We start from the raw sequence: 55084 nt of genomic DNA, 5'->3' as shown, positions 1-55084 counted from the left end.
CCGGCTGCTCGGCGATGACGGCGCCGGTCTCGGCGATGCGGTGGAACAGGTCGGTGTGCTCCGGCGGGTAGATCACGTCGATTCCGCCTGCGACGACCGCCAGCGTCCCGCTCTCCAGCGCACCCTCATGGGCGGACCCGTCGATACCGCGGGCGAGACCGGAGGCGACCGCGTAGCCGCCCAGGCCGATCTCGCGCGCCAGGACCTGGGCCAGTTTGCGGCCGTTCATCGAGGCGTTGCGGGCGCCGACGATCGCCACCGCGCGCGCGGCCAGCAGGTGGGCATGGCCGATCAGGGAGAAGGCGCCGGGGGCGTCCTCGACCGCCGCCAGGGCGGGGGGATAGGCCGGGTCGCCGTAGACCACCAGGGCCGCGCCGACACGGGCTGTGTCCTCCAGCTCGCGCTCGGCCGCGGCGACGGAGGGCACCCGCAGCGGGTGGCGACGGCCGCCGCGCCGTGCCAGTTCGGGCAGGGCGGCAATCGCCTTCTCCGCACTGCCGAACCGCTCGAGCAACTGGCGGAAGGTGATCGGGCCGACATTCTCGGTGCGGATCAGGCGCAGCCGGGCGATCCGCTCCCGGTCGGCGAGGCGGGCGGGTGCGGTGTCGCGTGCGGTGGCGGAGGACATCGGCCGGCTCCCTGGCGATAAAGGTCGCCGAGGCTATGGGAGGGCCGGGGGCCGTTTCGCTGTCGATGCTAAATCGAAACGAGCGACGGCAGACGAAACCGCTTTCGCGGTTTCACTTCTTGCGGAAGCTGATCTTGCTCTCTTCGCCCTTCAGCAGGCGGCGGATGTTCTGGTAGTGGCGCAGCCAGATGATCACGGCGATCGCGCCCCCGGCCTGGGCGATCTGCGGGCCTTCCAGGTGCCAGGCGAGGAACGGTGCGACCGCCATCGCCACCAGGGCGGCGACCGAGGAGTAGCGGAACACGAAGGCGATAGCGAGCCACAGGCCGCAGACCACCACGCCGACATTCGGCACCAGCGCCAGCCAGACGCCGATGGCGGTGGCCACGCCCTTGCCGCCTTTGAACTTAAGCCAGACCGGGAAGCAGTGCCCGAGCACGACGCCGACCGCCGCCAGCACGGCCATGTCCGTTCCGAACTGCCAGCCGACGGCGACGGCCACGATCCCCTTGCCGCCGTCCAGCAGCAGGGTCGCGGCGGCCAGACCCTTGCGGCCGGTGCGCAGCACGTTGGTGGCGCCGATGTTGCGCGAGCCGATGGCCCGGATGTCCCCCAGCCCGGCGAACCGGGTGAGCAACAGCCCGAACGGGATGGATCCCACCAGGTAGGCGAGCAGGAAGCCGGCATAGAACGGCCACGTGTATTCGAACGGTCCCAGCGGATCAGGCATCGACGAAAGCCCTGCGTCGTATCGGAGGTGGTGTCTCGGTCTCTACATCATAAACGGTCGTGCCGCGATAGACCGTGCGCCAGACACGGCCCTCGATGGGCCGGCCGTCGAACGGCGTGTTGCGCGATTTCGAGGCGAAACGCTCCGGCTCAACCTTGCCGGCCCGGTTCAGATCGAAGATCACCAGATCGGCGTCGCCGCCGACCGCCAGCGTGCCGTAGGGCAGGCCGAGGATGCGCGCCGGCGCCACCGTGAGCCGGTGCAGCAGGTCGAGCAGGCTCATCGCCTCGGTATGGACCAGTTCCAGGCTGATCGCCAGCAGCGTCTCCAGCCCGACGCCGCCCGGCTGAGCCTGGGCGAAGGGCACGCGCTTGCTGTCCTGGTCGTGCGGGGCATGGTCGCTGGCGATGGCGTCGATCGTGCCGTCGGCCACCCCGGCGACCACGGCCAGCCGGTCCTGCTCGCTGCGCAGCGGCGGGGAGAGCCGGGCGAAGGTGCGGTAGTCGACCACCGCGCCCTCGTTCAGCGCGAAATAGGGCGGGGCGGTGTCGCAGGTCACCGGCAGGCCGCGCTTCTTCGCCTGACGGATCGCGTCGATGGCGGCCCCGGTGGACAGATGGGCGGCGTGGTAGCTGCCGCCGGTGAGTTCAACCAGCCGCAGGTCGCGCTCCACCATCATCACCTCGGCCACCGCCGGGATGCCGGCCAGGCCCAGGCGGGTCGCGGTCTCGCCCTCGTTGGCCGAGCCCTCGCGGGCCAGGGCCGGATCCTCGGGATGCTGGACGATGGTGCGCTTGAAGATGCTGGCGTAGGACAGCGCCCTGCGCATGACCAGCGCGTCGGCGATGGCGTGCTCGCCGTCGGTGAAGGCGACGGCCCCGCTGTCGGCCAGCATGCCGAACTCGGTCATCTCCTGGCCGCGCAGCCCCTTGGTGGCGGCGGCATAGGGATGGACGTTGGCGAGCCCGACCTCCAGCGCCCGGCGCTCGACGAACTCCAGCAGCGACACGTCGTCGATGATCGGGTTGGTGTTCGGCAGGGTGGCGAAGGTGGTGACGCCGCCGGCGACCGCCGCCTTCTGGGCCGAGGCGAGGGTTTCCATATGCTCGTCGCCCGGCTCGCGGACCTGGACGCGCATGTCGACCAGGCCCGGCGCCAGGCAGCGGCCGGCGCAGTCGACCACCTCCACGTCTTCCTGGATGGCGTCGACGAAGACCTGCGGGCCGACCTCGACGATCTTGCCGTCGCGGGTCAGCAGCGCGCCTTTGGCGTCGAGACCGCTGGCCGGATCCAGCAGGCGGGCGTTCTTGTAGAGGGTCGGCCTCATTGGTTCTTCGCCCAGGGTTCGGTCTGGTTGCTGACGAGGATGTCGAGGATCGCCATGCGCACGGCGACGCCCATCTCCACCTGCTCGCGGATCAGCGAGCGGTCGATGTCGTCGGCCACGAGGCTGTCGATCTCCACCCCACGGTTCATCGGCCCCGGATGCATGATCAGCGCGTCCGGCTTGGCGGCCTGGAGCTTGTCCACGTCGAGGCCGAAATAGCGGAAATACTCGCGCACCGACGGCACGAAGGAGCCGCGCATCCGCTCGGTCTGCAGCCGCAGCATCATGACGATGTCGCAGCCGGCGATGCCGCGCTCCATGTCGTGGTGGATCTCCACGCCCATGCGTTCGATGCCGCTGGGCAGCAGGGTTGGCGGGGCGACGAGCCGCACCCGGGCGCCCATGATCGACAGCAGGTGGATGTTGGAGCGCGCCACCCGGCTGTGGGCGACGTCGCCGCAGATCGCAACTTCCAGCCCTTCCAGGTGCCCCTTGCGCCGGCGGATGGTCAGCGCGTCGAGGAGGGCCTGGGTCGGGTGCTCGTGGCTGCCGTCGCCGGCATTGATCACCGAGCAGTTCACCTTCTCCGCCAGCAGGTGCACCGCGCCGGATTCCGAATGGCGGACCACCAGGGCGTCGGGGTGCATGGCGTTCAGGGTCATGGCCGTGTCGATCAGGCTCTCGCCCTTCTTGATCGACGAGGTGCTGACGGACATGTTGATCACGTCGCCGCCGAGTCGCTTGCCGGCCAGCTCGAAGCTCGTGCGGGTTCGGGTGGAGTTCTCGAAGAACAGGTTGATCACCGTGCGACCGCGCAGGCTGGACGCTTTCTTGTCCAGCTGGCGGTTCTGGGCGACGAAGCGCTCCGACCGGTCGAGCAGAAGATCGATATCCGGTCGGGTCAGCCCCTCGATGCCGAGCAGGTGACGGTGGGGGTACGCGCGGCCGTCATCATCGGATGCCGGCGTGGCGAGCTGGGAAAGGGCGTCGGTCATTAAAGGGGCTGTATATGCCTCGTTGGCCGCGCGGGCAACCGCGCCCGAGAGAAACCGGCGGCGACTGTCAGATCACCTTTGCCTCCCGCAGCTTGGCGACCGCCTCGGCGTCGAGTCCGAGCTCGCCGGTCAGCACCTCGTCGGTGTGCTGGCCGAGAATCGGGGGCGGACGGCGATAGGTGGCGGGGGTTTCCGACAGCTTCAGCGGATAGGCGACGGCCGGCACGCCCTCCGGGTTGAGGGCGTGGCCGGGGATGGAAGTCGCCATGCCGCGGGCCTGGACCTGCGGGTCGGCGAAGACCCGGTCGATGGTGTTCACCGGGCCGCAGGGCACCTTGACCGCCTCCAGGTCCGAAACCCACGCGTCGGTGGTGCGGGTGGCGACGATCTCGCCCATCACCTGGCGTAGCGCGTCGATATTGGCGAGGCGCGCGCTGTTGTCGACGAAGCGCGGGTCCTCGGCCAGCTCCGGTCGGCCGGCGACCTGCAGGAAGGCATGGAACTGGCGATCGGCGCCGCATCCGACGATGACGAAGCCGTCGGCGCTGGCGAACACCTCGTAGGGCGCGACGTTCGGATGGGCGTTGCCGAGTCGTCCCGGCACCACGCCGCCGACCAGATAGTTCATCGCCTGGTTCATAAGCCAGGCGACCTGGGTGTCGAGCAAAGCTGCGTCGATCTGCTGGCCCCGGCCGGTCGCATCCCGGTGGCGCAGCGCGGCCAGGATGGCGCTGGTGGTATACATGCCGGTCATCATGTCGGCGATGGCGACGCCCACCTTGGTCGGCTGGCCGCTCGGGTCCCCGGTGACGCTCATGATGCCGCCCATGGCCTGGGCCAGCAGGTCGTAGCCCGGGCGCGGCGCATAGGGACCGGTCTGTCCGAAGCCGGTGACGCTGGCGTAGATCAGGCGGGGAAAGCGCTCCCGGATCTGGTCGTAGGCGAGGCCGTGGCGGGCGAGGTCGCCGACCTTGTAGTTCTCCACGAAGACGTCGGCGTTCTCCAGGAGCTTGAACAGGATCTCGCGGCCTTCGGGCTGGGTGAAATCCAGGGTGATCGAGCGCTTGTTCCGGTTGGTGCCGAGATAGTAGGCGCTCTCGGTGGTGTCATTGCCGTCGCTGTCCTTCAGGAAGGGCGGACCCCAGCGCCGGATGTCGTCACCGGTGCCGGGCCGCTCGATCTTGATCACATCGGCGCCGAGATCGCCCAGGGTCTGGGTCGCGATCGGGGCTGCCAGCACGCGCGAGGCATCGACGATGCGGATGCCGTCGAGGGCCATGGGGGTGGCGGGCGGCGCCATTGCGGGAGCGGGAGCGGTCATGGTCGGCCTCGGCGGTCAGCGGAGAGCATTGGTTAGATCAGCCTTGCTTGCAGAGCAATGTCGGCTCATTTCATAAAATGAATCGGTCCACCTCGGTTCGGTGTGGGGACCGGGGTGTCGGGGCCGCTCGTTCCGAGCGAAGACTGGAGGGGAACATGGAGACCATTCCTTTTGAAATCCGGGTTCTCGCTTGGTCGGGCCTCCTGGCGGCCGGGCAGCTCGTGCTGCTGGCCGTCTATGCCAACCTTCAGCTCGGTCCGCAGTATCTCGCGTCGGCGCGGGACGAGCCGCGTCAGATAACCGGAATGGCTGCCCGCCTGCAGCGGGCCTTCCAGAACCAGATCGAGGGATTGGTCCTGTTCTCAGCGGCGGCCGTGGCGGTGACCTTCTCCGGCACGTCCGCAGCGATGACGGAGGCCTGCGCGCTCGCCTATATCGTCGCGCGGGTCGTTTATGTTCCGCTCTACTGGTTCGGCGTTCCGTGGCTTCGCACGGTCGTCTGGGCCGTCGGTTTCTTCGCGACCGTCATCATGCTCGCCTCTGTGGTGCTTTAGGGCGGATCAAACCAGCGCCAGGAACGCCGGCAGCGTGACCGCCGCCATGATCACCTGGGTCGTCAGGATCGCCGCCATCAGCTCGTGGTCGCCGCCCAGCTGCCGGGCGAAGACGTAGGACGACGCGGAACTCGGCAGCGCGTTGAACAGCACCGCGACCGCCAACGGCACGCCGGTCAGTCCCAGCGGCACCGCGAGCGCCAGGGTCAGCGCCGGGATCGCCACCAGCTTCACCGCGTTCGACAGCAGCAGCGCCGGCCAGCCGGTCTTCAGCACCGCGAACCGCAGCCCCGCCCCGACCGCCAGCAGTCCGAGCGCCAGGGCCCCGCCGGCCAGCTTGTCCAGACCCTCGGCGATCATCGGATGAAGGCCGATGCCGCTGGCGTTCAGCGCGATGCCGAGGATGCAGGCGACGAAGATCGGGTTCTTCAGCATCGCCCAGAATACCCGCAGCCCGGTCACCGGCTCGCGCCCGGCCATGCGGGTCAGCACCCAGATGGAGATGGAGTTCACCAGCGGGATCACCGCGGCGATGCCGACGGCGGCCAGCGCCTCGCCGGCAGGTCCGTAGAGCGCGCCGACGCTGGCCACGCCGATATAGGTGTTCTGCCGGATCGCCCCCTGGATGACGCTGGTATAGGCCGGGCCGCCGATGCCGGTGAGCCGGTAGATCGCCAGCAGGAAAGCGGTGGCGATGATCACCGCGCCGGCCATGGCGATCACCATGGGGCCGACGGTGTAGTCGGAGAGATCGGTGCCGCCGAGCTTCAGCAGCAGCAGGGCCGGCAGCAGCAGCCAGTAGGTGAGCTGCTCCACCGCCCGCCAGCCGTCATCCGAAAGCGGCCCGATCCGCGCCAGAACCGCGCCGAGAACGATCAGGCCGAAGACCGGAAGCAGGGCACTCAAAGCGCATCCAGCGCCGATTGCAGGATGTAGGCGGCCGCCGCCGCGTCGATCGATTCGCTGCGCCGCTTGCGGCTCAGGTCCTCGGCGATCATCGCCCGCTCGACCGCCTGGCTGCTCATGCGCTCGTCCTGGAAGATGGTCGGCAGGTCGTGGCGCTTCAGCAGTTCCTCGGTCAGGTCGCGGGTCGACTGACAGCGCGGGCCCTCGGTGCCGTCCATGTTCAGCGGCAGACCGACGACGAAGCCGCCGACACCTCGGCCTTCGGCGATCTTGATCAGTTCGTCGGCATCGGCCGAGAACTTCTTGCGCCGGATCGTGGTCACCGGGGCGGCCACCCGCAGGGCGGCGTCTGAGATGGCGATACCGATCGTCTTCGAGCCGAAATCGAGGCCGATGAGGCGGGCGCCGGGGGCGAGAAGGCGAACAAGGTCGCCGGGCTTGCAGATGGGCATGGGCGGTGCTAGCTTCCGCGCTTCCAAACGGCGGAAATCCGCCGTTTTTCGCGCTCCTGAGAATAACTGGGACGGTCTTAGCCCATGTCGCTCGACAAGGCCACTGTCGCGTCAATCGCGAACCTCGCACGGATCAAGGTACCTGACGACCGCCTGGAGGCGATGGTCGGCGATCTGAACGCCATTCTCGGTTTCGTCGAGCAGCTCGACGAGGTCGATACCTCCGGGGTCGAACCGCTCGCCAGCGTGACCGGCCACACCCTGCCGCAACGCGAGGACGCGGTCACCGATGGCGGGTATCAGGCGCGGGTGACCGCCAACGCGCCGGAATCCGCCCATGGTTTCTTTGTCGTGCCGAAGGTTGTCGAATAATGACCGATCTGCTGGACCTGAGCCTGGCGGAAGCCAAGGCCAAGCTCGCCGCCAAGGACATATCGAGCACCGAGCTGACCAAGGCCTATATCGCCCGCATGGAGGCGACGTCGGCGCTGAACGCCTACATCACCACCACGCCGGACAAGGCGCTGCAGATGGCCGAGCAGGCCGATGCGCGCCTGGCCAAGGGCGAGGGCGGGGCGCTGGAGGGTATTCCGCTCGCCATCAAGGATCTGTTCTGCACCGAGGGCGTGCCGACCACGGCCGCCAGCCACATCCTCGACGGTTTCATCCCGCCCTACGAGTCGACGGTGACCACGAACCTGTGGAACGCCGGCGCCGTGCTGCTGGGCAAGACCAACCTGGACGAGTTCGCCATGGGCTCGTCCAACGTCACCTCTTATTACGGCCCGGTGGAGAACCCCTGGCGCTCGACCGACGAGCCCGACAAGAAGCGGGTGCCGGGCGGGTCGTCCGGCGGCTCGGCCGCGGTCGTCGCCGCGCGTTCGGCTCTGGCCGCGACCGGGACGGATACCGGCGGCTCGATCCGTCAGCCGGCCAGCTTCTCCGGCATCGTCGGGATCAAGCCGACCTACGGCCGCTGCTCGCGCTGGGGCATCGTCGCCTTCGCCTCGTCCCTCGATCAGGCCGGGCCGATGGCCCGCACGGTGGAAGACGCGTCGATCCTGCTGCAGACCATGGCCGGCCACGACCCGAAGGACTCGACCTCGGCGGGCGAGCCGATGGCCGACCTGTCGGCGGCGCTGGACCAGGGCGTGAGGGGCATGCGCATCGGCGTACCGGCCGAATACAAGGTCGAGGGCCTGCCGGAGGAGATCTCCAAGGTCTGGCAGCAGGGTATCGACTGGCTGAAGGCGGAAGGGGCCGAGATCGTCGACATCTCCCTGCCGCACACCAAATACGCGCTGGCGACCTACTACATCATCGCCCCGGCGGAGGCCTCGTCCAATCTGGCGCGCTATGACGGCGTGCGCTACGGGCTGCGGGTCGATGGCGACAGCCTGGCCGAGATGTACGCCAACACCCGGGCCGAGGGCTTCGGCGACGAGGTGCAGCGCCGGGTGCTGATCGGCACCTATGTGCTCTCCGCCGGCTATTACGACGCCTATTACCTGAAGGCCCAGAAGGTCCGCGCCCTGCTGCGCCGCGACTTCGATCAGGCCTTCGAGACGGTCGACGCCATCCTGACGCCGACGGCGCCGTCGGATGCCTTCGCCATCGGCGAGAACGAGGACGATCCGGTCAAGATGTACCTGCAAGACGTGTTCACCGTGCCCGCCAGTCTCGCCGGCCTGCCCGGCATCTCGGTGCCCGCCGGCCTGTCCGCGCGCGGCCTGCCCATGGGGCTGCAGGTGCTGGGACGGATGTTCGACGAGGGTTCCGTGGTCCGGGTCGGCCGGGCGCTGGAGCGGGCGGCGGATTTCTCCGCCGTGCCGGCCATGGTGCGGGAGGGCTGAGCGATGACCGAGCCGTATCGCATCCAGGGTGAGACGGGCGAGTGGGAGGTCGTGCTCGGCCTCGAGGTGCACGCCCAGGTGATCTCCCAGGCCAAGCTGTTCTCCGGGTCCTCCACCAAGTTCGGGTCCGAGGCGAACACCCAGGTCAGTCTGGTCGACGCCGCCATGCCGGGCATGCTGCCGGTGATCAACCGCGAATGCGTGGAGCAGGCGGTGCGCACCGGTCTGGCGCTGAAGGCCCAGATCAACCTGCGCAGCGTGTTCGACCGCAAGAACTACTTCTACGCCGATTTGCCCCAGGGCTATCAGATCAGCCAGTACAAGGACCCGATCGTCGGCGAGGGCGTGCTGCTGCTCGATCTGCCGGACGGCTCGACCAAGTCGGTCGGGATCGAACGGCTGCACCTGGAGCAGGACGCCGGCAAGTCGCTGCACGATCAGCATCCGCAGAAGACCTATATCGACCTGAACCGGTCGGGCGTGGCGCTGATGGAGATCGTCTCCAAGCCGGATCTCTCCTCGCCGGAGGAGGCCGGGCTGTACGTGAAGAAGCTGCGCTCGATCCTGCGCTATGTCGGCACCTGCGACGGTAACATGCAGGAAGGCTCGATGCGCGCCGACGTGAACGTGTCGGTCCGCAAGCCGGGCGATCCGCTGGGCACGCGCTGCGAGATCAAGAACATGAACTCGGTGCGTTTCATCCATCAGGCGATCGAGTACGAGGCGCGGCGCCAGATCGAGATCCTGGAGAGCGGCGGCAAGATCGACCAGGAGACCCGGCTGTTCGACACCGGCCGCGGCGAGACCCGCTCGATGCGCTCCAAGGAGGACGCGCACGACTACCGCTATTTCCCGGACCCGGACCTGCTGCCGCTGGTGCTGGACCAGGCCCGCGTCGACGCGCTCGGCGCCGACCTGCCGGAACTGCCGGATGTGAAGAAGGCGCGGTTCATCGCCGATTTCGGCCTGTCGCCCTATGACGCGGCGATCCTGGTGGAGGAGCGGGCGACCGCCGACTGGTACGAGAAGCTGGCCAAGGGCCGCGATCCGAAGATCGCCGCCAACTGGCTGATCTCCGAACTGTTCGGCGCGCTGAACAAGGCCGGCAAGGACCTGGTCGACAGCCCGGTCTCGGCCGATGCGCTCGGCGGGCTGGTCGACCTGATCGGAGACGGCACGATCTCCGGGCGTATCGCCAAGGAGGTGTTCGCCGAGATGTTCGAGACCGGCAAATCGGCCGGCGAGATCGTCGAGGAGAAGGGCCTTCGCCAAGTCTCCGACACCGGCGCCATCGAGGGCATCATCGACGAGGTCCTGGCCGAGAACGCCGACAAGGTCGAGCAGTACCGCGGCGGCAAGGACAAGCTGTTCGGCTTCTTCGTCGGCCAGACCATGAAGAAGAGCCAGGGCAAGGCGAACCCGGGCATGGTCAACGAGCTGCTGCGCAAGAAGCTCGACGGCTAGATCGCATCCTGCAGGGCGGGGCTCCGGCCCCGCCTGCATCGACCCCGTCCTCGTCGACCTGGTCGCGCCGATCACATTGCCGGAACCGTACCGTCGGTGCCGTTTCGCAGATGCGGGACGTAGGCTACACTGCTGCCTTCAGTTGTAGTGTGGGTAGGACCGATATCATGAGTGGCAGGATCGCTCCGGCCGTTTGCGCCGTTGTTCTCGGGACCGCTATCGGCGCGGGAGTCGGTGCCGGTATCGCCTGGGCCGCGGCGGAACACGAGGTGGTGCAGAAACACCGCTCGTTCCGCCCGGGAGAGATCACCGTGGCGGCGGGCGACAGCATCGCCTTCCTGAACGACGATTTCTACGACCACAACGTCTATTCCGAGACGCCGGGCAGCACCTTCAACACCGGCGTGCAGACCCGCGGCGAGACCACCCGCGTGACCCTCGATCAGCCGGGTACCGTCGAGGTCCTGTGCAAGATCCATCCGAAGATGAAGCTGATCGTGACGGTGGAGTAAGCGGAGGCGGCGCGGTTCTGTGACGGGGCGTTCGCTTTGGCGCTCGTCCGATCAAATTTGAGCACTCCCCGGCCTTGTGCCGGGGTCCACCCGCAAGCGGTTTCGGGCCGTCGGCGCGAGGGCGGATACTGAGGAGCGATCCTGGACGTGGACCCCGGCACAAGGCCGGGGAGTGATTGGGTGTTGGTGACCGCTTCCGAGCGCACCACCCCCTCCCGTGATATCCTTACTCCGTCCTGCAACAGGTGAGGCGCGATGCTCGATCGGATCTCCATTCGCTGGAAGCTGGTCGGCGCTTTTCTCGGGGCAGTGGTCGCCGCCGCCGCGCTGGCCGCCGTCGCGCTGACCGCCACATGGTCGCTCGGCGACCTCGCCCAGCGGCTCTACGACCAGCCGCTCCAGGCGATCAACCATGCCCGCTCCGCCCAGGTGAACTTCGCCGTCCTGCGCCGGGCCGATGCGGAGACCGACCGCGACACCCGCTGGGACGATCTGCTCTCCGACCTCGCCGTGGTGCAAGAGCGCTCCAGCGACGCGGCCGTGCCGGAACTTCTGGGCATGATCCGCGACGGGCTGGAAGCCTGGCGGACCGAACCGGAGGCGGTACTGGCCGAGGAGATCGCCCTCAACCTGGAGATCCTGGTGGAGGTCGCGGCGTCGGGCGGCTTCAGGTTCTGGTTGGAGGCCGAACGGCTGATCGAGCAGACCAAGCTTTGGACCATGGGCGTGATCGCCGGCGTGCTGGTGCTCGCCGTGGCGATCGCCATCCTGCTGGCCCGCACCATCGTGCGCCCGCTGGGACGCATGGAGCACGCCATGACCCGTCTCGCCGCCGGTGATGGGGAGGTGGCGGTGCCCGATCTCGGCCGCGGCGACGAGATCGGCGCCATGGCCTCCGCACTGGCGGTGTTCAAATCCGCCATGGCCGAGGTGCGCGAGGCCAAGGACCGGGCCGAGGACGCGACCCGGGCGAAGTCCGAGTTCCTGGCGATCATGTCGCACGAGATCCGCACCCCGATGAACGGCGTCATCGGCATGACCCGGCTGCTGATGGACAGCGACCTGGACCCGGCCGCCCGAGACACCGCCCGCACGGTTCTGGAATCGGGTGAGAGCCTGATGACGATCCTCAACGACATCCTCGACCACTCCAAGCTGGAGGCCGGACGGCTCGATCTGGAGGCGGTGGATTTCGACCTGCACCGGGTGATCCGGGGCGCGGTGTCGCTGATGCAGGGCCGCGCGTCGGAGCGCGGGCTGATCCTGTCGCCGGAGATATCCGAGGACGTGCCGCGCTATCTGGTCGGCGATCCCGGCCGGCTGCGGCAGGTGCTGCTGAATCTGGTCGGCAACGCGGTGAAGTTCACCGAGCAAGGCTCCGTGCGGTTGGTCGCGGAGCGCGGGGAAAGCGGCCGTGTCGTCCTGTCGGTGATCGATACCGGCATCGGTATGGACGCGGAGAGCCAGGGCCGGCTGTTCCGCGACTTCGCCCAGGCCGACGCCTCGGTCGCCCGTAAGTTCGGCGGCACCGGCCTCGGCCTGTCGATCGCCAAGCGCATCGTCGACCGCATGGGCGGCAGCCTGACCGTCACCAGCGCCGTGGGTCAGGGCTCCACCTTCCGGGTCGAGATCGACCTTCCGGAAGGCGTGGCCGTGGACGAGACGGTGGCCTACAGCCAGGTCGCCCTGCGCCCGCTGCGGGTTCTGGTGGCCGAGGACAATGTCGTCAACCAGCAGGTCGCCCGCGGTCTGCTCGGCCGCGAGGGGCACAGCGTGACCGTCGTGGAGACCGGTCTGGCGGCGGTGGACGCCGTCCGCGGCGGCAGCTTCGACGTGGTGCTGATGGACCTGCACATGCCGCAGATGGGTGGCCTGGAAGCGACACGGGCGATCCGGGCGCTCGACGGTCCGGCCGCTGCGGTGCCGATCGTCGCGGCGACCGCCGGGGCGATGGATCACGAGATCCGCGCCTGCCTCGAGGCCGGCATGAACGCGGCCGTGCCCAAGCCGATCGACCCGCGCGTCCTGAACCGGACCCTGGCCGCCGTGACCGGTGGTGTGGAGGAGACGGCAGAGACAGACGACCTCTTCGACGATCCCGACGGGGAGGACGAAGACGACGCGGCCACCATCCTGGAGCGCGGCGCGGCGCCGTTCGAGCCGGTCCTGATCGACCGGCTGTGCGACCAGCTCGGCGCCGATTTTGCCGAGGAGATGGCCCGCGACTTCGACGGAATGGCCCTGGACGCGCTGGTGGAGATCGCCGCTGCACGTGCCGCCGGAGACGTCGCCGCCTGGGCCGATGCGGCCCACAAGCTGAAGAGCGGGGCCGGGGCGGTCGGCCTGCGCGCGGTCTGGCGGCTTGCGGAAGGGATTGAACGCGACACCGAGGCGGGCGATACCGGCAGCGCGGGTGCGGCCAGCGACCGTCTGCCAGCGCTGATCGCGGAGGGGCAGGCACTGCTGGCCGGGCATCTGCGCCGGATCGCTGTCACGGAAGACGCTTAGGAAAGATGGACGCAACCGCATGACGGAACTGGGACGCAATTTTTCGGGCCTGCGGGTTCTCCTCGCCGAGGACGAGGAGATGGCCTCGAAGCTCGCCCGCGGCGCCCTGCGCCTCGCCGGGATCACCGACATCGTCTATTGCCGCGATGGTGCCGAGGCGGTGAAGGCGCTGGACAGCGAGCGCGGCAGCTTCCAGCTCGTGATCTCCGACTGGAACATGCCGACGATCTCCGGCATCGAGCTGCTGCGCTATGTGCGCATGTATCACCAGCCCCTGAAGTTCATCATGCTGACCGGCCGCAAGCAGACCGACGCGGTGCTGCAGGCCCGGGAGCTCGATGTCGACGCCTATGTGGTCAAGCCCTTCTCGCCCGAGGCGCTGAAGAAGAAGGTCGAGGCGCTGTTCCGGATGTAGCCGCCGGGCGGGGTGTGGATAACGTCACGATTTGTCTGTAATGAAATTGCCATGAAGCGCACAAAGTGCGCTTGACGTGCGCACCAGGTGCGCGCACGCTTTTCCACATGTGGCACTTGGCAATGATCGTGGTCTGTTCGCTCAACGGTGACGTCTGCACCTACCGGACGAACGTGGCCACGTTGGAAAACAAGGATGCGTGCGAGCGGCTGGGCTATCTGGTCGCCGGCGGCGCGCTGGAACGGGCTTACGGGTCGTTCGAGCTTGGAGAGATCACCGTCAGATGCGAGCGGATCGAAGAGGTTGCGTCGGCTATGCCGGCCCCCCGTCGGACGCCGAACTGAGGGCTGATCGCCGCTCCAGGCCCGGTAGGGCGCCGGCCAGCAGGTCGTCGGTGAAGATCGCGAGCAGTTGCGTGCGGTTCGACACCCCGGCTTTCGCATAGACGCGGGTGAGCTGAGCGCGCACCGTTCCGGCCGCGGACCCGCGCAGCTCGGCGATCTCCGCCACGTCGAAGCCCTTCAGCGCGAACAGCGCCACGTCGGCTTCCGCCGGGGTGAGCCTCCAGCGCTCGAAATACCCGGCGATCAGCTCTGCGAAGGCGCCCGACGCAACCGACACCGCCGCCTCCGCCCGGCGCGAGCGTTCCAGGGTGCGGCGCATCTCCAGCCCGGCGAAGACCACGCCCACCCCCAGGGCCGCCGCCACCGCCGCCTCGAAGACCACGTGCAGGTCCGGTCCGTCCAGGATCAGGTCGCCGACCACATCGGCGACGAAGAACACCGTGCACAGGGTCTGCAGCACCAGCAGGGCGGCCAGCGCCATGGCCCTCCGCCCCGGGTCTGCCGGGGCGACAGCCGATGTTTCCGGTGGTTGTTGAGGTGCATCCTGGGCTGGCGTCACTCTTGGCTCCGGCTGGTCGGCTGGCCGCGTATCATGCCACGAACCAGGTTCCGGCCCGAGAGCCGCGACTCCACCGCGACACCGGCCACGTGCAGGGCGGCCAGGATCAGCAGCAGGTTGGCGGCGATCTCGTGGGTCTCCTCGACGATCTCCTCCAACTCGTTCTCCTCCCCGTCCTCATGGCTGTCGACCTGGGCCATAGCCTGCTGGCGGTGCTCGACCGGGAAGGGCTCGGTTTCCAGGATCACGCCGGTCGCGGCGGTCAGGGTCAGCATGCCCCACAGCGCATAGACCATGACGCTGCCCGCCGGGTTGTGCGAGCGGTGGGTCTTATGGTGACCGGAGAAGACATTGGTCAGGTGGTCGATGGCGGCTGAGAGGCTGAACGGGAAGGACGAGAAGCGGGCCTCCGCCGGGCCGATGAAGCCCCAGAGCAGCCGCAGGACCAGCATCGCCAGCGCGCCGTAGCCGATCCAGATATGCAGGGTCGATCCGCCCTCGTCGATCAGGCCGTTGATGACGATGGCGGTGGCCACGCTCCAATGGGTGATGCGGACGATCGGGTCCCAACTGGGACCCGATGCCGCGATTGGCTCGGCGACGGCCATCAGTCGTCGAGCTCGATGGCGGTCACGGCGCCGGAGGTGGCGTCGACCTTGATCTCGTAGCGCTTGCCTTCGCGGGTTGCCTTGACCTCGATGCGGCCATGCTCGCGCTCATGCTTCTGGACGGTGTAGCCGGCCTCGGTCAGCGCGGCGGAGACCGCTTCCGGCGTAGTGCCGAGCACGGTGCCGAGGGTGAGGTCGGAGGCGAAGGCGGCGGTCGCCAGCACGGCGGCGAAACTCGCGGCGAGAAGGGTGGTACGGATCATCGTCGGTCTCCAGGTTGGGGGCGGGGCAGGCACGCCGTGTGCCTATCCCCCAAAGCTGAAGGCCCGACCCCCGGACCGCCATCGCACCGGCGCGTACGGACGCCCGCGTAAGCGCGCGCTTACGCCCCGGTACGAGGGATGTCGGTCAGACCGGGCGGTCGCCGAACACCGTGGTGCGATGCATATAGCGGTCGCCCACGCCGTCGTAATCCGCGACGGCGTAATGCATGGTCGACCGGTTGTCCCAGACCAGCAGGTCGCCCTTGCGCCACTGGTGGCGGTAGACGAATTCCGGCCGCGTGCAGTGCCGGTAGAGGTAGTCGAGGATCGGCTGGCTCTCCTCCACCGACATGCCCTCGATATGGGTCACCACGCCGGCATTGAGGAACAGGCACTTGCGGCCGGTCTCCGGATGGGTGCGCACCAGCGGGTGACTGATCGCCGGCGTGGCGTTCAGGTGGCTGTCGGTGACGGTCTCATTCTTGAAGCTGCCGGACTTGGCCTTCTCGAAATCGTGCACGCAGCGCAGGCCCTCGATCATCTTCTGGAAGGTCGGGGACAGCTCGTCCCAGGCCCGGGTCATCGCCGCGAACTGGGTGTCGCCGCCATAGGGCGGCACCTCGATGCCGTAGAGCAGTGAGCATTTGGCGGCGCGCTCCTTGTGGCTGTTGTCGGAGTGCCAGTAGGTGCCGGCGCGCTGGCGGCCGAGCTTCTGGCCGTCCTTGACCTTGTTGGAGACCCGGTAGATTTCCGGGTGACCCGGCAGCAGGTAGGGTTCCACGGTCTGACCCTTGAGCGGATCCAGCTCGCCGAAGCGTTGCGAGAAGGCGATCTGGTCTTCCGGTTCGAGCTCCTGGTCGCGCAGAACCAGCAGCCCGCCGCTGTCGAGCCAGGCCTGGTACAGCTCGCCGAACGCGTTGTCGCCGAGGTCGCGCGTGACCTGGATCCCGCTGATCTCGGTCCCGATCACCGGGTTCAGGCGCCGCATCGACAAGGTCATGACAATTCTCCCTTTTCCTCGATAGGATCGCGCATCCCCTTACTCCGGAGACGCTTAATGACTTCCCGCATCCTCTACTTCGTGCCCGCCGACGACAAGCTGCGGACTTTGATCGAGGGCGAGAAACCCGAGGGTTTCATCGTGGATTACCTCGACAGCGACGACCCGGCGGAACTGGCGGCGAAGCTGGCGGAGGCGGAGGTGATCATGGTCGGCGCCCGGCGTCTGACCGAGGCGGATGTGGCCGCCGCACCCAAGCTGCGCCTCGTGCTGCACCAGGGGGTGGGTTACCACGACACGGTGGCGACCAAGGCGATCCGCGACCGGCAGATCCCGCTGGCGATCACCCCGGGCGGCACGCCGGAGGGCGTCGCCGAACACGCGCTGATGATGATGCTGGCGACCGGCCGTCGGCTAGCGTTCCAGGACAGCGAGCTGCGGGCCGGGCGCTGGCATTCCAACACCTTCCGGGCGGAGGCGCGCGGTCTCGGCGGCTCGCGGGTCGGCATCGTCGGCCTCGGCCGGATCGGCAAGCAGGTGGCCAAGCGTCTGGTGCCGTTCGACTGCGAGGTGGTCTATCACGACCTGCTCGACATGGATCCGGCGGTGGAGCACGACCTGCGGGTCACCCGGGTGAGCTTCGAGGAGTTGGTCGCCACCAGCGACTTCATCACCCTGCACCTGCCGCTGACCGAGCTGTCCCATCACATGATCGATGCGCCGCAGCTTGCGGCGATGAAGCCGGGGGCGATCCTGATCAACTGCGCCCGCGGCCCGGTGGTGGCCGAGCCGGCGCTGCTGGAGGCGCTGGAAAGCGGGCATCTGGGCGGGGCGGGCCTCGATGTGTTCGAGATCGAGCCGGTGGTCGGTCCGTCGCCCTTCGCCAAGTTCCGCAACGTGGTGCTGACCCCGCATAATGCGCCCGGCACCCAGGACATCATGCGCCGCAAGTTCCGCGAGATGTTTGCCAACGCCGTCCGCTTCGCCGGCGGGGAGAGCCTGGAGAACAAGATCGATCTGTAACGGTCGCCCGTCGCCCCCGGAGCTTATCCGGGGGTGGCGCCCCTCAGATCCAGCCGCGCCATTTCAGCACGCCGATACCGGCGGCGAAGCTGCCCCCCATCAGCAGAAGCACGAGCAGAAAGGCATACGGCGTGTCCGCGCCCGGAATGCCGGCCACGTTCATGCCCAGCAGCCCCGTGATGAAGCTCAGCGGCACGAACAGGGCGGCCAGGATGGTGATCAGATAGGTGTGGCGCGCCTGGGTCGCGGCCGTCTCCGCCGCCAGATCGTCGCGCAGCAGGGCCGCCTGGCTCTCGATCTCGCGCAGATGCTCGATCTGACGCACGAACTCGTTCTCGCAGTCGGCGATCGCGGCCAGATCCTCCGGCGTGGCCCATCCCTGGGCGAGTTGGCCCAGCCGGCTCAGCGCCTCGCGCTGGGGCGTCATGAAGCGGCCGAGCGGCAGCAGGTCCCGGCGCAGGCCGGCGAGATCGTCCTCCCGGTTGGGCCCGGACGCCTGGTCGATCGCCTCCAGCCGCTGGTCCAGGTCGATGATCCGCGCATCGAACCGGTTCGACAGGCCCTCGATCAGGTCGGTGACGAAGGCGGCCGGGGAGGGCGGGGCGTTGCCCGCCTCGCAGCGGTTCACCAGATCCTCCAGGGCGCGGAAGCGGAACTTGCGGCAGGTCACGACCTTGCGCTCCGACACGCTCATGCGCAGGGCGATCAGCGGGTGGTCGCCGATCTCCTCGTTCAGGTTCACGCCGCGCAGCACCATCAGGGTGCGCCCGCCCACGTTCCAGGCGCGCGGCCTTGTCTCCTCCACCAGCAGGGCCTCGATCGCCGCCTCGGGCAGGCCGAGGGTGGTCAGGATCTCGGCCACGTCGGCCTCGGTGCGCAGCAGGTTGACCCAGCGCCAGGCGCCGTCGGGGACGGGTCTGGCCAGATCCTGTCCGGTCAGCACGGCGGCACGGCCGTCGGGCCAGATGTCGTAGGCGCGGAGCAGGGCGGTCATGCTGGACGGCTCAGGCGGTCATCGGCTGGTCGAGGGCTTCCACCAGAGCGTCCAGCGCGGCTTCCGTGAAGCGACACATGTTCGGCTCCCGGTGCCGGTCGCCGGTCTCCAGGGTGAACACCCGGGTCACCGGCCCGGACAGGGCGATGCAGGTATGGCCGGCCGCGTCGCCGTAGCGGTTGCCGAGCGGCCCGGCCGCCCCGGTCTCCGCCAGGCCCCAGGTGGTCTCCATCCGCCGGCGCATGGTCTCGGCCAGCAGCGCCGCGTAGGGCTCGGAGGAGGAGCGCATGCCCGGATGCTGCTCGAACTCGATATCGGTGAAGATCTCGCGCGCCTTGTGGGTGTAGATCACGCCGCCGGCGACGAAATAGGCCGACGCCCCGGGCACCGCCAGCAGGCAGGCGGAGATCAGCCCGCCACTGGAGGACTCGGCCACGGCGATGGTCTCGCCCCGCGCCTTCAACAGCCGGCCCGCCATATCGCCAAGCTTGCCCAAGTCACCCATCCTGTCCTCCCGTCGCGCGCGGAATCGCGCTATCACTATGTCCAAGCAATGCTACCCGCGCGGCAGGAATATGGCGACGGGCAAGCGACGGAGGGAGCCATGACCGCACCCGACCATCCCGAACCGGGCCGCTCCCCGGCGGGCCGCTCCGCAGAGGGCCGCTCTGCAGCGGGCCAAACCGCAGGCTTCGACACCGCCGAGGCGGTGGTCGCGGAGCTCGACCGGCTGTATCGCGGCGAGATCGAGCGGCTGCAGGCGGCGTTTCACGATTTCGAGGCCGGGACCATGACGGGCCGGGCCCGGGCCACCTATCCGATGGTCCGTCTGACGGTGACCGATGACGACAGCGGGCCGCTGTCGACCGGCGCCTTCGGCTTCGCCGACGAGTCCGGGGTGTACGAGGGGACCTTCACCCGCATCGACCTGTTCGCCGCCCATCTGACCAAGCAGTTCGGCGCCATCCTGGAGAACCACCGCCGGCCGCTGGAGGTCGGGCTGTCGGAGCTGCCGATCCCGCTGCCCTTCGCCTTTCCCGACGGCATGACGGTGGGCGACGGCTTCGACGGCGCGGCGATGTCGCGGCTGAAGCGGCATTTCGACATGCCGTCCCTGCGGGTGATGGACGACTGCATCGTCAACGGCGAGGTCGATCACACACCAAGCGACGCCCTGCCGCTGGCGCTGTTCACCGCACCGCGGGTCGACTATTCGCTGCACCGCCTGCGGCACTATTGCGGCACCTCGGCGGAGCATTTCCAGAACTACGTCCTGTTCACCAACTATCAGGTCTATATCGACGGCTTCATCCAGCGGGCCGAGGAACTGGTGCAGCAGAAGGGCAGCGGCTACACCGCCTTCGTCGAACCGGGCGACCGGGTGTTGCGGCCGGACGGCACGGCGTTGGGCGCGGTGGCCTCCCGCGCGCCGCAGATGCCGGCCTACCACCTCGTGCGCGAGGGCCACCAGGGCATCACCATGGTCAATATCGGCGTCGGCCCGTCCAACGCGAAGACCATCACCGACCATGTGGCCGTGCTGCGCCCAAATGCTTGGCTGATGCTCGGCCACTGTGCCGGACTGAGAAACATGCAGCGGCTGGGCGACTACGTGCTGGCCCATGCCTATCACCGCGACGACCACGTGCTCGACGCCGACCTGCCCGTTTGGGTGCCGATCCCGGCGCTGGCCGAGGTGCAGCTCGCCCTGGAACAGGCGGTGGCCGACATCACCGGGCTCGACACGGTGGGGGTGAAGCGGATCATGCGCACCGGCACGGTGGCGTCGACCGACAACCGGAACTGGGAGCTGCGCGACCAGCGCGAGCCGGACCGGGCTTTAAGTCTGTCGCGGGCGATCGCCCTGGACATGGAGAGTGCGACGGTGGCGGCCAACGGCTTCCGCATGCGGGTGCCCTACGGGACACTGCTCTGCGTGTCCGACAAGCCGCTGCACGGGGAGTTGAAGCTGCCGGGCATGGCCGACGACTTCTACCGCCGCCAGGTCGCCCAGCACCTGGATATCGGCTTCCGCGCGATGGAGATCCTGCGCGGGCTGCCGCCGGAGAAGCTGCATTCCCGTAAGCTGCGGAGTTTCAACGAAGTGCCGCTGCAGTAGGGCGCGTTCCCATAAGCCTTTCACACCCGTCATCCCGGACAGCCCCGGGCTTGATCCGGGGATGGGCCGGGACCGTGCTTCCGGCGCCGGTGCTGGGTCCCGGCCTGCCCCCGGGTCGAGCCCGGGGTCATCCGGGATGACGGGGAAGGGGGCGTCTTGATCCTGACTTGGGTTACGAGATCATCCACCCACCGGCCACATCCAGTACCTGGCCGGTCACGAAATGCCCCGCCTCCGAGGTCAGATACAGTGCTGCCGCCGCCACGTCCTGCGGCTGGCCGAGCCGGCGCATCGGCGTGTCCTGCCGGGCCGCCTCGTTCACCGCCGGGTCGACGCCGCGCATCAAGGGCGTCTCGATCCGGCCCGGTGCCAGGGCGTTCACGTTGATGTTCGACGGCCCGAGCTCGCCGGCGAGCTGCTTGGTCAGGCCGATCAGCCCGGCCTTGCTCGCCGGGTAGTGCACACCGACGAAATCCAGATGCCGCTTGGCCGAGACCGAGGACTGGTTGACGATCGAGCCCCAGCCGCGCGCCGCCATGCCCGGCCCGAAGGCCCGGACCCCGTGGAACGCGCCGGTCAGGTTCACCGCCAGCACATGGGCCCATTCCGCCGGATCCATCTCCAGGGTCGGTGCCGGCTTGCCCGTGTGCTTGGGCGAGATGCCGGCATTGTTGACCAGGATATCCGCCACGCCGAGCCCGGCCGTCACCTCGTGGGCGGCGGCCTCCATGTCCTCCCAGCGGGCGACGTCGCAGGTCACCGCCATGGCCTTGTGACCGGCCCCGGCGAGGGCGCCCGCGGTCTCCTCCGCCGCATTGCCGTTGGCGTCGAGCACGGCGACCAGCGCGCCGGCGGTGGCCAGCGCCTCGGCGATCGCCCGGCCGATGCCGGAGCCCCCGCCGGTGACGACGGCGACGCGGCCGGCATGGGTCTGGGGCGTGTCGGTCATTGGTGTTTCCTCACTGCTCGTCCGGCGCATCCAGATCGCGGATCGCCGCGCGCACATCCTCGGGGATCGCCACCTTCTCTCCGGTTGAATTGACCATCAGCACCAGCAGCGCCTCGCAGGTGCAGGCACAGCCGTCCTTGCCCCAGGCGGCATACTCCATGACGAAGGAGGTGCGCCGCATCGACTTCACCCGGGCGGTGACGAAGACCGGGTCGTGATAGGCCAGCGGCTTCAGGTAGCGGGTGGTGAGGGTCATCATCACCGGCCCCGGCTTGTCGACCGCGTGGCGCGGAATGCCGACCGATTCCAGGTACAGGTTCCTGGCCGCTTCGAACCAGAGCAGGAAAGCCGTGTGGTTTGCATGGGCGAAGGCGTCCACGTCGGCCCATTCCACCAGCCGAGCCATGCCCGATTGCCAGTCCTCGGGAATGCCGTAGGCCGCGCGGTCGGAATCGGAGATCGTCAGCCGGCGGCGCACCGCCGCCGGTGAGGTGTCCAGGGCGTCGCTCATGGCGCCGTCAGCCGCCGAATTCGTCGGTGGCGGCCTGCTTGTGCTTCAGCAGGGACATCAGCCGGCGGTCGCGCCAGACCTGGCGGGTGGCGAGATCGTCCGCGCCCAGCACCTTGCGCCGCTCACCCTCGATCCGCTTGACCGTGTCGGCGTCCCAGACCCGGACCTCCGCCTGTTCGGCCTGAAGGCGTTCGTAAATGCCGCCGTAGCGCGCGCAGTAATCGGCCACGCCGCCGGGGGCGTTCAGGTCGATGGTCTCGAACGGCCCCATGAAGGACCAGCGCAGGCCGAGCCCGTCCTTCACCGTCTTGTCCAGGTCGTCGGTGGAGATCACCCCGTCGGCGACCAGCTTGAACGCCTCGGCCAGCAGCGCGCCCTGCAGGCGGTTCAGCACGAAGCCTTCCACCTCCTTGTTCACCGCGACCGGCACCATGCCGACCGAATCCATGACCTGACGTGCCCGCTGGATCACCGCCGGGTCGGTCCAGGGGGCGGGGCACAGCTCCACCAGGGGGACGAGATAGGGCGGGTTCACCGGATGGGCGACCAGGCAACGCAGGCGGCCGGGCAGGGCCTCGGTGTATTTCGAGGCGGTGATGGACGACGACGAGGAGGCGAGGATGGCGTCCGGCTCGGCATAGCGATCGGCCTCCTCGAACAGGCCGCGCTTGGCCTCCACCGTCTCGGCGATGCATTCCTGCATCCAGCGCGCGCCCTCCAGGGCATCACCGAGCGTGTCCACCGCCGTTACCCGGGCCGTGACTTCCTCCGCGCTGTCGATCAGGCCCTGGGCCTCCAGGTCGTCGAGATTGGCGCGCAGCAGCGGCAGCGAGGCGGCCAGCGCCTCGGGATTGCCGTCCCACAGGCGCACGGAATGGCCGGCGCGGGCGAAGACGATGGCCCAGGCCCGGCCGATCAGGCCGGCCCCGGCAACCGCAAAGGTCTCGGGCATGACGTTCCCTCAGGTGAGTTTCTTCGTGGCGTTGGCCGCAGTCTAGCCGCCGGCCGACGGCGGCGGGAAGGTGTGACGACCGGCCCGCAAAACAAAACGGGCGCCACGAGGGCGCCCGAATTGATCGGTTTGGAGAGGGCCGAAGGACTACTCCTTGAGCAGCTCCGGCAGGGCGTCCAGCAGGGCCTCGCGATCCGACTTCGCCACGTAGTCCGCGAAGCCGACCTGATGGCCGCGCTCCAGATCCTGTTCGGAGGTGCGCGACGACAGGGCCACCACCGGGGTATCCGCCCAGGAGGTCTCCTTCAGCTTCTCGGCGAAGGTGAAGCCGTCCATGTCCGGCATCTCGATGTCGGTGACGATCAGATCGAAATTCGCCCCAGCCTCGCACAGGTCGAGAGCCTTCTGCGCGCTGTCGACCGGTACGACCTTGTAGCCGGAGGTAGCGAGCAGCGGGGTCATCAGGTTGCGGAAGAACGCGCTGTCGTCGACCAGCAGCAGACGGCGCTTGCTGGTGCTCTCCTTGCCCTGGCGCGAGTGGCGGAACCAGTCGCCGAAGGCCTCGGTCAGGTAGAAGCCGGCATCGACGATGTCGGTCGCCTTGTCCTTGATGATCGCCGAGCCCATCATGCCGGCACCGTCCGGCGCGATGGTCACGTTGATCCGGTCCTCGACCACGTCGAGGATCTCGTCCACCACCAGGCCCATGGACTGGCCGTCGTCGGTGAAGACCAGGGCCGGGCGCTGACCCTCGCGCTCCAGCGGAGCGGCGCCCTTGCAGATCACCAGCGGCATCAGCGCGCCGCGGTACTGCACCAGCGGGCGGCCTTCGGAATGCTCCACCGTCTTCAGGTCGAGCATCTCGATGCGGGCGACCAGCGACAGCGGCACCGCCTTGGGGCCGTCATTGCCGGACTTGAACAGCAGCAGGGTCTGCTCTTCCAGCGACACGTCGAACTCGTCGCTCTCGTCGTAGTCGGCCTGATCCGGGACGATGACCTCGCCGGTCTCCTGGGCGATGCCGTTGGGATCGAGGATCATGATCACCGAGCCGTCGCCGAGGATGGTGTTGCCGGAGAATACGGTCAGGTCGCGCAGCACCGGGGCCACCGGCTTGACCACGATCTCCTCGGTGTCGAACACCTTGTCGACCAGCAGGCCGAAGGAATAGGTGCCGACCTGCATGACGACGACGAAGGTCTCCGCCGTGGTTTCCGGCGTTTCCTTGCCCTCGTCCAGGCGCAGCAGGTCGCGCAGCGAGACCAGCGGCAGCAGGCGATCGCGCAGGCGCATCACCCGGGTGCCCTGCACCGTCTCGATGCGGTTCGGGCCGTCGGTGGTGGTCTTCACCAGCTCCAGCACCGAAAGCTGCGGGATGGCGAAGCGCTCGCTGGAGGAGGCGACGACCAGAGCCGACACGATGGCCAGGGTCAGCGGGATCTTGATCTTGAAGACCGAGCCCTTGCCGACCTGGCTGGTGAGGTCGACGGTGCCGCCGATCTTCTCGATATTGGTCTTCACCACGTCCATGCCGACGCCGCGGCCGGACACGCTGGTGATCTTCTCCGCGGTGGAGAAGCCGGCCTTGAAGATCAGCTGCAGGACCTGCTGATCCGACATGTTGGCCGCATCGGCCGAGCTGACCACGTTCTTCTCGATCGCCTTGGCACGGATCTTTTCCGGGTCGATGCCCTTACCGTCATCGGCGATCTCGATGATGATGTGACCGCCCTCGTGATAGGCGTTCAGGCGGACATGGCCGGTCTCCGACTTGCCGAAAGCGAGGCGGGTGGCGGGGTCCTCGACGCCGTGATCGGCGGAGTTGCGCACCATGTGGGTGAGCGGATCCTTGATCATCTCAAGGACCTGGCGGTCGAGCTCGGTGTCCGCGCCCTGCATGACCAGCTCGATCTTCTTGTTCAGTTCGTGCGCCAGGTCGCGCACGATCCGCGGCAGCTTCGACCAGGCGTTGCCGATCGGCTGCATGCGGGTCTTCATCACCCCTTCCTGCAGCTCGGACGTCACCTGGCTCAGGCGCTGCAGCGGGACGCTGAAGCCCTCGATCTCGCGGCCGTTGCTGCGGGCGATCTGCAGCAGCTGGTTGCGGGTCAGGACCAGCTCCGAGACCATGGTCATCAGGTTCTCGAGCAGATCCACATTGACGCGGATGTTCTGCGAGGCGGCCTTGCTCTCGGCGATCGGCATCGCCTCGGCGGTGGCGGCGGATTCCGGCGCCTTATCGGCAATAGCCGGGACCGACGGCGGGGCCGCGGGCAGGTCGGGCTCGGGATCTGCGGCGCCCGAGGTCTCCTCGGGGCCGGGCGCTTCCATGAAGGCGCGCTCCAGCTCGTCCAGCGGAACTTCGCCCGGGCGGTTGCCGATGACCTCGGCCCCCGGGATCGGGGCGTCCAGTTCGTCGGCGTTCTCAATGCCCGTGTCGGCGGCAGCCTCGGGCTCCGGTGCCGGTTCGGTTGCAGGGGCGGATGTGGCAGGGGTGGCCGCGACGGCGTCCGGGGTGCGACCCTCGGCGAGCTCGTTGAGCTGGGCGATCAGGTCCTCGTCGCTGCCCTCGGGCTCCTGCTCGGTCTGCTCGATATGGGCCAGGATGCTCTTGATCCGGTCGAGCGACGCGAGAATGACGGTCACCGAGGTCGGCGTGACCTCGAGTTCCTTGTCGCGGTACTTGCCGAGCACGTTCTCGGCCGCATGGGCCACGGTCTCGAGGCGGGGCAGTCCGATGAAGCCGCAGGTTCCCTTGATCGTGTGAACGATCCGGAAAATGCTGGCGATCAGACCCGCGTCGTTCGGGTTCTGCTCCAGCTTGACGATTTCAACGTCGAGTTCGGCGAGTCCTTCCGCCGTCTCGGTGAGAAATTCGCTCAGCAGCTCGTCCATGGTCCCTGACCCCTGTCGTAATACGCAAACGCAATACCTGTTTGCCACCAGAGTTCAAAGAAAAGGTTAACGCAGGCCCTGCCGCGGGCCAATAATTGAGATGCTGGAATATCCTTGTGTAAAATGACGTCGAAGAGCTGGACGGGGGCTGACGTCAGGCGGCCTGACCAAGGGGGCGACCCTGACCGGCCGCGCCTCCCGTATCGACGTGATTGGCTACTGGCAGCGCGATGTGATGAACAACGGCGATCGTCTCGATAACAAGATCAAACCGGTCGCCGACGCCCAATCGCCGCTCCTGCAGGAGGTGCACGCCTACTGGCGGGCCAAGTGCGGCGACCGGGCGATGCCGGCCCGCGCCGACCTGGATCCGATCGACATCCCCGCGCTGCTGCCCAATCTGATCCTGATCGACGTCATTCCGCCGAGCGGTCGCCTCAGGGTTCGGCTGGTCGGAACCTGGATCGTGAACCAGTTCGGCCGCGATTATACGGGCCGGTATCTGGACGAGATCGATTTCGGCGAGGCCCAGGACGAGATCGTCCGGGAATACAGCGCCGCCGCCGCCGCCGCGCGCCCGGTCTGTTCCGATCACCGATACCGCAACCTCGGCGGTCAGATCTACGATATCGAGCGTCTGATCCTCCCCCTGTCGGAGGACGGGGAGAGGGTGTCGATGCTGCTGATCGTGCTCGACTTCACCGAGCGCTCCGCCTCGCCGCCCAGGCAGTTCTGAGGCGGTCGGGTCAGGCCAGAGGGCGCACCCGGAAGTCGTTGCGGCCGGTCCGATCCTCGCCGCGTAGCAGGAACAGGCTGCGCACCGACTGATCGTAGTCGCCGCGCTCCTCGGCCGCCCGGCGCGCCAGTTCGCGGTCGTAGAACGAGGAGGTGGGCATCAGCCGCAGGGTCATACCGCGCCGGGGCTTGGGCGACGCGTTCGCCTCCGAGCCGTGATAGAGGTAGACATCGTGCAGCGAGATCTGTCCGGCCTCCAGCGCGACGTCGACCGCCTCGGCCTCGTCGAAGGTGCCGGCCGAAAGCTCCTGGCTCAGGGTGGCCGACGAGTCCTTCTTCAGGTCGTGGGGCGCCAGATCCTTCGATTTGTGGGAGCCGGGGATGAAGCGCATACAGCCATTCTCGGGCGTGGCGTCGTCGATCGCGATCCAGACGGTGCAGGTGGCCAGAGGGCGGATCGGCCAGTAGGCGCCGTCCTGGTGCCACGGCGTGCGTTTGCCGTTGAGCGCCGGCTTGGCGAAGAAGCTCATGTTCCAAAGGGCGATGTCCGGACCGATGAGCTGGGCGACCATGTCGAGGATCGCCGGATCGCGCGCGTAGTTCAGAAAGCCGCTGTCGAAGGTCAGTAGATCCGGGCAGTTGTCGCGGAACTCCGGATGGCGCGCGAGCAGACGGTCATGGTCGTCGCGGATCGCCTGCAGGGTGTCCGGCGGCAGGCGGTATTTAGGAAACACGTAACCTTTGTCGTGGTAGTGAGCGATCTCGGTTTCGGTCAACATAACCGCCTCCTCCTGTGCCGCGGTTTTCCTCGCGGCGGTTTTCTTCGCGGACATCAATGTGTTGAATGCAATGATCTTCCGGACAGTGACCCCGAAGCAATACCCGTCGGTACTTGCCGGCACGGGGCTGGGATGAGCGATCCGTCATCGAGAATGCGGGCGCGAATTCCCCAAGCCGATCCCAGGATTTTCGAGCTGTTCGACGGTTGGCTCGCCGCCCGCGGCGACCATCCGGTGGCTGATCGCGCCGCCTTCGATCCCGTGACCATCTCCCGAATGCTGGCATTCGTGTGGATTTACCGGATGGCGCCGGATCGCAGCGACTACATCTGCGAGCTGGCGGGCGAAGAGGTGAACGCCGTTTGGGGCAATTCGATCAAGGGCCGGACATTGACCGAAATCGTCGGTCCAGAACACCGAGCGACCCTGGCGGACCGCTGGGCACGGGCGCGCAGCGAACCGGCCATTCTCTACAGCGCGACCGAGAACCTGCCCGACCCGCATTTCGTCCATCGGGTCGAGCGGTTGGTCCTTCCGATGCGGTCGCGCGACGGCGAGGTCGACTCCGTGCTCGGCACCAGCCTGTACGACCGGCGCACGGACCGGATCGCCAGCGGTGTCGATACATCTGTGGCGATGCCGGCTGCCGTGCTGCGGATACCTGTCGCCGAGCTGTAATCTCCGGTCCGCCGTGCCGGGAGGAAGAACGGGCCGGGCGTCAGAACGGGTTGGTGACGATCCCGCCTTCTACCCGCAGGGCCGCGCCGTTGGTGGCGCTGGACGCCTTGGAGCAGACGTAGCAGATCATGTTCGCCACCTCTTCCGGCGTGGCGTAGCGCTGGATCAGCGAGGCGGGCCGGCGCTCGGTGAACATGGTGGAGGTCAGCGCCTCCAGTGTCGTGCCCTGCGCCTTCGCACGCGCGGTCAGCCGGTCGTGCTGGGCTTCCACCCAGGTCGGGCCGGGCAGGACGGAGTTGACGGTGACGTTGGTGCCCTTGGTCGCCTCGGCCGCGCCGCGGGCGATCACCAGCTGGGCGCTCTTCGACATGCCGTAATGCACCATCTCCTTGGGGATGTAGATGCCGGACTCGCTGGACACGAAGACCACGCGGCCCCAGTCCTTGGTGTCGAGCATGTCCTTCAGGTAATGCCGGGTCAGCCGCACGCCGCTCATCACGTTGACGTCGAACATCTCCTGCCAGTCCGCATCCTCGATCTCGAAGAACGGCTTGGGACCGTAGATCCCCATATTGTTCACCAGGATGTCGACGCCGGGGACCGCCTCGATCAGGGTGGCGCAGCCCTCGGCGGTGCCGAGATCGGCGACCTGGCCGTGGACAACGGCACCCGGCGCGGCGTTCAGCACTGCTTCCACCGCCTCGGCGACCGGTCCCTCGCTGCGGCCGTTGACGACGACTTCCGCCCCCATGGCGGCAAGTCCCTTTGCGGTCGCCAGGCCGATCCCGCGGGTGGAGCCGGTGACGAGGGCGGTCTTGCCTGAAAGGTCGAGGTCCATGCGGTGCTCCCTATAACGTCTGTTGGTGTTCGGTGCTGTTGGCTCCGGATCGCAGCAGCCTAGCGCAGTCGACCGCTGCGTCACCATCCGATGTCTTTCTTAAAGATCTTTCAATCTTCCATAGTATTCGGGCGGTTTCTGGCAGGTATTTGCTGTAAAGCGCGAGCAGACCCGTGCCCGGTCTGCGGTGGAACAAGAGGAGTCTGCGTAAGGGTTTTGATAACCATTTACATCCATTCTGCGCTAGGACGCCCGGCCCGCGCGGTTTCGGGCGAACTCACCGTGGCAGAATCCAAATGGCAGTCGGCCCCCTTCATTCCACGCTGCGCCGCCACCCGTCGGCGGAGTCGATCGCGGAGAACTCCGGTCACCTGGTGGTCGGTGAGCCCACCCTGGTCTCGCCGATCGTCGCCCGCGGCCATGCCGCCTGGGCAGCGGCCTGCTGCGAGGGCGCGCTTCCGCTGGCCGACGACCTGAAGGCCGAGGCGCTGGCCGGCATCCTGCCTTATGTGTATCTGGTGGATGTGCTGTCGACGGAGGGACCCGGTCCGATGGAGGTCGCCGACTTCCGCTATCGGCTGGTGGGCACCGATGTCGTTTCCCATACCGCGGCGGACAATACCGGCCGCAGGCTCTCCGATATCGCCGGTCAGGGCAGTCAGGCGACACTGATCCGGCTCTATACGCTGGCGAGCAATGCCGCGGTCCCCGCCGTGCAGCGCATCGCCTATCTGACCAAGAGCGGGTCGCGCCACTGGTACGAGACCATCGTCATGCCGATGACGACCAAGCGTGGCGGGCCCGCCGACCGGCTGCTCGGCGTGGCCGAGCATTTCTGTCAGCGGCGCTGATCCGGCCCCCCGCTGGCGCGCGATCTGACACCTCGCGGCCACATCTGCCGCGAAATTGCCTCATCTCGGTCCGCGTCCTGAACAGATCGGCGCCTACTTATGCCATCGACGGCGAAGGCGGCGTTGACGCAACGGCCCGACGTCGCCCCGCTCAACAAATCGATGGAGGGTAGTCTTGATGACCCGTTCACGGACGCGCGCAGGGTTGCGCGCCGCACTTCTGGCGACCGCGCTGGTCGCCGCACCGATGATCGCCCAGCCGATATTCGCCCCGAGCGTCGCCCATGCCCATGGCGAGCTTCCGGGCTCCTTCTCCGAGTTGGTGAAGAAGGCCAAGCCGGCCGTCGTGACCGTGCTGACCAAGACCGCCGGCGGCAGTCCCGAGGTCGGCGGCCAGCAGATCCCCGAGCTGCCGCCGGGCCATCCGCTGCACGACTTCTTCGACAAGTTCTTCGGCGGTCAGCCGCCGATGGGCCAGCCGCCGATGGGTCAGCAGCAGGCGCCCCGTCAGGCGCGCGGCCTCGGCTCCGGCTTCATCATCGACGCCGGCGGCACGATCGTCACCAACAACCACGTCATCGACGGGGCGGAGGAGATCACGGTCGTGCTGGACGACGGCACCGAGCTCGACGCCACCCTGGTCGGTCGCGACCCGAAGACCGATATCGCCGTGCTGAAGGTTTCAAGCGACACGCCGCTGCCGACGCTCCCCTGGGGCGACAGCGACCAGCTCGAGGTCGGTGACTGGGTGGTCGCCATCGGCAACCCGTTCGGCCTCGGCGGGACGGTGACGTCCGGCATCGTCTCGGCCCGTGGCCGCGACATCAATGCGGGTCCGTATGACGACTTCATCCAGGTCGACGCGGCGATCAACCGCGGCAATTCCGGCGGCCCGCTGTTCAACACCGACGGAAAGGTCGTCGGCATGAACACGGCGATCTTCTCGCCGAACGGCGGCAATATCGGCCTCGGCTTCTCCGTGCCGGCCAATCAGACCCGGGCGATCGTCGCCGAAATCCTGGAGAAGGGCTCGGTGGAGCGCGGCTTCATCGGCGTGCGCATCCAGCCGGTGACGCCGGAGATCGCCGACAGCCTGGGCCTCAACTCCGAGGACGGCGCGCTTGTCGCCGATGTCGACCCCACGGGTCCGGCCGGCCAGGCGGGCCTGAAGGCGGGCGACGTCATCCTGCGCTTCGGCAACACCGCGATCACGGAGGTCCGCGACCTGACCCGCGCGGTGGCCGACGTCGATCCGGGCGAGAGCGCCAACCTGACCGTCTGGCGTGACGGCACGGGCCGCGACCTGGCGGTCGAGGTCGGTTCCTATCCGAAGGCCGAGCAGATGGCCGAGGCGACCACCGGCGCTCCCGACGCCGAGGGTCTCGAGGTCGCACCGCTCGGTGTGACCCTGGGCGACCAGGAGGAGGGTGCCGTCGTGCTCTCCATCGCGCCGAACGGCGCCGCCGAACTGCGCCCCGGCGATGTGATCGCCGCGGTCGGCCAGTCGCAGGTCGCCAATGCGAAGGAGGCCCGGGCCGCGATCGACGCGGCGAAGTCCGGGCACAAGAAGTCCGTGCTCCTGCTGGTCCGGCGTGACGGCCAGCAGCGCTACGTGGCGGTGCCGTTGCGCGACGCGTAAGTTACCGGCACCTTTAGGGCCGTGCACCGTGTATCCCCAGCGGTGTGCGGCCCTTTCACCCCGAGCGGTGCGCGACCCTTTCGCGTCGTGCCGGAGCGTCGCGTCCATGGATATCAGACAGCTCCAGTACCTCGTGGCGCTCGCCCGCGAGCAGCATTTCACCCGCGCCGCCGAGGCCTGCGGGATCACCCAGCCCACCCTGTCCGGCCGCATCCGCCAGCTCGAGCATGAGCTCGGCGTTCCCATCGTGCTGCGCGGCCAGCGCTATATCGGCCTGACCAACGAGGGCCAGCACATCCTGAAATGGGCGCAGCGCATCCTTGAGGATTGCGACAGCCTGCGCGACGACCTCTCCGCCCTGTCCGGTGCACCGGAGGGCCGGATGGTGCTCGGCGTCATTCCCTCCGCGCTGGCCGCCGTGCCGCCGCTGACCGAGTTGCTGCGCCGGCGTTTTCCGAAGCTCACCTTCAGCATCCGCTCGCAATCCTCCAAGGACATCGAGCGGCATCTGGCGGAGTTCTCCATCGATGCCGGTATCACCTATCTCGACAGCGAGCCGATCGACATCACCTCCTCGCAGCCGCTGTACCGCGAGCGCTACCGGCTGGTGGTGCGCGAGGACCATCCGCTCGCCGGCCGCGACAGCGTCGCCTGGGCCGAAGCCGCGGAACACGCGCTCTGCGCGCTGACCCCGGACATGCAGAACCGGCGGATCATCGACCGCGCCTTCGCCAAGGCCGGCTGCCATCCGCATCCGGAGATCGAGAGCAATTCGGTGATCAATCTCTGCGCCTATGTGCAGACCGCCGGCCTAGTCAGCGTGCTGCCCGAGGCCCTGACCCGGGTGGTCGGGGAGGGCGCGCGCCTCCGGGCGATTCCGTTGGTGGAGCCGGTGGTGGAGCACATGATCGGCGTCGTCGCGCTGGACCGCGAGCCGATGTCGCCGCTGGTCGAGATGCTGCTGGAAGCGGCGAAGGGCTATCCCGACCCGTTGGCGCCGTAGCGGGAATACGGCGCTCCTGGTCTGGTTGTCGCGCAGGTCGGTTTGCCGTATAGAAAGATCGGACCGGATCGTAATTTTGATCCCAGAAGGGCATATCGATGGTTACCAGATCCGTCCGCCCCGGTGTGCGCGGTATCGCCGACGACGCGGGATCGGCCGTCCCGCCGAAACCGGGAGAGTGGGATTGGACCGTCTCCCTGATCGACCCGATGCTTCAGGGTCTGCTGCAGACCTGGCAATCGAAATGCCGGCACGGAATGCTCCCGGCGCGTCGCGATTTCGATCCGCTGGACATGCGGGACTGCCTTGGCTGGCTTTTCGTGGCGCAGGTCGAGCCGGAGATCGACGACTTCCGCTACACCCTGATCGGCACCGAGATCACCGAGCATGTCGGCCGCGACAATACCGGCCGCCGGATCGGTGAGGTGTTCGGGCCGGCCGGGCTCGACCTCTACAGCCAGGTCCGCGATTCCCAGCGGCCGGTCCGGGTCTGGGGCGTCGTCGATTGGCTCGACAAGGAGCACAAGTCCTACGAGACCCTCCTGCTTCCCCTGGCGGATGACGGCAGGACTGTGGACCGGTTCATTGGTGCAATGGTGTTCGGATCGGCGAAGTAGGGCCGCGCCCGGCGGAACAACAGCCATCTTGCGAACTCCCGGTTCCGTCGCCACGTTGAGAGCACGCACGGGGGCGTCCGCATCTGCGGGCTGAGAAGCACCCTTCGAACCTGAACCGGATCATGCCGGCGGAGGAAGTTGCGGGTCCGTCTACCGGAGGCGGGCGCCGCTTCGGCCCCGGTGGCGGAAAGGCTCCTATGAAAAGCCCAGGCACGCACCTGAAGACCCTGCGGGACACCGCCCCGCTGGTGCAGAACATCACCAATTTCGTCGCTATGAACGTGGTCGCCAACGCCCAGCTCGCGGTCGGCGCCTCTCCCGCCATGGTGCATGCCATCGAGGAAGCGGCCGAGTTCGCCGGACTCGCCGGTGGGCTGACGGTGAATATCGGCACCGCCGATGCCGGGTGGGAATCCTCCATGGTGGCTGCCGCCCAGGCCGCCTCGGCGGCGGACAAGCCCTGGGTGCTGGACCCTGTGGCGGTGGGCGCGACCGGCTTCCGCAACCGTCTGGCCGCCCGGCTGCTGGCGCTGAATCCGACGGTGCTGCGCGGCAATGCCTCGGAGATCCTGGCGCTGAGCGGCGAGGTCGCCAGCGGCAAGGGGGTGGATTCCGGCGACCCGGTCTCCGCCGCCGAGGATGCGGCCCGGTATCTGGCGCAGCGCACCGGCGGCGTTGTGGCGGTCAGCGGCGCCGTCGATTTCGTCACCGATGGTGACCGCGCCGTGCGGATCGAAGGCGGCGACCCCCTGATGGGCCGGGTGACCGCCATGGGCTGCGCGCTGACCGGCGTGGTGGGCGCCTTTCTGGTCGGCCAGAAGCCGTTCGAGGCCACGGTCGCCGCCCATGCCTGTTTCGGCCTGGCCGGGGCGATTGCCGCCGCGCGTGCCGGCGGGCCGGGCAGCTTCGGCCCCGCGCTGTTGGATACGCTGCATGCGATGACCCCGGAGCAGCTCGACGCCGAGGCCGGGATCGCGGCGGTGTGAGCCTTGGCCCGCTGCGGTCGGGCCCGGTTGGGCCTCGGCCGCGCGTCGGGTCATCGGCTAGTCACCGGGCGTTGACGAACCGGGGAGGTACAGAATGACGATCGACTGGAGCCAGTCGGCGGAGGATGTGGACTGGCAGGAACTGGCGGACCTGGTCCGCGCGGCCCCTCTGGGCGACAAGACGCCCGAGTTTCTGCGCACGGTGTTCACCAACAGCCTGTACCGCGAATTCGCCCGCGAGGACGGCCGCCTGGTCGCCGCCGGGCGGGCGCTGTCGGACGGGGCGGACTGCGCCTATCTCGGCGATATCGTCGTGCTGCCGAGCCACCAGGGCCGGGGGCTGGGCGGTCAGGTGATCCGCCGACTGCTCGACCGGGTGCGCGATCACCGCAAGATCCTGCTCTACGCCGTGCCCGGCAAGGAGCCGATCTACCGCAAATACGGCTTCCGGCGGATGACGACGGCGATGGCGATCTTCGAGGATCAGCCGGCGGCGTTCGACCGGGGGTATCTGACGGAGGTGTGAGGGACGCGTCGCTCTCCACCCGCACACTCCTCCGTCTTCCCGGGCCTGACCCGGGACCCAGGGCTAGGGCCGCTGGAACTTTGAGGACTTGCAGCCGGCGCTCCGGCAAGCGTCGCCCTCGGTCCCGGCGCGAGGCCGGGAAGACGGGATGAAAAGGTGGGGAGGGGAGATCGTTTGGCTGGGGCATCCTGAGCATGCCCACGCCCGTACTCCATCGTCTTCCCGGGCCGGACCCGGGACCCAGGGTTGGGGCCGCTGGACCTGTGGGGACGTGCCGCCGGCGCTCCGGCAAGCGTCGCCCTCGGTCCCGGCGCGAGGCCGGGAAGACGGAGGTTTGAAGGCGGGGCGGCACCCTTGCTTCCTCCCGTACCGTGCCGCTTCCGTACCGCCGCCCTCCCGCACCGCACCATAGAGCGCGTCTATCAACACATTGAATCGTCCGATTTGACCGCAACTTGCGGCTGAGCCCATCGTCTCCGGAACACTGCGCCGTGTCGGTCGACAGTGCTGGTGAATAGGAGACAGGCACGGATGATCGAGGCTGAGAAATCGCCGCAGAACGGGCTGCCGAATGGGCTGCCGGCTGCGCCCGCCGGCGCGGTTGCCGAGGCGACCGCGGTCTGCGCCCGCCACCGCAACGATCCGGCGGCCCTTCTGGAGATCCTGCACGACCTTCAGGACCAGACCGGATACATCCCCGAGGCCGTCCTGCCGGCTATCGCGAGCGCGCTGAACCTGTCCCGCGCCGAGGTCCACGGGGTCGTCAGTTTCTATCACGATTACCGCCGCGCCCCCGCCGGACCCGTCGTCGTCAAGCTCTGCCGGGCCGAGGCCTGCCAGTCCATGGGCGCGCTGGCCCTGATCGAGACGGTCTGTGCGGCGCGCGGCATCGCGCTCGGCGGCACCTCCGAGGACGGCGTCACCATCGAGCCGGTCTATTGCCTGGGCAACTGCGCGCTCGCCCCCGCCGCCATGGTGAACGGCAGGCTGGTCGGCCGCGCCGATGCCGGCCGCCTCGACACCGCCGTGCGGGAGGCCTGCTCATGACCGTCACGCTGTACGTCCCCCGGGATTCCGCCGCCCGTTCCGTCGGCGCCGAGGCCGTCGCCAAGGCCATCGCCGCCGAGGCCGCCGCGCGTGGCGCCGACGTGACGATCGTGCGCAACGGCTCGCGCGGGATGTTCTGGCTGGAGCCGCTGGTGGAGGTGGAGACCGCCGCCGGCCGGGTCGCCTACGGGCCGGTCGCCGCCGAGGACGTGGCCTCGCTGTTCGACGACGGTCTGCTCGCCGGGGACGGCCACCACGCGCTCGCCCTCGGCCTTACCGAAGAGATCCCGTATCTGAAGCATCAGGAGCGGCTGACCTTCGCCCGGGTCGGCGTCATCGATCCGCTCGACCTCGCCTCGCTCAGCGCCTGGGGCGGCCTCGACGGGCTGAAGGCGGCCCTCGAGATGGACGGCGAGGCGATCTGCGCCGCCATCACCGAGTCCGGCCTGCGCGGCCGTGGCGGTGCGGGCTTCCCCGCCGGCATCAAGTGGAAGACGGTGCACGACCAGCCGACGGGCCAGAAATACATCTGCTGCAACGCCGACGAGGGCGACAGCGGCACCTTCGCCGACCGCATGATCATGGAGGGCGATCCCTTCACCCTGATCGAGGGCATGGCGATCGCCGGCCTCGCGGTCGGGGCGGACGACGGCTACATCTACATCCGCTCAGAATATCCCGACGCCATCGCGACCATGACCGCCGCCGCCGCGCTGATGGAGCAGGCCGGCTGGCTCGGCGAGAATATCGGCGGCAGCGGGAAGACCTTCCGTCTGCATGTGCGCCGCGGGGCCGGCGCTTATATCTGCGGCGAGGAATCGTCGATGCTGGAGAGCCTGGAGGGCAAGCGCGGCACCGTGCGGGCCAAGCCGCCGATCCCGGCGATCCACGGTCTGTTCGGCAAGCCCACCGTCGTCAACAACGTGCTGACGCTGGCCACCGTGCCGGTGATCCTGGCCAAGGGGGCCGAGTTCTACAAAGGCTTCGGCATGGGCCGGTCGCGCGGGACCAAGCCGTTCCAGCTCGCCGGCAACATCAAGCATGGTGGTCTGGTTGAGAAGGCGTTCGGCGTCACCCTGCGCCAGCTCGTGGAGGAGTTCGGCGGCGGCACCGCGTCGGGCCGGCCGTTCCGTGCCGCCCAGGTCGGCGGTCCGCTCGGCGCCTATATCGACGACTCCATGCTCGACATCGAGACCGACTACGAGAACCTGGCCGCTGCCCAGGCAATGCTCGGCCATGGCGGTATCGTGGTGTTCGACGACAGCGTCGACATGGCGGCGATGGCCCGCTTCGCCTTCGAGTTCTGCGAGATCGAGAGCTGCGGCAAGTGCACGCCCTGCCGGATCGGCGCGGTGCGCGGCAAGGAGACGGTGGAGAAGATCCAGCGCGGCGAGAACGTGGGCGCCAATCTCGAGCTGGTCGCCGATCTCTGCGAGACCATGCGCGACGGCTCGCTCTGCGCGATGGGCGGGCTGACGCCCATGCCTGTGCTCTCCGCGATGCGTCTGTTTCCCGAAGACTTTCAAAATACGCCCTTGATGGCGGCCGAGTAGGAGAGACCGGATGGCCCTTCTCAAAGAGACCGATTTCGGCACGCCGGCCAAGCAAGGCGCCCCCGTCACCCTGACCATCGACGGGGTGGACGTCACCGTGCCCGAGGGCACGTCGATCATGCGCGCCGCCTCGCAGATCGACCGGCCGATCCCCAAGCTCTGCGCCACCGACAGTCTGGACCCCTGGGGCTCCTGCCGGATGTGCCTGGTGGAAGTGGAAGGGGTAAAGGGCACACCCGCCTCCTGCACCACCCCGGTGCGCGCCGGCATGGTCGTCACCACCCAGAACGACCGCCTGGCGAAGATCCGCAAGGGGGTGATGGAGCTCTACATCTCCGACCACCCGCTGGATTGCTTGACCTGTGCCGCCAACGGCGACTGCGAGCTGCAGGACATGGCGGGCGCGGTCGGCCTGCGCGAGGTGCGCTACGGCATGGACGGCGCCAACCACTTCGAGGCCGAGAGCCGCAAGCCGGTCGATACCTCCAACCCGTATTTCCAGTTCGACCCGGCCAAGTGCATCGTCTGCTCCCGCTGCGTGCGGGCCTGCGAAGAGGTGCAGGGCACCTTCGCGCTGACCATCGACGGCCGCGGCTTCGCCTCCATGGTCTCGGCCGGCACCCAGATCGACGATTTCTTCTCGTCGGAATGCGTGTCCTGCGGCGCCTGCGTCCAGGCCTGCCCGACCGCCACGCTGATGGAAGCCTCGGTGGTCGCTAAGGGCGTGCCGACCCGCTCGGTGGAGACCACCTGCGCCTATTGCGGCGTGGGCTGCTCGTTCAAGGCGGAGCTGCAGGGCGATCAGGTCGTGCGCATGGTCCCGCAGAAGTCCGGCGGGGCGAACGAGGGCCATTCCTGCGTGAAAGGGCGCTTCGCCTGGGGCTACGCCACCCACAAGGACCGGGTGACCACGCCGATGGTCCGCGACGCCATCACCGATCCCTGGCGCGCCGTCTCCTGGGACGAGGCGATCGGCTTCGCCGCCGACCGGTTCAAGAAGATCCAGGCCGAGCACGGCAAAGGGGCCATCGGCGGCATCACCTCGTCGCGCTGCACCAACGAGGAGGTCTATGTCGTCCAGAAGATGATCCGGGCCGCCTTCGGCAACAACAATGTCGATACCTGCGCCCGGGTCTGCCACTCGCCGACCGGCTACGGGCTGAAGACCACCTTCGGCACCTCGGCCGGCACCCAGAACTTCAAGTCGGTGGAGAAGGCGGACGTCATCCTGCTGATCGGCGCGAACCCGACCGACGGCCACCCGGTCTTCGCGTCGCGCATGAAGAAGCGGCTGCGCGAGGGGGCACAGATCATCGTCCTCGACCCGCGCCGCATCGACCTTGTGAAGTCGCCGCACATCAAGGCGGCCCATCACGTGCAGCTCCGCCCCGGCACCAACGTGGCGGTGATGAACGCGCTGGCCCATACCATCGTCACCGAGGGGCTGGTCGACGAAAAATTCGTCGCCGAGCGCTGCGAGGATGCCGATTTCGACCGCTGGCGGGCCTTCGTCGCCGAGGAGCGCAACTCGCCGGAAACCCTGGCCGAGCGCATCGGCGTCGAGCCGGAGACCCTGCGGGCGGCCGCCCGTCTGTTCGCCACCGCCGGCAACGGCGCGATCTATTACGGCCTCGGCGTGACCGAGCACAGCCAGGGCTCGACCATGGTCATGGCCATGGCCAACCTCGCCATGGCGACCGGGAATATCGGCCGCGAGGGCGTGGGCGTGAACCCGCTGCGCGGCCAGAACAACGTGCAGGGCTCCTGCGACATGGGCAGCTTCCCGCACGAGTTCCCGGGCTACCGCCACGTGTCCGACGCCGCCACGCGGGACCTGTTCGAGAAGGCCTGGGGCCGGCCGCTGCTGGCCGAGCCGGGGCTGCGCATCCCCAACATGCTGGCCGCCGCCATCGACGGCACCTATCGCGGCATCTTCGTCCAGGGCGAGGACATTGCCCAGTCCGACCCCAACACCGTGCATGTGACGGCAGCGCTGGAGGCGATGGACTGCGTGGTGGTGCAGGACCTGTTCCTGAACGAGACCGCCGGCTACGCCCATGTGTTCCTGCCGGGCACCTCGTTCCTGGAGAAGGACGGTACCTTCACCAACGCCGAGCGGCGCATCAACCGGGTGCGCCCGGTGATGAAGGAGGCGACCGGCCTCAGCGAATGGGAGGCGGTGAGCCGTCTCGCTGCGGCCATGGGCTATGACGGCATGACCTACGCCTCGGCGGCGGAGATCATGGATGAGATCGCCGCCCTGACCCCCACCTTCGCCGGCGTGAGCCACGCCCGTCTGGACAGTGGTGCGTCCCTGCAATGGCCGGTGAACGCCGCCGCCCCGGACGGCACGCCGACCATGCACAAGGACGGCTTCGTGCGCGGCAAGGGCCGGTTCATGGTGACGGAATACGTCGCCACGGACGAGCGTACCAACCGCCACTTCCCGCTGATCCTCACCACGGGCCGGATCCTCAGCCAGTACAATGTGGGGGCGCAGACACGGCGGACCGAGAACGGTCGCTGGCATGCCGAGGATGTTCTGGAGGTCCACCCGCACGATGCCGAGGAGCGCGGCATCGGCGAGGGCGACATGGTCAGCATCGGCTCGCGTATCGGCGCCACCGTGCTGCGGGCCACGATCACCGACCGGGTGCCGCAGGGCGTCGTCTACACCACCTTCCACCACCCGGTGAGCGGCGCCAACGTCATCACCACAGAGTTCTCCGACTGGGCGACCAACTGCCCCGAATACAAGGTGACGGCGGTGCAGGTGACGAAGTCGAACCAGCCCTCGGACTGGCAGGAGCACTTCCGCGACGTGCACGAACGCCAGTTCGTGGTCGCGGCGGAGTAGGGCCGTGGAGATCCGGCGCCTCGACGGCAAGGCGAGCGAGGTCTCGCCCGAGGTCACCGGTCGTCTGGTGACCGGGGGCGACGCGCGTCCGCAGGCCTGGCAGGTGCCGCAGGAGACGCCCGTCGCGGTGCTGGTCAACGGCGACAGCTTCGCCGTGATGATGGCGACCCCGGCCGATTTGGAGGATTTCGCCGTCGGCTTCGCGCTGACCGAAGGCATCGTCCCCTCGGCCGCCAGGATCGAGAGCCTGCGGATCGGCGAGGCGGGGGACGGCTATCTGCTGAACCTGCGGGTCGCCGCCCGCCATGCCGAAGCCGCCCAGGACCGCAAGCGCACCATCGCCGGCCGTTCGGGCTGCGGCATCTGCGGTGCGCAGACCATCGAGGCGGCGGTGCCGCGCCCGCCCCGGGTGCAGGGCCGTACGCCGGAGGCCGAGGCGCTGACCCGGGCCTACGACGCCCTGCGCGACGTCCAGGTGATGAACCGCACCAACCACTCCACCCACGCCGCCGCGTTCTGCCGGTCGGATGGGCGTATCGAGCGGGTGCGCGAGGATATCGGCCGGCACAACGCGCTGGACAAACTGATCGGCTCGCTCGCCCGCGACGGCCTGGATGCCCGCGACGGCTTCATCCTGATGTCGAGCCGGATCAGCGTCGAACTGGTTCAGAAGGCCGCGGTCGCCGGCGCGCCGTTCCTGGCCGCGGTGTCGGCGCCCAGCAAGCTGGCGATCGACGTGGCCGGGCGCTGCGGCATGGGGCTGGCGAGCCTTGCCGGCGACGGGATCATGGTTTTCGAGCCGGGAGCGAACACACGCACGGAGCAGGTGGCATGAAACGCCAGGACATTGTCCGCATGACCAATCAGATCGCCGACTTCCACCGGCCCTACCCCCGGGAGGAGGCGGTTGCCGGGGTGGCCCAGCACATCATCGATTTCTGGGACCCCCGCATGCGCGCCGACCTCGCCACCCAGCTCGCCGAAGACGAAGCCGGGTTCGACGAGCTCGCCCTGGCGGGAGCGAAGAGGGCGGCACAGAAACAGGCAGCCCACGCCTGAAAGCCTAAAGCTTGTCGGCGCGGTCGCCCGGTTCGTCGAGCAGCCGCCCCAGGGTCTCGTCGAGGTCGCGGCCCGCGCGGGCGATGATGTCCAGATATTCGCGGGCGCGCTGTGGATCGGCGTCATAGACCCCGCTGCACAGCGCCTCGGAGAAGCCGACGATGGCGTTCAGCGGCGTGCGGATCTCGTGGCTGACCTGGGACGAGAACATGCCGGTCGCCTGCTGCATGTTGGTGCGCAGCAGCCGGTAGCGCATCAGGTCCATCGTCGTTTCCGCGAGATCCTTCAGGGCCTCCATCTGGTCGTCGGTGAAGTGTCGCGGCCTCGTGTCGACGGCGCAGAGCGAGCCCAGCGCGAATCCGTCCTCTGTGATCAACGGCACGCCGGCATAGGCGCGGATATGGGGCGCACCGATCACCAGGGGATTCTCCTTGAAGCGCGGGTCTTCCAGAGTGTCCTCCACGACCATCGGCGTGCGCTGCAGAATCGTGTAGGAGCAGAAGGAGACATCACGCCCCGTCTCGCTGATCGACAGCCCACAGGCGGATTTGAACCACTGCCGGTCGCGGTCGACCAGGGAGACCGCTGAGATCGGCGTGTCCATGACCCGTGCGGCCATTCGTGCTATACGGTCGAAGCCTTCTTCGGGCGGCGTATCCAGGATCTGGAACCAGATGAGCTGGGTCAGCCGATTTTTCTCATTGCTGGGGAGAGGGACGCTCAACATGCCTGCGGTACCTAGTTTCAGCGCGAAGCCCTGTCGGCCTGGAACCGACCGGAAAGCCTGCGGAAAAGACGGTCTGTAACTCGGCCATTATACGAATTTGCCGAAAAGTTCTGTTAATTTCGAAAGGTATTGAGAGAAATGAGATGCCTGCTCGGATACCCAGCCGCCGGCCGGCGCTTCGGCGCGGTGTCCGCGGTGCTTCTCGCCGCCATCCTGGCGTCCTGCGCCGGAAACGAACCCCGTTCTGGCGTGCTGAGCGCGGAGCAGATCCGTGAGACCGTGACCGGCAACGCGCTCACCCGCTGCGGTACGCGGCTGCTGGGCCAGTGGCGCTATACCGCCCGCCACGGACGCGACGGCAGCTTGGAGGCGGTGGTCTTGGCCGGGGCGCGGCGCGAGGATGCCGCCGGCGTCTGGCGGGTCACCGAGGACGGTCTGTACTGCCGTACCTGGAACAACGACTGGGCCGGGGGTCGGGAAGGGTGCTTTCGCGTCACCCGGAACGGTGACGCGCTGACCTTTGACCATGTCAGCGGCGCTGCCGGCGAGGCGGCCAGCTACACCTATTCCCTGGGGGAGGCCTGCCCCTGAGAGGCGGGCAGGGCGGGGCGGATCACGCCCCCCAGGTCCGTGGCTCGCCGCAGTCGATATGGACGAAATTGGAGCGGGAATAGAGGCCGACGCCGCCACGGTTCATGGCGATCGCTGCCTTGGCGATGGTGCTCACCCGCAGGCCGGGCACGCGGATGTCCAGCGCCATGCCCTGCATGTGCAGGCTGCGCTTGGCCACGCCCGAACTGTTGGCCCGGAGCGCCTCGTTGGTCTTGGGTGAGCGGTAGCCGCAGACGATGCCGATGCGCTGGGTGATGTCGAGCCGGAACGTCAGGTCGTGCAGGTAGTCCAGCACCCGGGTGTCGATCGCATGGACCGTCCCGTCGCGGTGGTCGCGCAGACAGTAGTTGATCTTGCGCAGCGCCTCGGTGTCGTAGCGGCCGTTGCGGAAATAGGTGATGTCGAGCCGCTCGTCGGTATGCAGGTGCTCGATCTTCAGCTTGCGGGTGTCGTGCGCCGCGACGATGGCCGAGCGGGCCGGCGTGCCGCCGGTCATCAGCAGTGCCAAAGCGCCCAGGGCAGCCCGTCGCGTAACCCGGCGTCGGGGCGAGGAAGCGAAGTGTTCCGTCATGTCCGATGGTCTCCGAGGCGCCGAGGCGCGAGAAAACCTCTTTCCTTCGGTTCGCGCCGGCGCGCAAGCGTTTTCGTCGCCGTCAGATCAATCCCAGCGCGTTCGCCAGCAGGGAGTCGCGGCCATAGATGTCGTCGCGGAATTCCACGGTGCCGCCCTCGCCGATCCAGGCGGTCAGATAGGTCAGGTGCACCGGCACGGGGGTCTTCAGGTTGACCCGGGCGGTCTTCTTGCCGTCGAGGATCTTTCGGACCTGTGTGGGGTCCTGGCCGTCGGCGGCCAGCATCACCTCGGCCAGGGTGATCGGCTTCTGCAGCCGGATGCAGCCCGAGCTGAAGTTGCGGACCGACTTGGCGAACAGTTCGCGCGCCGGGGTGTCGTGCAGATAGACGTCGAACTGGTTGGGGAACATGAACTTCACCTGACCCAGGGCGTTCTTCTCGCCCGGCGCCTGGCGCAGGCGGTAGGGGAACCGGCCCTTGGGGATGGCGGCCCAGTCGACGCTGGCCGGGTCGACCTGCGGCGCGCCGTCCTGGTAGCCGGCATAGAGCTCGTAGCCGCCCGCCGTCAGGTAGGACGGATCCTTCTTGATCTTCGGCAGCAGGTCCTGGGCCGCGATCTTCGCCGGCACGCTCCAGGTCGGGTTGAACTCCAGGTAGCGGATCGTGTCGCTGAAGACCGGCGTCTCCCGGTAGGGGCGGCCGACGATCACCCGCATGGCCAGCCGGGTCACCCCGCCGACCACATAGTCGAGCTCGAATCCGGCCATGTTGACGAACACGTGGTCGTCGCCGAATTCGTCCGGCATCCAGCGGAACCGTTCCATGTTGAGCACGATTTGACGGACGCGGTCCCGCACCGGCACGTTCATCGCCGCCACCGTCTTGGCGCCGATGGCGCCGTCGGCATCCAGCCCGTGGCGGCGCTGGAACTGGCGCACGGCGCTTTCCAGGGCCGGGTCGTAGAGGTCCGTCGCTCCGGAGGCCGGCGTCAGGTCGGCGGTGGAGGAGAGGCGGCGCCGCACTTCGGAAACCCGGGGATCGGTCATGCCCGGTTTCAGGGTCGGACCCTCCGGCACCGGGTGCCAGCCGCCGGAGCGGGCCAGCGCGCGGTAGTCCAACAGCAGCCGGCGCAGGCGGCGGTAGATCGGATTGCCCGGCGCCAGATCGGCCATCGCCTTGGCGGTTTCGGGCGCGGCATGCACCGCGTCCAGCAGCGCCAGCCCGTCGACGTCGCGCGGGAACACGAACAGCTCGGGATCGACCTTCTTCGGTGCCACCCGGCCGGCCTGCAGGTCGGTCAGATAACGCAGCAGCGTCCGGCTGACCGCCTGGTCCAGGCTCTCCGGCGAGTCGGCGGCGGGAAGCGTGAAATCGGCCGGACGCAGACCTTGGCGCTCTGCCCGTTCCAGGACCCGGACGACGGCGGCACCCTTGGCATTGAGCGTCGGGACCTCATTCTCCTCGACCCAGGCATACCCGTCCGCCCGTGCGGCGAGGAACGCCGCAACGACCGGGTCCGGCGCGAAGTCAGCCGTCGAGTCCGGCGTTGGATCCGAACTCTGGGCGAGCGCCGGCGCCGTCAGCGAAATCAGAAGGGCCAGCGCGGCGGCGAGGATGGCACGGACTGGGGTCGGGCCGGTCATTCGAAGGCTCCCGCGTTCCGGTTGTCTAAAGGGTCGATGGTTCAACGGAACCCTATGACGTCAAAGCGAAGATTGACAGGCCGACCCCTCGACCGTAGCGTCCGGCCGTCAATCGCATGTGGTGTCCCGACCCACGAAACTGGGTCGGGATGAAACGGGAAGCCGGTCAGACTCCGGCACTGCCCCCGCAACGGTAGGCGAGGTTGATCCGTCGCAGAACGCCACTGTGCCGACATGGCATGGGAAGGCGCGGCACGATCTGGACCCCCGGGTCCGCCCTCGCGAGTCCGGAGACCGGCCACGGCGTGAAACCTCGATATCGCGGGGCGCGATGATCGGGTTCGGCCGTGGACCCGTGTCCCGGGCCGTCCCCTTCCATCCCTTCCGTCGATGTCGCTTTGCAACGCCGCGCGGGTGTGCGTCGGACGAGGAGGATGGAATGACTTTCGAGAACCGCCTGATCACGGGCCGATCCCTGACAGGAGCAGCGCTGGTCGCCGCTCTGATGGCCGCCGGGGCGCTCCCGGGGCAGGCCCAGCAGATTGGGGGCCAACAGGTGGCGGCCGGCGAGCGGGCCGCCGTGAGCACGTCGGACGAGGTGATCGTCACCGCCTCGCGCATCGCGGAGACCGCCGACGAGACCCTGGCGCCGGTCAGTGTGATCACCCGCGAGGAGATCGAGCGCCGCCAGATCCGCTCCGTGCCGGATGCCCTGCGCCGGGTACCGGGCCTGACCCTGACCAACAACGGCGGGGTGGGCAAGGCGACCTCGGTCTTCCTGCGCGGTGCCGAGAGCGACCACGTGCTGGTGCTGATCAACGGCGTGAAGGTCGGCTCGGCGACGCTCGGCACCTTCAATTTCGAGAGTCTGTCGATCGACGACGTGGAACGGATCGAGGTCGTGCGCGGCCCGCGCTCCCACCTCTACGGCTCCGAGGCGCTGGGCGGCATCATCCAGATCTTCACCCGCAAGCCGACCGAGACGACCCGCGCCCATGCCAGCGTCGGCTATGGCAGCAACGATACGATGGAAGGGACCGCTGGCTTCTCCGGCCGGGCCTCCGGTATCGGCTTTTCGGCCAGCACCAACTACATCCGCACCGACGGCATCAACTCCTGCGGCAACGGCACGACCGTTCCAGGCGGCGGCTGCTTCGCCAACCAGCCGGACAAGGACGGCTTCGAGCGGAGCTCGGTAACTGGCGCGCTCGACTACGCTTTCTCTAATGGTATCAAGATGGAAGCGACCGGTCTTTATGCGACGAGTGAGAACGAGTACGACGGCTCGACCTCCAACGAATCCGAGGCGGTGAATTATGTGCTCGGTCTGCGTGCCCTGGCCTCGCCGACCGACTTCTGGGATGTGACCGTCGCCGCCGGCCACACCGTGGACGACGCCGATAACTTCCTCGATGGAACATACGAATCGACGTTTGAAACAGAGCGCAACTCACTGTCTTTGCAGAATGATCTCTATCTTCTGGAAGATCAGGTGACGACGCTAGGCGCCGACTTCCAGCGCGATCTGGTCGGTGGCTCGACCGACTATGTGGAGGACAGCCGCGACAATACGGGCGTGTTCGCCCAGCACCGGGCCGAGTTCGGCCGCCACACCGTCCAGCTCAGCGGCCGGGTGGACGAGAACGAGCAGTTCGGCGGTCATCTGACCGGCGGTGCCGCCTATGGCTACCGGATCACCGATAACCTGCGGGCGACGGCCTCCTATGGCACCGCGTTCAAGGCGCCGTCCTTCAACGATCTGTATTATCCGGGTTTCGGCAACGAGGACCTGGAGCCGGAGCGCTCGGAGAGCGCCGAGATCGGCCTGGCGGCCAAGGTCGGCGGCTTCGAGTTGGGGGCGAACCTGTTCCACACCGAGATCGACGACCTGATCGCCTATGACAGCTCGATCTTCGCCCCGGCCAATGTCGATAAGGCGCGGATCACCGGCCTGGAGCTGACCGCCTCGGGCGAGGTGGCGGGCTTCCTGCTGTCGGCCGGCGCCACCTTCCTCGACCCGGTGAACGCGTCGGGCGGCGCCAATGACGGCAACCAGTTGCCGCGTCGGGCCGAGCAGGTCTACACCCTGTCCGTCGACCGGGCGCTGGGCGGTCTCGGCCTGGGTCTCGGTGAGTTTGCGGTCGGCGGCGACGTCCATCACGAGAGCGAGCGCTACGACAATCTGGCCAACACCACCAAGCTGGACGCCTATACCACCCTCGATCTGCGCGCGAGCTGGGAGGCGACGGAGAACTGGGGCGTGGACGTCAAGCTCTCCAACCTGTTCGACGAGGACTACAAGACGGCGGCCTATTACAACCAGCAGGGCCGGGCGTTCTTCCTACGCCTGACCTACCGGCGCTAGGCCATGAGGCGGATGGTGCTCGCGTTGGTCGCCGGCCTGCTCTGGGCGGGCCCGGCCGCCGCGGCGCCATCCACCCCCGCCGTGGTGTCCATTGACTACTGCGCCGACCAGTATGTGCTGGCGCTGGCCGACCGGGGGCAGATCCATGGCGTGTCGCCCCGCGCCCGCCAGGCCTTCTCCTATCACCGGGAGCGGGCCGCCGACGTGCCTGTGGTCGAGCCGGTGGCCGAGGCCATCCTGCATGCCGGGCCGGATCTGGTGGTGCGGTTCTGGGGCGGCAACCAGCGGCTGGTCTCGATGCTTGAACGCGTCGGCGTCGACACGGTCAACATCCTCTACGGTCACGACACCGAGACCATCTTCGGCAACCTGACCAAGGTGGCGTCGGCGTTGGGTCGCGCGGACGAGGCCTCCGGACTGATCGCCGACCAGCGCGCCCGCATCGCCGCCCTGGAGGCCAGACCACGGCTGAACCTGCGCGCACTCTACCTGACGCCCAGCGGCACCACCGGCGGGGCCGGCACCGATGTGGACGGCATGATCCGGCTCGCCGGGCTGGAGAACATGGCCGCCGAGCTGGGCTATCGCGGCTGGCGCACGGTCTCGCTGGAGGAACTCCTGATGAACCCGCCGGACGTCTTCATCGGCAGCTTCTTCGACGACGCCGACGTGTCCCGCTCCTCCTGGTCGCCGGCGCGCCATCCGCGTCTGGCCCGGATGATGGGGGCCGTGCGCACGGTGCCGGTGCCCGGAAGGTTCCTGTCCTGCAGCGGCCTGTTCTCCGTCGATGCGGCCGAATACATCCGCGCGACCCTGGACGGTACGCGATGAGCGGGGCGGTGGAGATCGGCGACCGGGTCCTGCTGCCCGTGCTGGCCGTGGTGCTGCTCGCGGCGGCCCTGGTGTCCCTGTGCATCGGCGCTGCGCCGCTGTCGCCCGCCGACGTGCTGTCGGCCCTGCTCGGCGGCGGCGGAGAGGTGGAGCGGATCATCGTCTTCGAGCTGCGCCTGCCCCGCGTGGCCCTCGGCATATTGCTGGGGGCGGTGCTCGGTTTCTCCGGGGCCGCACTCCAGGGTCTGCTGCGCAATCCGCTGGCCGATCCGGGGGTGATCGGCGTGACGGCGGCCGCTGGGTTCGGCGCGGTGGTGGCGATCGGCTTCGGCCTTGCCGCGATCTCGGTGCTGATGGTGCCGCTGGCGGCCATCGCGGGAGCGGCGGTGGCGACGGTGCTGCTGTTTGCCGTGGCGGCCCGCAACGACAGCCTGCTGGTGCTGATCCTGACCGGCATCGGCATCTCCAGCCTGGCGACGGCGCTGACCTCGCTCGCCTTCAACCTCGCGCCCGATCCGATCACCCTGCGCGACATGATCCTGTGGCTGCTCGGCTCGCTGGAGAACCGCACCACCACCGACCTCGCCATCGCCGCGCCCTTCGTGCTGCTCGGCTGGGCCGCCATGGCGACCATCGGGCGCGGCCTCGACGCGCTGAGCCTGGGCGAGGAGACGACCCGGTCGCTCGGCATCGATGTCGGCCGTCTGCGCTGGCGGGTGGTGCTCGGTGTGTCGGCCTCGGTCGGCGCCATGGTCGCGGTGTGCGGCGCCGTCGGTTTCGTCGGACTGGTGGTCCCGCATATGGTCCGGCCCTTCGTCGGCTACCGGCCTGGACGGGTATTGGTGGCGAGCGCGCTGGGCGGCGCTGTGCTGATCACCCTGGCCGACCTGCTCACCCGGATCCCGACCGGCGGCGAGCGGCTCCAGCTCGGCGTGGTCACCGCCCTGATCGGCGCGCCGGTCTTCATCTGGATCGTCCAGCGCTCCTGGATGGCGTCGCGATGAGGCGGGGGCGATGACCGGCCGGGCGCTGATGCTCCAGGGGACGGGCTCCGATGTCGGCAAGTCGGTGCTGACCGCCGGGCTGTGCCGCGCGTTCGTGCGGCGCGGACTGACCGTGCGGCCGTTCAAGCCGCAGAACATGTCCAACAACGCCGCCGTGGCCGACGACGCGGAAGGTGGCGGCGGCGAGATCGGCCGGGCCCAGTGGCTCCAGGCCCTGGCCTGCGGTGTCGCGCCGAGTGTCCACATGAACCCGGTCCTGCTGAAGCCGAACAGCGACACCGGCTCCCAGGTCGTCCTGCGCGGCCGGGCGCTGGAGGTCGCGGAGGCGCGGCAGTACTGGAGCACGCGCGGATCGCTGCTGGCCCCGGTTATCGAGAGCTTCGAGCACCTGAAGGCCCAGGCCGATATCGTCGTGGTGGAAGGGGCCGGCAGTGCGGCCGAGGCCAATCTGCGCCATGGCGACATTGCCAATATGGGCTTCGCCGTGCCGACCCGAACGCCGGTGGTGCTGGTGGGCGACATCAACCGGGGCGGGGTGATCGCCGCCCTGGTGGGGACCCAGGCGGTGCTGGATTCCGCCGATCGGGAGATGGTGGCCGGCTTCATCGTCAACCTGTTCCGCGGCGACCCGCGTCTGTTCGACGACGGGCTCGCCATGATCGCCGAGCGCACCGGCTGGCGCAGCTTCGGCGTCGTGCCCTTCCTGCCGCAGATCAAGGCGCTGCCGGCCGAGGACGCGGTGGTACTGGAGCAGGGGCGGGCCGGGGAGGACGGCCGCATCGTCGTCGCCGTGCCGATGTTTTCCCGCATCGCCAACTTCGACGACCTCGATCCGCTGCGGGCCGATCCGGCCTTCGACGTGCGGTTCTGCCCGCCGGGCACCCCCTTGCCGGGCGATGCCGCCCTCGTGGTGCTGCCGGGTACCAAGTCGACCCTGTCGGACCTGCGGTTTCTGAAGGCCCAGGGCTGGGACATCGACATCCGCGCCCATGTGCGCCGGGGCGGCCGGGTGCTCGGCCTGTGCGGCGGCTACCAAATGCTCGGGACCTGGGTGCGCGACCCGGACGGCATCGAGGGGCCGGCGGGCGAGGAGGCGGGGCTCGGCCTGCTCGACGTCGAGACCGTCATCGAACCGGCCAAGACCGTGCGCAACGCGGTGTGCCGCAGCGCCCTCCTGGACGCGGAGGCCACCGGCTACGAGATCCATGCCGGGCGCACGACCGGGCCGGGGCTGGCCCGCGCCTTCCTGGAGCGTGCCGGCGAGACCATCGGTATCCTGTCCTCCGACGGCCTGGTTGTCGGCACCTATCTGCACGGCATGCTCGGCGACGATGCGTTCCGAGCCAGGTATCTGCAGTTCGCCGGTCTGTCCGGCACCCCGGGCCTGGTGTTCGCCGAGCAGGTGGACACGGCCCTGGATGCCCTGGCCATCGCGCTGGAGGCACATCTGGACGTGGATGCCCTGCTGGAGGCCGCCCGGTGAGCGCGGTCGTGATCGCAGGTGCCATGGCGCTGGACGCGGTGACCGGCGATCCCCGGTCGCTCTACGCCCGCGTCCCGCATCCGGTCACGCTCATGGCCCGCAGCCTCGTGGCGCTGGAGACCCGACTGAACCGGCCGGAGGATGCCGACAGCCGCCGCCGGACGCTGGGGGTCGTGAGTCTGGTCGTCTATGTCGGCGGCTGGACCGCCCTGGGCGTGGGGTTGGCGCGGCTGCTCGACGGGCCGATGGGCACGCTGCTGCTGATCGCGCTCGCCTCCACCCTGTTGGCCGGACGCGATCTGCTCGACCAGGTGGGGGTCGTCGCCGAGGCGATGGACGGCCCGGAAGATCTGACAGCGGCCCGCTCGGCCGTCGGCCGGATCGTCGGGCGCGAGACGGCGTCGCTCGACCGCCCCGCCGTCGCCCGCGCCGCCATCGAGAGCCTGGCGGAGAACCTGTCCGACGGGTTCGTGGCTCCCGTGTTCTGGTTCGCGGTCGCCGGGCTCCCGGGACTGGTGGCCTATAAGGCGATCAACACCGCCGACAGCCTGATCGGCCATCGCAACGCGCGCTATCAGGCCTTCGGCTGGGCGGCGGCCCGGCTTGACGATCTGGCAAACTGGATCCCGGCTCGCCTCACCGCCGCGCTGCTGGCCCTGGCCGCGACGCGGGAAGGACGGGCAGGTGAGGCCTGGTCCACCGCCCGCCGCGATGCCCGCCGGCACCTGTCGCCCAATGCCGGATGGCCGGAAGCCGCCATGGCCGGGGCGCTGGGCATCCGGCTCGGCGGTCCGCGCCGTTACGGCGCCGAGCAGGTGGATGGCGCCTGGTTCGGCTCCGGCCGCGAGGATGCCGATACCTCCGACCTGTCCCGCGCGCTGCAACTCGCCCGCCGGGTCTGGGTCGCCCTGATCGCGACAGCCCTGACCGTCGCGCTCATCTCCGACTGACCAGGAAGGATACCATGACCGAGACAGAGGATTCCGCCCGCGCCGAGACCCATCGCGCCGAGGCCCACCGCGCCGAGATGAAGCGGGTGCAGGCCGAGCATCGCGCCCGCATGAAGATGAAGCAGAAATCCGAGCGCGGCCTGCTCGCCGTCCACACCGGCGACGGCAAGGGCAAGTCGACCGCCGCCTTCGGCACCATCATCCGCGCGCTCGGCTGGGGCCGGTCCGTGGGCGTGGTGCAGTTCATCAAGGGCACCTGGAAGACCGGCGAGAACGAGTTCTTCAAGCGCTTCCCCGACCTGCTGACCTTCAAGCGCATGGGCGACGGTTTCACCTGGGACACCCAGGACCGCGACCAGGATATCCGGGCCGCCAAGGCGGCGTGGGACGCGGCCCAGGAGATGTTCACCGGCGGCGAATATGACCTGGTGGTGCTGGACGAGCTGAGCATCGCCCTGCGCTACGAGTACCTGGAGGTGGCCGACGTGGTGGAGGCCCTGGCCGGCCGGCATCCGCGCACCACCGTGATCGTCACCGGCCGCGACGCGCCGGCGGCGCTGATCGAGTCGGCCGATCTGGTCACCGAGATGACCAAGGTGAAGCATCCCTTCGATGCCGGCATAAAGGCTGCCTCCGGGTTCGATTACTGAGAGCGTCACCGCCCGGGTTTGCAACTTCGGGGCCTTGAGCGCAGACTTTCCGCTGGCTGGTTCGCCTGACGTCTGGCTGGAGGATATCCGATGGCTCGAGACCTGCGCCCGAAGCCGGGAGGGTCCCCGTCTCCGCATCGCGCCGAGGAGGAGGTGGAGGACGATCCCTTTAACCCTGTCGACAACGATCCGAGCGCGCTCGACGACCTGACACATGCGGAGTTCATCGCGATCTATCGCGACGCCTCGGACAACATTCGCTTCGCCAAGGAGCAGATGTGGCGCTCGCTGCTGTACTTCAGCGCCGGCGCCATCGCCGTCACCGGCTACGGCGTGGTCACCAAGTGGAGCGATCCGCAGCTCTCCCAGTATCTGCTGGTGATCATCTGGCTGTGCAGCATTCTCACCGTGCTGATCATCCTCAGTCTGCAGTGGTGGCAGTCGGCGGAGCACCAGAAGATCGCCTTCGTCACCGCGAAGTGGTCGAGCTTCGCCACCGCCGCGCGGCGCCGCAAGTCCAAGGGCATGAGTGACGTCCAGCGCTACGGCATGCTGGCAGCGATGATCCTGTACCTGGAACTCGTCACCATCGCCGTGACGCGGATCTTCACGGTCCAATACTAGCCCCGGCTCGGCCGCGCCCGCCGCCTCCTAGCCCGCCATCGCCTAGCCCGCCGTCATCAAGTCCGCCGTCACCGGGCCTATCGCCTGCTCTCGCGATCGCCGCTCCTTCTTCTACACCGTCTTCCCGGCCTCGCGCCGGGACCGAGGGCGACGCTTGCAGGCGCATCTCATGGGTATCTCGACCGATCCAGTCGCTCCCATTCTCGATCCCGGCGCGTGGCCGGGAAGACGAGAGGGGAGAAGGGGGAGTAAGCGGCTGGCGCTCAACGCATCCGCATTTTCCAGCACTTCCGGATTCTCCTGCTCCGGCCCCGAAAAATGTGGGGCTTCGCGGGTGCGGTGTTGATCTGGGTCAAAGCCGGAGGGATCGGACGGGCGCAAGTAGCCCGTATCGACCACCTCACCAGGAAAGAACGGATCCATGAGTATCTCCGGGAAACTGACGGTCATGGCAGCCACCGCGGCGATAGTGGGCGCCCTCACGGCGATCGGCGGCGCGGCCCAGGCGCAGACCGTCGAGTACAAGCCCAAATCGGCGGGCGATTTCGTGATCCGCGCCCGCGGCATCGCCATGGTGCCGGACGAAAGCACCTCCACCAACGACATCGCCACCGGCGGGGGCGAGCTGAGCAACGACTACGCGCCGGAAGTCGATTTCTCCTATTTCATCACCGACAACATCGCCGTCGAACTGATCGCGGCGACGACCAAGCACGATCTCGACTGGAAGAACCCGGATGTGGACCTCGGCTCGGTCTGGCTGCTGCCGCCGACCCTGACGGTGCAGTACCACTTCATGCCGAAGGAGCGCTTCAGCCCCTATATCGGCGCCGGCCTGAACTACACCTTCTTCTACAACGAGAAGTCCGGTGCGGCGCAGTCGATCTCCTACGACAACGGCATCGGCTACGCCCTGCAGGCCGGTTTCGACTACGCGATCTCCGGCCCGTGGTCGCTGAACGTCGACGTCAAGAAGGTGTTCCTCGACACCAAGGTGACCGCCGATCTGGGGGCCGGCCCGGTGGAGGTCGATGCCGATCTCGATCCGTGGGTCTTCGGTGTGGGCGTCGGCTACCGCTTCTGAGTCCGGCCTTTTCGCGGCTCCGTCCCGGTTCCGCCTGGGGGCGGGGCCGTTTTCAGTTGAGCCCCGAGGCAGCCGACGGGGCGGTTTCAGGGGTCAATACGGTCGTTTGCATATCTTTATGGCCGAATACTTTCGACGGACCGTGGTTCCGCTTTCCGCAATGCGGGAAATCACGGTCGCCCGGGTAAATAGATTGTATTTGATCTAAAATGTACTATAGTCCTCTCAGGGATAGGGGGGACGTTGCATGGCCGACAATCGACAGGACTTGGATGCCGAGGCGGATACCGGCATCGCGGAAGGCGGTGCGACCGAGACTCCGCAGCGCTCGGAGCGGCCCGGCGCCCCCGAAGGTGAGTCCGCCGATACCTCCGGCCAGGGCGACGATCCGCGGTCGGCCGACGGCAATGTCCATCTCGGCTCCCAGCGAAATCCCGACACCTCCACGGTCGAACAGTCCGACCAGCGCACCGTCCAGAACGAGGATGTGAGCATCCGCGAGGCCGAGGCGCGCCGGACGGGGCAGGGCAGCGAGTCCGAACGTCAGGGCGAGACCGGCGAGGCCCAGGCTCAGGGCGGTGCCGCCCAGAACCGTGGCGGCCGCGAAGCCTCCGAGCGTACGGAGAGCGACCGGGGCGAGGGGCGGATCGGCGGCAACGACCGGTCAACCGCCGGCGAGGGTTCGGCAGAGACCGGTGGGCAGGCCATTGGGTCCGGAACATCCGGGCCGGGCGATACCGGCGGCGTGGCCTCCGGGACGGTCGGGGCCGGGGATCTGGCGGCGACCTCCGCGGGCCGGCCGGGCGGCGGCGATGGAGCGGGCTCCCAGGCGGATGGCGACGACCCGGCCTCCGGCGGAGCGGCGGCCCAGCAGGCCGGCGCATCCGAGGCCGATACCGGCGGCGCGCCAAACGACGCCTCGGCCGGAGCGGCGGCATCCGGCCGCTCGGACGGATCGGTCACCGCCGGAGACGATGGCGGTGCCGTCGGCGGCATGGCGGGCGACGATCTGGGCCCTGGCGAGGGTGCGCCTCTGCCCGGCGCGGCGCAACGGTCCGCTGCGTCTTCGGATCAGGACAGCCGCGACACCCGAAGCGCCGGGCGCGACGGAGGCGGCCGCGACGCGGACAGCGGCGCCGGCCAATCCGGCTCGACCGGCGACGGCCGGATCGGCCGCACGGACGCGACATCCGACGGCACGCAGGTCGGCGCCGGCACGGGCGTCCAGACCCGCACCGGCACGGACACCGGACAGGACACCACCGCTCAGCCCGGCACGTCGGGAACGACCGGCTCGACCGCCGGCCCGACCCAGGACACCCAGCCGACCGCGACCACCCGCGGCAGCAGCACCGACGACGTGGTCGACGAGACCGCCACCAGCCCGCTGTCCGGCACCGCCCCCGACCCGACCCCGCCCCCAACCGTCGAGGACACTGTCTCCGGCGGCGACGATACGGTCCCGTCGGGTGAGGACACCACGAGCGG

At 68.4% G+C, this 55084-nt stretch carries 54 protein-coding genes, 1 pseudogene and 2 riboswitches (1 of these 57 cut by a window edge); of the genes and pseudogenes, 33 read left to right on the top strand and 22 right to left on the bottom strand.

Annotated elements, in window-relative coordinates:
- From dprA to BLS34_RS21715, 5 genes are all read right to left on the bottom strand, one after another.
- Nucleotides 1-628, bottom strand: the 5' portion of a protein-coding gene (gene dprA, locus BLS34_RS21735; RefSeq protein ID WP_093153820.1) for a DNA-processing protein DprA. The gene continues 542 nt to the left of window position 1, outside the view; only the first 628 of its 1170 coding nucleotides appear in the window; its start codon is at nt 626-628; the stop codon falls past the left edge of the window.
- A 112-nt stretch (nt 629-740) separates the two neighbouring features.
- A complete protein-coding gene (gene plsY, locus BLS34_RS21730) occupies nt 741-1358 on the bottom strand; it encodes a glycerol-3-phosphate 1-O-acyltransferase PlsY (protein ID WP_093153817.1) in 618 nt (205 codons plus the stop codon).
- Nucleotides 1351-2685: a dihydroorotase gene (locus tag BLS34_RS21725; protein ID WP_051243404.1), complete on the bottom strand. Its 1335-nt coding sequence runs from the start codon at nt 2683-2685 to the stop codon at nt 1351-1353. The genes plsY and BLS34_RS21725 overlap by 8 nt, the downstream gene beginning before the upstream one ends.
- Complete coding sequence (locus BLS34_RS21720) at nt 2682-3680, bottom strand: aspartate carbamoyltransferase catalytic subunit (protein WP_093153815.1); 999 nt, start codon at nt 3678-3680, stop codon at nt 2682-2684. Before BLS34_RS21720 ends, BLS34_RS21725 begins: the two co-directional genes overlap by 4 nt.
- A 67-nt stretch (nt 3681-3747) precedes the next feature.
- Complete coding sequence (locus tag BLS34_RS21715; protein WP_245702121.1) at nt 3748-5001, bottom strand: CaiB/BaiF CoA transferase family protein; 1254 nt, start codon at nt 4999-5001, stop codon at nt 3748-3750.
- A gap of 155 nt (nt 5002-5156) precedes the next feature.
- Here BLS34_RS21715 and BLS34_RS21710 point away from each other — a divergent pair, with 155 nt between their 5' ends.
- The gene (locus BLS34_RS21710) at nt 5157-5555 is read left to right on the top strand and encodes an MAPEG family protein (protein WP_093153810.1); all 399 of its coding nucleotides are present in this window, start codon (nt 5157-5159) and stop codon (nt 5553-5555) included.
- 6 nt (nt 5556-5561) lie between these two features.
- Here the strand turns inward: BLS34_RS21710 and BLS34_RS21705 are convergent, their stop codons facing one another.
- Together BLS34_RS21705 and ruvX are read right to left on the bottom strand one after the other, a co-directional pair.
- Nucleotides 5562-6461 (bottom strand): AEC family transporter, encoded by a 900-nt coding sequence (locus tag BLS34_RS21705; RefSeq protein ID WP_038012971.1) that lies wholly within the window; start codon nt 6459-6461, stop codon nt 5562-5564.
- The gene (gene ruvX / locus BLS34_RS21700; RefSeq protein ID WP_028792550.1) at nt 6458-6913 is read right to left on the bottom strand and encodes a Holliday junction resolvase RuvX; all 456 of its coding nucleotides are present in this window, start codon (nt 6911-6913) and stop codon (nt 6458-6460) included. Before ruvX ends, BLS34_RS21705 begins: the two co-directional genes overlap by 4 nt.
- 84 nt (nt 6914-6997) lie before the next feature.
- Between ruvX and gatC the strand changes: the two genes are divergently transcribed.
- From gatC to BLS34_RS21665, 7 genes are all read left to right on the top strand, one after another.
- On the top strand, nt 6998-7285 hold the full coding sequence (gene gatC / locus BLS34_RS21695; protein ID WP_028792549.1) for an Asp-tRNA(Asn)/Glu-tRNA(Gln) amidotransferase subunit GatC: 288 nt from the start codon (nt 6998-7000) through the stop codon (nt 7283-7285).
- Nucleotides 7285-8766 (top strand): Asp-tRNA(Asn)/Glu-tRNA(Gln) amidotransferase subunit GatA, encoded by a 1482-nt coding sequence (gatA, locus tag BLS34_RS21690; protein ID WP_028792548.1) that lies wholly within the window; start codon nt 7285-7287, stop codon nt 8764-8766. Before gatC ends, gatA begins: the two co-directional genes overlap by 1 nt.
- A 3-nt stretch (nt 8767-8769) precedes the next feature.
- On the top strand, nt 8770-10230 hold the full coding sequence (gene gatB / locus BLS34_RS21685) for an Asp-tRNA(Asn)/Glu-tRNA(Gln) amidotransferase subunit GatB (protein WP_093153807.1): 1461 nt from the start codon (nt 8770-8772) through the stop codon (nt 10228-10230).
- Between the two features lie 167 nt (nt 10231-10397).
- Nucleotides 10398-10742: a cupredoxin domain-containing protein gene (locus BLS34_RS21680; RefSeq protein ID WP_169400799.1), complete on the top strand. Its 345-nt coding sequence runs from the start codon at nt 10398-10400 to the stop codon at nt 10740-10742.
- 255 nt (nt 10743-10997) lie between these two features.
- Nucleotides 10998-13250 carry an ATP-binding protein gene (locus tag BLS34_RS21675; protein ID WP_093153802.1) on the top strand — a complete coding sequence of 751 codons (2253 nt, stop codon included), beginning with the start codon at nt 10998-11000 and terminating at the stop codon, nt 13248-13250.
- A 19-nt stretch (nt 13251-13269) separates the two neighbouring features.
- A complete protein-coding gene (locus BLS34_RS21670; RefSeq protein WP_028792545.1) occupies nt 13270-13665 on the top strand; it encodes a response regulator in 396 nt (131 codons plus the stop codon).
- 122 nt (nt 13666-13787) lie between these two features.
- Nucleotides 13788-14009 (top strand): hypothetical protein, encoded by a 222-nt coding sequence (locus BLS34_RS21665; RefSeq protein ID WP_139189422.1) that lies wholly within the window; start codon nt 13788-13790, stop codon nt 14007-14009.
- Here BLS34_RS21665 and BLS34_RS21660 read toward each other — a convergent pair.
- The 4 genes from BLS34_RS21660 to BLS34_RS21645 all read right to left on the bottom strand — a co-directional run bounded on the left by BLS34_RS21660 (nt 13978) and on the right by BLS34_RS21645 (nt 16439).
- On the bottom strand, nt 13978-14490 hold the full coding sequence (locus tag BLS34_RS21660; protein ID WP_051243395.1) for a helix-turn-helix transcriptional regulator: 513 nt from the start codon (nt 14488-14490) through the stop codon (nt 13978-13980). The two genes, BLS34_RS21665 and BLS34_RS21660, sit on opposite strands and share 32 nt — an antisense overlap.
- A gap of 74 nt (nt 14491-14564) precedes the next feature.
- Nucleotides 14565-15176 carry a cytochrome b/b6 domain-containing protein gene (locus tag BLS34_RS21655; protein WP_093153800.1) on the bottom strand — a complete coding sequence of 204 codons (612 nt, stop codon included), beginning with the start codon at nt 15174-15176 and terminating at the stop codon, nt 14565-14567.
- Nucleotides 15176-15439, bottom strand: coding sequence for a PepSY domain-containing protein (locus tag BLS34_RS21650; RefSeq protein ID WP_038012966.1), 264 nt, complete (start codon nt 15437-15439; stop codon nt 15176-15178). The genes BLS34_RS21655 and BLS34_RS21650 overlap by 1 nt, the downstream gene beginning before the upstream one ends.
- Before the next feature lie 145 nt (nt 15440-15584).
- The gene (locus BLS34_RS21645) at nt 15585-16439 is read right to left on the bottom strand and encodes a TauD/TfdA dioxygenase family protein (protein WP_028792541.1); all 855 of its coding nucleotides are present in this window, start codon (nt 16437-16439) and stop codon (nt 15585-15587) included.
- A 57-nt stretch (nt 16440-16496) separates the two neighbouring features.
- On the opposite strand from BLS34_RS21645, the gene BLS34_RS21640 reads away from it, so the two are divergent.
- Nucleotides 16497-17462 (top strand): 2-hydroxyacid dehydrogenase, encoded by a 966-nt coding sequence (locus BLS34_RS21640; RefSeq protein ID WP_093153797.1) that lies wholly within the window; start codon nt 16497-16499, stop codon nt 17460-17462.
- Between the two features lie 43 nt (nt 17463-17505).
- On the opposite strand, the gene BLS34_RS21635 is transcribed toward BLS34_RS21640, so the two are convergent.
- Both BLS34_RS21635 and BLS34_RS21630 read right to left on the bottom strand, forming a co-directional pair.
- Complete coding sequence (locus tag BLS34_RS21635; RefSeq protein ID WP_093153795.1) at nt 17506-18456, bottom strand: CorA family divalent cation transporter; 951 nt, start codon at nt 18454-18456, stop codon at nt 17506-17508.
- A 10-nt stretch (nt 18457-18466) separates the two neighbouring features.
- Nucleotides 18467-18961 carry a CinA family protein gene (locus BLS34_RS21630; RefSeq protein ID WP_093153792.1) on the bottom strand — a complete coding sequence of 165 codons (495 nt, stop codon included), beginning with the start codon at nt 18959-18961 and terminating at the stop codon, nt 18467-18469.
- Nucleotides 18962-19060: 99 nt separating this feature from the next.
- Here BLS34_RS21630 and BLS34_RS21625 point away from each other — a divergent pair, with 99 nt between their 5' ends.
- Complete coding sequence (locus BLS34_RS21625) at nt 19061-20575, top strand: AMP nucleosidase (protein ID WP_093153789.1); 1515 nt, start codon at nt 19061-19063, stop codon at nt 20573-20575.
- Between the two features lie 172 nt (nt 20576-20747).
- On the opposite strand, the gene BLS34_RS21620 is transcribed toward BLS34_RS21625, so the two are convergent.
- From BLS34_RS21620 to BLS34_RS21605, 4 genes are all read right to left on the bottom strand, one after another.
- Nucleotides 20748-21524: an SDR family NAD(P)-dependent oxidoreductase gene (locus BLS34_RS21620; protein ID WP_093153787.1), complete on the bottom strand. Its 777-nt coding sequence runs from the start codon at nt 21522-21524 to the stop codon at nt 20748-20750.
- A gap of 10 nt (nt 21525-21534) precedes the next feature.
- Entirely contained in the window at nt 21535-22035 is a 501-nt protein-coding gene (locus BLS34_RS21615; protein ID WP_093153784.1) for an acyl-CoA thioesterase, read from the bottom strand.
- A gap of 7 nt (nt 22036-22042) precedes the next feature.
- Entirely contained in the window at nt 22043-22987 is a 945-nt protein-coding gene (locus BLS34_RS21610; protein WP_093153781.1) for a 3-hydroxyacyl-CoA dehydrogenase, read from the bottom strand.
- Nucleotides 22988-23134: 147 nt separating this feature from the next.
- On the bottom strand, nt 23135-25882 hold the full coding sequence (locus BLS34_RS21605; RefSeq protein ID WP_093153778.1) for a hybrid sensor histidine kinase/response regulator: 2748 nt from the start codon (nt 25880-25882) through the stop codon (nt 23135-23137).
- Between the two features lie 235 nt (nt 25883-26117).
- Between BLS34_RS21605 and BLS34_RS21600 the strand changes: the two genes are divergently transcribed.
- The gene (locus BLS34_RS21600) at nt 26118-26618 is read left to right on the top strand and encodes a PAS domain-containing protein (protein WP_139189421.1); all 501 of its coding nucleotides are present in this window, start codon (nt 26118-26120) and stop codon (nt 26616-26618) included.
- A 10-nt stretch (nt 26619-26628) separates the two neighbouring features.
- Here the strand turns inward: BLS34_RS21600 and BLS34_RS21595 are convergent, their stop codons facing one another.
- Complete coding sequence (locus tag BLS34_RS21595; RefSeq protein WP_028792533.1) at nt 26629-27396, bottom strand: phytanoyl-CoA dioxygenase family protein; 768 nt, start codon at nt 27394-27396, stop codon at nt 26629-26631.
- Between the two features lie 132 nt (nt 27397-27528).
- Between BLS34_RS21595 and BLS34_RS21590 the strand changes: the two genes are divergently transcribed.
- Nucleotides 27529-28074, top strand: a complete 546-nt coding sequence (locus BLS34_RS21590) for a PAS domain-containing protein (protein ID WP_175474336.1) — start codon at nt 27529-27531, stop codon at nt 28072-28074.
- Between the two features lie 40 nt (nt 28075-28114).
- On the opposite strand, the gene BLS34_RS21585 is transcribed toward BLS34_RS21590, so the two are convergent.
- Nucleotides 28115-28912, bottom strand: coding sequence for an SDR family NAD(P)-dependent oxidoreductase (locus BLS34_RS21585; protein WP_093153773.1), 798 nt, complete (start codon nt 28910-28912; stop codon nt 28115-28117).
- A 296-nt stretch (nt 28913-29208) separates the two neighbouring features.
- On the opposite strand from BLS34_RS21585, the gene BLS34_RS21580 reads away from it, so the two are divergent.
- The 11 genes from BLS34_RS21580 to BLS34_RS21530 all read left to right on the top strand — a co-directional run bounded on the left by BLS34_RS21580 (nt 29209) and on the right by BLS34_RS21530 (nt 41050).
- Nucleotides 29209-29763: a PAS domain-containing protein gene (locus BLS34_RS21580; protein ID WP_028792530.1), complete on the top strand. Its 555-nt coding sequence runs from the start codon at nt 29209-29211 to the stop codon at nt 29761-29763.
- A 178-nt stretch (nt 29764-29941) separates the two neighbouring features.
- Entirely contained in the window at nt 29942-31402 is a 1461-nt protein-coding gene (locus BLS34_RS21575) for a DegQ family serine endoprotease (RefSeq protein WP_093153771.1), read from the top strand.
- Between the two features lie 106 nt (nt 31403-31508).
- Nucleotides 31509-32405, top strand: a complete 897-nt coding sequence (locus BLS34_RS21570; RefSeq protein ID WP_028792528.1) for a LysR family transcriptional regulator — start codon at nt 31509-31511, stop codon at nt 32403-32405.
- A 98-nt stretch (nt 32406-32503) separates the two neighbouring features.
- Nucleotides 32504-33022 (top strand): PAS domain-containing protein, encoded by a 519-nt coding sequence (locus BLS34_RS21565; protein ID WP_051243383.1) that lies wholly within the window; start codon nt 32504-32506, stop codon nt 33020-33022.
- A 59-nt stretch (nt 33023-33081) separates the two neighbouring features.
- Nucleotides 33082-33177, top strand: a riboswitch (TPP riboswitch).
- A 42-nt stretch (nt 33178-33219) separates the two neighbouring features.
- Nucleotides 33220-34008: a hydroxyethylthiazole kinase gene (gene thiM, locus BLS34_RS21560; RefSeq protein ID WP_028792526.1), complete on the top strand. Its 789-nt coding sequence runs from the start codon at nt 33220-33222 to the stop codon at nt 34006-34008.
- Between the two features lie 94 nt (nt 34009-34102).
- Nucleotides 34103-34534 (top strand): GNAT family N-acetyltransferase, encoded by a 432-nt coding sequence (locus tag BLS34_RS21555; RefSeq protein ID WP_093153768.1) that lies wholly within the window; start codon nt 34103-34105, stop codon nt 34532-34534.
- Nucleotides 34535-35065: 531 nt separating this feature from the next.
- On the top strand, nt 35066-35581 hold the full coding sequence (locus BLS34_RS21550; RefSeq protein WP_093153766.1) for an NAD(P)H-dependent oxidoreductase subunit E: 516 nt from the start codon (nt 35066-35068) through the stop codon (nt 35579-35581).
- Nucleotides 35578-37134 (top strand): formate dehydrogenase beta subunit, encoded by a 1557-nt coding sequence (locus BLS34_RS21545; protein ID WP_093153763.1) that lies wholly within the window; start codon nt 35578-35580, stop codon nt 37132-37134. The genes BLS34_RS21550 and BLS34_RS21545 overlap by 4 nt, the downstream gene beginning before the upstream one ends.
- A gap of 10 nt (nt 37135-37144) precedes the next feature.
- Complete coding sequence (fdhF, locus tag BLS34_RS21540) at nt 37145-39991, top strand: formate dehydrogenase subunit alpha (RefSeq protein WP_093153760.1); 2847 nt, start codon at nt 37145-37147, stop codon at nt 39989-39991.
- 4 nt (nt 39992-39995) lie between these two features.
- Nucleotides 39996-40826 carry a formate dehydrogenase accessory sulfurtransferase FdhD gene (gene fdhD, locus BLS34_RS21535; RefSeq protein ID WP_175474335.1) on the top strand — a complete coding sequence of 277 codons (831 nt, stop codon included), beginning with the start codon at nt 39996-39998 and terminating at the stop codon, nt 40824-40826.
- Complete coding sequence (locus BLS34_RS21530) at nt 40823-41050, top strand: formate dehydrogenase subunit delta (RefSeq protein WP_028792521.1); 228 nt, start codon at nt 40823-40825, stop codon at nt 41048-41050. The genes fdhD and BLS34_RS21530 overlap by 4 nt, the downstream gene beginning before the upstream one ends.
- A gap of 4 nt (nt 41051-41054) precedes the next feature.
- Here the strand turns inward: BLS34_RS21530 and BLS34_RS21525 are convergent, their stop codons facing one another.
- Entirely contained in the window at nt 41055-41777 is a 723-nt protein-coding gene (locus BLS34_RS21525) for a GAF domain-containing sensor histidine kinase (RefSeq protein WP_093153758.1), read from the bottom strand.
- 138 nt (nt 41778-41915) lie between these two features.
- Between BLS34_RS21525 and BLS34_RS21520 the strand changes: the two genes are divergently transcribed.
- Nucleotides 41916-42368 carry a hypothetical protein gene (locus BLS34_RS21520; protein WP_093153755.1) on the top strand — a complete coding sequence of 151 codons (453 nt, stop codon included), beginning with the start codon at nt 41916-41918 and terminating at the stop codon, nt 42366-42368.
- Nucleotides 42369-42390: 22 nt separating this feature from the next.
- Here the strand turns inward: BLS34_RS21520 and mepK are convergent, their stop codons facing one another.
- Nucleotides 42391-42960, bottom strand: a complete 570-nt coding sequence (gene mepK / locus BLS34_RS21515) for a peptidoglycan L,D-endopeptidase MepK (RefSeq protein ID WP_175474333.1) — start codon at nt 42958-42960, stop codon at nt 42391-42393.
- Between the two features lie 82 nt (nt 42961-43042).
- Nucleotides 43043-44605, bottom strand: a complete 1563-nt coding sequence (locus tag BLS34_RS21510) for a L,D-transpeptidase family protein (RefSeq protein WP_093153750.1) — start codon at nt 44603-44605, stop codon at nt 43043-43045.
- Between the two features lie 107 nt (nt 44606-44712).
- A riboswitch (cobalamin riboswitch) is annotated at nt 44713-44922 on the top strand.
- Nucleotides 44923-45044: 122 nt separating this feature from the next.
- Between BLS34_RS21510 and BLS34_RS21505 the strand changes: the two genes are divergently transcribed.
- From BLS34_RS21505 to BLS34_RS21465, 9 genes and pseudogenes are all read left to right on the top strand, one after another.
- Nucleotides 45045-46970, top strand: a complete 1926-nt coding sequence (locus tag BLS34_RS21505; protein WP_175474332.1) for a TonB-dependent receptor domain-containing protein — start codon at nt 45045-45047, stop codon at nt 46968-46970.
- A gap of 15 nt (nt 46971-46985) precedes the next feature.
- Entirely contained in the window at nt 46986-47801 is an 816-nt protein-coding gene (locus tag BLS34_RS21500) for an ABC transporter substrate-binding protein (RefSeq protein ID WP_175474331.1), read from the top strand.
- Nucleotides 47798-48805: a FecCD family ABC transporter permease gene (locus tag BLS34_RS21495; RefSeq protein ID WP_028792517.1), complete on the top strand. Its 1008-nt coding sequence runs from the start codon at nt 47798-47800 to the stop codon at nt 48803-48805. Before BLS34_RS21500 ends, BLS34_RS21495 begins: the two co-directional genes overlap by 4 nt.
- 10 nt (nt 48806-48815) lie before the next feature.
- Entirely contained in the window at nt 48816-50288 is a 1473-nt protein-coding gene (locus BLS34_RS21490; protein WP_093153742.1) for a cobyric acid synthase, read from the top strand.
- On the top strand, nt 50285-51238 hold the full coding sequence (gene cbiB, locus BLS34_RS21485; RefSeq protein WP_245702118.1) for an adenosylcobinamide-phosphate synthase CbiB: 954 nt from the start codon (nt 50285-50287) through the stop codon (nt 51236-51238). The genes BLS34_RS21490 and cbiB overlap by 4 nt, the downstream gene beginning before the upstream one ends.
- Nucleotides 51239-51252: 14 nt before the next feature.
- Nucleotides 51253-51888, top strand: a complete 636-nt coding sequence (gene cobO / locus BLS34_RS21480; protein WP_093153740.1) for a cob(I)yrinic acid a,c-diamide adenosyltransferase — start codon at nt 51253-51255, stop codon at nt 51886-51888.
- A gap of 90 nt (nt 51889-51978) precedes the next feature.
- Entirely contained in the window at nt 51979-52512 is a 534-nt protein-coding gene (locus tag BLS34_RS21475) for a hypothetical protein (protein WP_139189420.1), read from the top strand.
- Between the two features lie 421 nt (nt 52513-52933).
- Complete coding sequence (locus BLS34_RS21470) at nt 52934-53596, top strand: OmpW/AlkL family protein (protein WP_028792512.1); 663 nt, start codon at nt 52934-52936, stop codon at nt 53594-53596.
- Nucleotides 53597-53843: 247 nt separating this feature from the next.
- Nucleotides 53844-55084: pseudogene (locus BLS34_RS21465) on the top strand (hypothetical protein); the annotation flags it as partial.

The organism is Thalassobaculum litoreum DSM 18839 (genome assembly GCF_900102465.1).
In the GTDB taxonomy this organism is placed as follows: Bacteria; Pseudomonadota; Alphaproteobacteria; order Thalassobaculales; family Thalassobaculaceae; genus Thalassobaculum; species Thalassobaculum litoreum.
Note: the sequence above shows the minus strand (reverse complement) of the source record. Positions and strands in the feature narration are given on the sequence as shown.

Excerpts from the sequence above, each read along its gene's own strand:
- plsY (WP_093153817.1), bottom strand. The coding sequence starts at position 1,358 with ATGCCTGATCCGCTGGGACCGTTCGAATACACGTGGCCGTTCTATGCC.
- BLS34_RS21725 (WP_051243404.1), bottom strand. The coding sequence starts at position 2,685 with ATGAGGCCGACCCTCTACAAGAACGCCCGCCTGCTGGATCCGGCCAGC.
- BLS34_RS21720 (WP_093153815.1), bottom strand. The coding sequence starts at position 3,680 with ATGACCGACGCCCTTTCCCAGCTCGCCACGCCGGCATCCGATGATGAC.
- BLS34_RS21715 (WP_245702121.1), bottom strand. The coding sequence starts at position 5,001 with ATGACCGCTCCCGCTCCCGCAATGGCGCCGCCCGCCACCCCCATGGCC.
- BLS34_RS21710 (WP_093153810.1), top strand. The coding sequence starts at position 5,157 with ATGGAGACCATTCCTTTTGAAATCCGGGTTCTCGCTTGGTCGGGCCTC.
- ruvX (WP_028792550.1), bottom strand. The coding sequence starts at position 6,913 with ATGCCCATCTGCAAGCCCGGCGACCTTGTTCGCCTTCTCGCCCCCGGC.
- gatC (WP_028792549.1), top strand. The coding sequence starts at position 6,998 with ATGTCGCTCGACAAGGCCACTGTCGCGTCAATCGCGAACCTCGCACGG.
- gatA (WP_028792548.1), top strand. The coding sequence starts at position 7,285 with ATGACCGATCTGCTGGACCTGAGCCTGGCGGAAGCCAAGGCCAAGCTC.
- gatB (WP_093153807.1), top strand. The coding sequence starts at position 8,770 with ATGACCGAGCCGTATCGCATCCAGGGTGAGACGGGCGAGTGGGAGGTC.
- BLS34_RS21680 (WP_169400799.1), top strand. The coding sequence starts at position 10,398 with ATGAGTGGCAGGATCGCTCCGGCCGTTTGCGCCGTTGTTCTCGGGACC.
- BLS34_RS21675 (WP_093153802.1), top strand. The coding sequence starts at position 10,998 with ATGCTCGATCGGATCTCCATTCGCTGGAAGCTGGTCGGCGCTTTTCTC.
- BLS34_RS21670 (WP_028792545.1), top strand. The coding sequence starts at position 13,270 with ATGACGGAACTGGGACGCAATTTTTCGGGCCTGCGGGTTCTCCTCGCC.
- BLS34_RS21665 (WP_139189422.1), top strand. The coding sequence starts at position 13,788 with ATGATCGTGGTCTGTTCGCTCAACGGTGACGTCTGCACCTACCGGACG.
- BLS34_RS21660 (WP_051243395.1), bottom strand. The coding sequence starts at position 14,490 with ATGGCGCTGGCCGCCCTGCTGGTGCTGCAGACCCTGTGCACGGTGTTC.
- BLS34_RS21655 (WP_093153800.1), bottom strand. The coding sequence starts at position 15,176 with ATGGCCGTCGCCGAGCCAATCGCGGCATCGGGTCCCAGTTGGGACCCG.
- BLS34_RS21650 (WP_038012966.1), bottom strand. The coding sequence starts at position 15,439 with ATGATCCGTACCACCCTTCTCGCCGCGAGTTTCGCCGCCGTGCTGGCG.
- BLS34_RS21645 (WP_028792541.1), bottom strand. The coding sequence starts at position 16,439 with ATGACCTTGTCGATGCGGCGCCTGAACCCGGTGATCGGGACCGAGATC.
- BLS34_RS21640 (WP_093153797.1), top strand. The coding sequence starts at position 16,497 with ATGACTTCCCGCATCCTCTACTTCGTGCCCGCCGACGACAAGCTGCGG.
- BLS34_RS21635 (WP_093153795.1), bottom strand. The coding sequence starts at position 18,456 with ATGACCGCCCTGCTCCGCGCCTACGACATCTGGCCCGACGGCCGTGCC.
- BLS34_RS21630 (WP_093153792.1), bottom strand. The coding sequence starts at position 18,961 with ATGGGTGACTTGGGCAAGCTTGGCGATATGGCGGGCCGGCTGTTGAAG.
- BLS34_RS21625 (WP_093153789.1), top strand. The coding sequence starts at position 19,061 with ATGACCGCACCCGACCATCCCGAACCGGGCCGCTCCCCGGCGGGCCGC.
- BLS34_RS21620 (WP_093153787.1), bottom strand. The coding sequence starts at position 21,524 with ATGACCGACACGCCCCAGACCCATGCCGGCCGCGTCGCCGTCGTCACC.
- BLS34_RS21615 (WP_093153784.1), bottom strand. The coding sequence starts at position 22,035 with ATGAGCGACGCCCTGGACACCTCACCGGCGGCGGTGCGCCGCCGGCTG.
- BLS34_RS21610 (WP_093153781.1), bottom strand. The coding sequence starts at position 22,987 with ATGCCCGAGACCTTTGCGGTTGCCGGGGCCGGCCTGATCGGCCGGGCC.
- BLS34_RS21605 (WP_093153778.1), bottom strand. The coding sequence starts at position 25,882 with ATGGACGAGCTGCTGAGCGAATTTCTCACCGAGACGGCGGAAGGACTC.
- BLS34_RS21600 (WP_139189421.1), top strand. The coding sequence starts at position 26,118 with ATGAACAACGGCGATCGTCTCGATAACAAGATCAAACCGGTCGCCGAC.
- BLS34_RS21595 (WP_028792533.1), bottom strand. The coding sequence starts at position 27,396 with ATGTTGACCGAAACCGAGATCGCTCACTACCACGACAAAGGTTACGTG.
- BLS34_RS21590 (WP_175474336.1), top strand. The coding sequence starts at position 27,529 with ATGAGCGATCCGTCATCGAGAATGCGGGCGCGAATTCCCCAAGCCGAT.
- BLS34_RS21585 (WP_093153773.1), bottom strand. The coding sequence starts at position 28,912 with ATGGACCTCGACCTTTCAGGCAAGACCGCCCTCGTCACCGGCTCCACC.
- BLS34_RS21580 (WP_028792530.1), top strand. The coding sequence starts at position 29,209 with ATGGCAGTCGGCCCCCTTCATTCCACGCTGCGCCGCCACCCGTCGGCG.
- BLS34_RS21575 (WP_093153771.1), top strand. The coding sequence starts at position 29,942 with ATGACCCGTTCACGGACGCGCGCAGGGTTGCGCGCCGCACTTCTGGCG.
- BLS34_RS21570 (WP_028792528.1), top strand. The coding sequence starts at position 31,509 with ATGGATATCAGACAGCTCCAGTACCTCGTGGCGCTCGCCCGCGAGCAG.
- BLS34_RS21565 (WP_051243383.1), top strand. The coding sequence starts at position 32,504 with ATGGTTACCAGATCCGTCCGCCCCGGTGTGCGCGGTATCGCCGACGAC.
- thiM (WP_028792526.1), top strand. The coding sequence starts at position 33,220 with ATGAAAAGCCCAGGCACGCACCTGAAGACCCTGCGGGACACCGCCCCG.
- BLS34_RS21555 (WP_093153768.1), top strand. The coding sequence starts at position 34,103 with ATGACGATCGACTGGAGCCAGTCGGCGGAGGATGTGGACTGGCAGGAA.
- BLS34_RS21550 (WP_093153766.1), top strand. The coding sequence starts at position 35,066 with ATGATCGAGGCTGAGAAATCGCCGCAGAACGGGCTGCCGAATGGGCTG.
- BLS34_RS21545 (WP_093153763.1), top strand. The coding sequence starts at position 35,578 with ATGACCGTCACGCTGTACGTCCCCCGGGATTCCGCCGCCCGTTCCGTC.
- fdhF (WP_093153760.1), top strand. The coding sequence starts at position 37,145 with ATGGCCCTTCTCAAAGAGACCGATTTCGGCACGCCGGCCAAGCAAGGC.
- BLS34_RS21530 (WP_028792521.1), top strand. The coding sequence starts at position 40,823 with ATGAAACGCCAGGACATTGTCCGCATGACCAATCAGATCGCCGACTTC.
- BLS34_RS21525 (WP_093153758.1), bottom strand. The coding sequence starts at position 41,777 with ATGTTGAGCGTCCCTCTCCCCAGCAATGAGAAAAATCGGCTGACCCAG.
- BLS34_RS21520 (WP_093153755.1), top strand. The coding sequence starts at position 41,916 with ATGAGATGCCTGCTCGGATACCCAGCCGCCGGCCGGCGCTTCGGCGCG.
- mepK (WP_175474333.1), bottom strand. The coding sequence starts at position 42,960 with ATGACGGAACACTTCGCTTCCTCGCCCCGACGCCGGGTTACGCGACGG.
- BLS34_RS21510 (WP_093153750.1), bottom strand. The coding sequence starts at position 44,605 with ATGACCGGCCCGACCCCAGTCCGTGCCATCCTCGCCGCCGCGCTGGCC.
- BLS34_RS21505 (WP_175474332.1), top strand. The coding sequence starts at position 45,045 with ATGACTTTCGAGAACCGCCTGATCACGGGCCGATCCCTGACAGGAGCA.
- BLS34_RS21495 (WP_028792517.1), top strand. The coding sequence starts at position 47,798 with ATGAGCGGGGCGGTGGAGATCGGCGACCGGGTCCTGCTGCCCGTGCTG.
- BLS34_RS21490 (WP_093153742.1), top strand. The coding sequence starts at position 48,816 with ATGACCGGCCGGGCGCTGATGCTCCAGGGGACGGGCTCCGATGTCGGC.
- cobO (WP_093153740.1), top strand. The coding sequence starts at position 51,253 with ATGACCGAGACAGAGGATTCCGCCCGCGCCGAGACCCATCGCGCCGAG.
- BLS34_RS21475 (WP_139189420.1), top strand. The coding sequence starts at position 51,979 with ATGGCTCGAGACCTGCGCCCGAAGCCGGGAGGGTCCCCGTCTCCGCAT.
- BLS34_RS21470 (WP_028792512.1), top strand. The coding sequence starts at position 52,934 with ATGAGTATCTCCGGGAAACTGACGGTCATGGCAGCCACCGCGGCGATA.